This window comes from Actinomyces respiraculi (assembly GCF_014595995.2).
GTDB lineage: Bacteria > Actinomycetota > Actinomycetes > Actinomycetales > Actinomycetaceae > Actinomyces > Actinomyces respiraculi.
In genome coordinates this window covers 1,150,161-1,207,831 of the sequence record NZ_CP063989.1, presented here as the reverse complement: position 1 = coordinate 1,207,831, position 57,671 = coordinate 1,150,161, and the positions used below count along the sequence as shown (strand labels likewise).

At 71.7% G+C, this 57,671-nt stretch carries 48 protein-coding genes and 1 pseudogene; 18 read left to right on the top strand and 31 right to left on the bottom strand.

Translation table 11 applies throughout. The features are described 5' to 3' along the window. Positions 1–95 precede the first annotated feature (95 nt). Positions 96–476 (bottom strand): DUF3040 domain-containing protein, encoded by a 381-nt coding sequence (locus ID810_RS04995; RefSeq protein WP_166857725.1) that lies wholly within the window; start codon positions 474–476, stop codon positions 96–98. 205 nt (positions 477–681) lie between these two features. Further along, positions 682–1,911, bottom strand: coding sequence for a DNA polymerase IV (gene dinB, locus ID810_RS04990; RefSeq protein ID WP_166857723.1), 1,230 nt, complete (start codon positions 1,909–1,911; stop codon positions 682–684). A 1,868-nt stretch (positions 1,912–3,779) separates the two neighbouring features. Here dinB and ID810_RS04985 point away from each other — a divergent pair. Then, positions 3,780–4,523, top strand: coding sequence for a spermidine synthase (locus ID810_RS04985; protein ID WP_166857855.1), 744 nt, complete (start codon positions 3,780–3,782; stop codon positions 4,521–4,523). A gap of 19 nt (positions 4,524–4,542) precedes the next feature. On the opposite strand, the gene ID810_RS04980 is transcribed toward ID810_RS04985, so the two are convergent. Both ID810_RS04980 and ID810_RS04975 read right to left on the bottom strand, forming a co-directional pair. Next, a complete protein-coding gene (locus tag ID810_RS04980; RefSeq protein WP_166857721.1) occupies positions 4,543–5,895 on the bottom strand; it encodes an MFS transporter in 1,353 nt (450 codons plus the stop codon). 123 nt (positions 5,896–6,018) lie between these two features. Next, positions 6,019–6,933 (bottom strand): proteasome assembly chaperone family protein, encoded by a 915-nt coding sequence (locus ID810_RS04975; protein WP_166857719.1) that lies wholly within the window; start codon positions 6,931–6,933, stop codon positions 6,019–6,021. Between the two features lie 253 nt (positions 6,934–7,186). Between ID810_RS04975 and ID810_RS04970 the strand changes: the two genes are divergently transcribed. The 3 genes from ID810_RS04970 (at position 7,187) to ID810_RS04960 (ending at position 13,510) form a co-directional block, all read left to right on the top strand. Beyond that, positions 7,187–9,733 (top strand): HelD family protein, encoded by a 2,547-nt coding sequence (locus tag ID810_RS04970; protein ID WP_166857717.1) that lies wholly within the window; start codon positions 7,187–7,189, stop codon positions 9,731–9,733. Positions 9,734–9,845: 112 nt separating this feature from the next. Then, the gene (locus ID810_RS04965) at positions 9,846–11,705 is read left to right on the top strand and encodes an AMP-binding protein (protein WP_166857715.1); all 1,860 of its coding nucleotides are present in this window, start codon (positions 9,846–9,848) and stop codon (positions 11,703–11,705) included. After that, positions 11,702–13,510, top strand: coding sequence for an AMP-binding protein (locus ID810_RS04960; protein ID WP_166857713.1), 1,809 nt, complete (start codon positions 11,702–11,704; stop codon positions 13,508–13,510). Before ID810_RS04965 ends, ID810_RS04960 begins: the two co-directional genes overlap by 4 nt. Positions 13,511–13,561: 51 nt before the next feature. Here the strand turns inward: ID810_RS04960 and dapA are convergent, their stop codons facing one another. Then, positions 13,562–14,458, bottom strand: coding sequence for a 4-hydroxy-tetrahydrodipicolinate synthase (gene dapA / locus ID810_RS04955; RefSeq protein ID WP_166857711.1), 897 nt, complete (start codon positions 14,456–14,458; stop codon positions 13,562–13,564). Between the two features lie 88 nt (positions 14,459–14,546). Here dapA and ID810_RS04950 point away from each other — a divergent pair, with 88 nt between their 5' ends. Beyond that, positions 14,547–15,287 (top strand): GNAT family N-acetyltransferase, encoded by a 741-nt coding sequence (locus ID810_RS04950; protein WP_166857710.1) that lies wholly within the window; start codon positions 14,547–14,549, stop codon positions 15,285–15,287. 180 nt (positions 15,288–15,467) lie between these two features. Here the strand turns inward: ID810_RS04950 and ID810_RS04945 are convergent, their stop codons facing one another. Then, entirely contained in the window at positions 15,468–15,644 is a 177-nt protein-coding gene (locus ID810_RS04945; RefSeq protein WP_166857636.1) for a hypothetical protein, read from the bottom strand. 42 nt (positions 15,645–15,686) lie between these two features. On the opposite strand from ID810_RS04945, the gene ID810_RS04940 reads away from it, so the two are divergent. Beyond that, a complete protein-coding gene (locus ID810_RS04940; protein ID WP_328703756.1) occupies positions 15,687–15,917 on the top strand; it encodes a hypothetical protein in 231 nt (76 codons plus the stop codon). A 62-nt stretch (positions 15,918–15,979) separates the two neighbouring features. On the opposite strand, the gene dapB is transcribed toward ID810_RS04940, so the two are convergent. The 3 genes from dapB to ID810_RS04925 form a co-directional block, all read right to left on the bottom strand. After that, entirely contained in the window at positions 15,980–16,732 is a 753-nt protein-coding gene (gene dapB / locus ID810_RS04935; RefSeq protein WP_166857708.1) for a 4-hydroxy-tetrahydrodipicolinate reductase, read from the bottom strand. 247 nt (positions 16,733–16,979) lie between these two features. Continuing rightward, on the bottom strand, positions 16,980–18,356 hold the full coding sequence (locus ID810_RS04930; protein WP_166857706.1) for a M16 family metallopeptidase: 1,377 nt from the start codon (positions 18,354–18,356) through the stop codon (positions 16,980–16,982). A 164-nt stretch (positions 18,357–18,520) separates the two neighbouring features. Further along, complete coding sequence (locus ID810_RS04925; protein WP_166857704.1) at positions 18,521–20,890, bottom strand: polyribonucleotide nucleotidyltransferase; 2,370 nt, start codon at positions 20,888–20,890, stop codon at positions 18,521–18,523. 404 nt (positions 20,891–21,294) lie between these two features. Here ID810_RS04925 and ID810_RS04920 point away from each other — a divergent pair, with 404 nt between their 5' ends. Genes ID810_RS04920 through ID810_RS04910 form a run of 3 tightly spaced genes read left to right on the top strand, consistent with a single transcriptional unit; the run spans position 21,295 to position 23,460 of the window. Then, a complete protein-coding gene (locus tag ID810_RS04920) occupies positions 21,295–21,936 on the top strand; it encodes a TetR/AcrR family transcriptional regulator (RefSeq protein WP_166857702.1) in 642 nt (213 codons plus the stop codon). Next, positions 21,933–23,240, top strand: coding sequence for an MFS transporter (locus ID810_RS04915; protein WP_166857700.1), 1,308 nt, complete (start codon positions 21,933–21,935; stop codon positions 23,238–23,240). The genes ID810_RS04920 and ID810_RS04915 overlap by 4 nt, the downstream gene beginning before the upstream one ends. A gap of 1 nt (position 23,241) precedes the next feature. Next, on the top strand, positions 23,242–23,460 hold the full coding sequence (locus ID810_RS04910) for a hypothetical protein (RefSeq protein ID WP_166857698.1): 219 nt from the start codon (positions 23,242–23,244) through the stop codon (positions 23,458–23,460). Positions 23,461–23,619: 159 nt separating this feature from the next. Here the strand turns inward: ID810_RS04910 and rpsO are convergent, their stop codons facing one another. The 5 genes from rpsO to rbfA all read right to left on the bottom strand — a co-directional run bounded on the left by rpsO (position 23,620) and on the right by rbfA (position 27,048). After that, a complete protein-coding gene (gene rpsO, locus ID810_RS04905; protein WP_166857696.1) occupies positions 23,620–23,889 on the bottom strand; it encodes a 30S ribosomal protein S15 in 270 nt (89 codons plus the stop codon). 162 nt (positions 23,890–24,051) lie between these two features. Next, a complete protein-coding gene (locus tag ID810_RS04900; protein ID WP_166857694.1) occupies positions 24,052–25,098 on the bottom strand; it encodes a bifunctional riboflavin kinase/FAD synthetase in 1,047 nt (348 codons plus the stop codon). A gap of 5 nt (positions 25,099–25,103) precedes the next feature. Further along, positions 25,104–25,430: a hypothetical protein gene (locus tag ID810_RS04895; protein WP_166857692.1), complete on the bottom strand. Its 327-nt coding sequence runs from the start codon at positions 25,428–25,430 to the stop codon at positions 25,104–25,106. After that, on the bottom strand, positions 25,427–26,548 hold the full coding sequence (gene truB, locus ID810_RS04890; RefSeq protein ID WP_166857690.1) for a tRNA pseudouridine(55) synthase TruB: 1,122 nt from the start codon (positions 26,546–26,548) through the stop codon (positions 25,427–25,429). The genes ID810_RS04895 and truB overlap by 4 nt, the downstream gene beginning before the upstream one ends. After that, positions 26,545–27,048, bottom strand: coding sequence for a 30S ribosome-binding factor RbfA (rbfA, locus tag ID810_RS04885; RefSeq protein WP_166857688.1), 504 nt, complete (start codon positions 27,046–27,048; stop codon positions 26,545–26,547). Before rbfA ends, truB begins: the two co-directional genes overlap by 4 nt. A gap of 433 nt (positions 27,049–27,481) precedes the next feature. Here rbfA and ID810_RS04880 point away from each other — a divergent pair, with 433 nt between their 5' ends. Both ID810_RS04880 and ID810_RS04875 read left to right on the top strand, forming a co-directional pair. Further along, complete coding sequence (locus ID810_RS04880) at positions 27,482–28,045, top strand: hypothetical protein (protein WP_166857686.1); 564 nt, start codon at positions 27,482–27,484, stop codon at positions 28,043–28,045. A 15-nt stretch (positions 28,046–28,060) separates the two neighbouring features. After that, complete coding sequence (locus ID810_RS04875) at positions 28,061–28,504, top strand: hypothetical protein (RefSeq protein ID WP_166857683.1); 444 nt, start codon at positions 28,061–28,063, stop codon at positions 28,502–28,504. 124 nt (positions 28,505–28,628) lie between these two features. On the opposite strand, the gene infB is transcribed toward ID810_RS04875, so the two are convergent. The 4 genes from infB to ID810_RS04855 all read right to left on the bottom strand — a co-directional run bounded on the left by infB (position 28,629) and on the right by ID810_RS04855 (position 33,491). Then, positions 28,629–31,433: a translation initiation factor IF-2 gene (gene infB, locus ID810_RS04870; protein WP_166857681.1), complete on the bottom strand. Its 2,805-nt coding sequence runs from the start codon at positions 31,431–31,433 to the stop codon at positions 28,629–28,631. Between the two features lie 145 nt (positions 31,434–31,578). Beyond that, entirely contained in the window at positions 31,579–31,857 is a 279-nt protein-coding gene (locus ID810_RS04865; RefSeq protein WP_235931630.1) for a YlxR family protein, read from the bottom strand. 94 nt (positions 31,858–31,951) lie between these two features. Then, positions 31,952–32,998 carry a transcription termination factor NusA gene (nusA, locus tag ID810_RS04860; RefSeq protein ID WP_166857679.1) on the bottom strand — a complete coding sequence of 349 codons (1,047 nt, stop codon included), beginning with the start codon at positions 32,996–32,998 and terminating at the stop codon, positions 31,952–31,954. Between the two features lie 40 nt (positions 32,999–33,038). Beyond that, on the bottom strand, positions 33,039–33,491 hold the full coding sequence (locus ID810_RS04855; RefSeq protein WP_166857677.1) for a ribosome maturation factor RimP: 453 nt from the start codon (positions 33,489–33,491) through the stop codon (positions 33,039–33,041). Positions 33,492–33,589: 98 nt separating this feature from the next. On the opposite strand from ID810_RS04855, the gene ID810_RS04850 reads away from it, so the two are divergent. Beyond that, positions 33,590–34,552: a DUF4439 domain-containing protein gene (locus ID810_RS04850; protein WP_166857675.1), complete on the top strand. Its 963-nt coding sequence runs from the start codon at positions 33,590–33,592 to the stop codon at positions 34,550–34,552. Between the two features lie 44 nt (positions 34,553–34,596). Here ID810_RS04850 and ID810_RS04845 read toward each other — a convergent pair whose 3' ends face one another. Beyond that, a complete protein-coding gene (locus ID810_RS04845; protein WP_166857673.1) occupies positions 34,597–36,438 on the bottom strand; it encodes a proline--tRNA ligase in 1,842 nt (613 codons plus the stop codon). Between the two features lie 306 nt (positions 36,439–36,744). On the opposite strand from ID810_RS04845, the gene mvk reads away from it, so the two are divergent. From mvk to fni, 4 genes are read left to right on the top strand one after another with little or no spacing between them, the layout of a single operon-like run. Continuing rightward, complete coding sequence (gene mvk, locus ID810_RS04840; protein WP_166857671.1) at positions 36,745–37,704, top strand: mevalonate kinase; 960 nt, start codon at positions 36,745–36,747, stop codon at positions 37,702–37,704. Beyond that, positions 37,701–38,744, top strand: a complete 1,044-nt coding sequence (gene mvaD, locus ID810_RS04835; RefSeq protein WP_244960920.1) for a diphosphomevalonate decarboxylase — start codon at positions 37,701–37,703, stop codon at positions 38,742–38,744. Before mvk ends, mvaD begins: the two co-directional genes overlap by 4 nt. 12 nt (positions 38,745–38,756) lie before the next feature. Further along, positions 38,757–39,863: a phosphomevalonate kinase gene (locus tag ID810_RS04830; RefSeq protein ID WP_166857667.1), complete on the top strand. Its 1,107-nt coding sequence runs from the start codon at positions 38,757–38,759 to the stop codon at positions 39,861–39,863. After that, complete coding sequence (gene fni, locus ID810_RS04825; protein WP_166857666.1) at positions 39,860–40,984, top strand: type 2 isopentenyl-diphosphate Delta-isomerase; 1,125 nt, start codon at positions 39,860–39,862, stop codon at positions 40,982–40,984. The genes ID810_RS04830 and fni overlap by 4 nt, the downstream gene beginning before the upstream one ends. Positions 40,985–41,902: 918 nt before the next feature. On the opposite strand, the gene ID810_RS04820 is transcribed toward fni, so the two are convergent. The 3 genes from ID810_RS04820 to ID810_RS04810 form a co-directional block, all read right to left on the bottom strand. Beyond that, the gene (locus tag ID810_RS04820; protein ID WP_425321782.1) at positions 41,903–43,249 is read right to left on the bottom strand and encodes a tripartite tricarboxylate transporter permease; all 1,347 of its coding nucleotides are present in this window, start codon (positions 43,247–43,249) and stop codon (positions 41,903–41,905) included. Positions 43,250–43,257: 8 nt separating this feature from the next. Beyond that, entirely contained in the window at positions 43,258–43,575 is a 318-nt protein-coding gene (locus ID810_RS04815) for a hypothetical protein (protein WP_235931634.1), read from the bottom strand. Between the two features lie 119 nt (positions 43,576–43,694). Continuing rightward, positions 43,695–44,873, bottom strand: a complete 1,179-nt coding sequence (locus ID810_RS04810; RefSeq protein WP_166857662.1) for a hydroxymethylglutaryl-CoA synthase — start codon at positions 44,871–44,873, stop codon at positions 43,695–43,697. A 133-nt stretch (positions 44,874–45,006) separates the two neighbouring features. On the opposite strand from ID810_RS04810, the gene ID810_RS12235 reads away from it, so the two are divergent. Next, on the top strand, positions 45,007–46,248 hold the full coding sequence (locus ID810_RS12235; RefSeq protein WP_196781524.1) for a thiolase family protein: 1,242 nt from the start codon (positions 45,007–45,009) through the stop codon (positions 46,246–46,248). Further along, positions 46,245–47,576 carry a hydroxymethylglutaryl-CoA reductase, degradative gene (locus ID810_RS12230; protein ID WP_196781523.1) on the top strand — a complete coding sequence of 444 codons (1,332 nt, stop codon included), beginning with the start codon at positions 46,245–46,247 and terminating at the stop codon, positions 47,574–47,576. The genes ID810_RS12235 and ID810_RS12230 overlap by 4 nt, the downstream gene beginning before the upstream one ends. A 45-nt stretch (positions 47,577–47,621) precedes the next feature. Here ID810_RS12230 and ID810_RS04800 read toward each other — a convergent pair whose 3' ends face one another. The 9 genes and pseudogenes from ID810_RS04800 to ID810_RS04760 all read right to left on the bottom strand — a co-directional run. Then, a complete protein-coding gene (locus ID810_RS04800; protein ID WP_235931635.1) occupies positions 47,622–48,554 on the bottom strand; it encodes a GNAT family N-acetyltransferase in 933 nt (310 codons plus the stop codon). Positions 48,555–48,612: 58 nt separating this feature from the next. Then, on the bottom strand, positions 48,613–49,926 hold the full coding sequence (locus ID810_RS04795; RefSeq protein ID WP_166857660.1) for a M50 family metallopeptidase: 1,314 nt from the start codon (positions 49,924–49,926) through the stop codon (positions 48,613–48,615). 49 nt (positions 49,927–49,975) lie between these two features. Continuing rightward, positions 49,976–50,521, bottom strand: a complete 546-nt coding sequence (locus tag ID810_RS04790; protein ID WP_166857658.1) for a DivIVA domain-containing protein — start codon at positions 50,519–50,521, stop codon at positions 49,976–49,978. Next, on the bottom strand, positions 50,518–51,696 hold the full coding sequence (rlmN, locus tag ID810_RS04785; RefSeq protein ID WP_166857845.1) for a dual-specificity RNA methyltransferase RlmN: 1,179 nt from the start codon (positions 51,694–51,696) through the stop codon (positions 50,518–50,520). The genes ID810_RS04790 and rlmN overlap by 4 nt, the downstream gene beginning before the upstream one ends. A 344-nt stretch (positions 51,697–52,040) precedes the next feature. Further along, complete coding sequence (locus ID810_RS04780) at positions 52,041–52,973, bottom strand: phosphatidate cytidylyltransferase (protein WP_166857843.1); 933 nt, start codon at positions 52,971–52,973, stop codon at positions 52,041–52,043. Between the two features lie 50 nt (positions 52,974–53,023). Continuing rightward, positions 53,024–53,581, bottom strand: coding sequence for a ribosome recycling factor (gene frr, locus ID810_RS04775; protein ID WP_166857656.1), 558 nt, complete (start codon positions 53,579–53,581; stop codon positions 53,024–53,026). Positions 53,582–53,629: 48 nt separating this feature from the next. Continuing rightward, on the bottom strand, positions 53,630–54,370 hold the full coding sequence (gene pyrH, locus ID810_RS04770) for a UMP kinase (protein ID WP_166857654.1): 741 nt from the start codon (positions 54,368–54,370) through the stop codon (positions 53,630–53,632). A 195-nt stretch (positions 54,371–54,565) separates the two neighbouring features. Then, positions 54,566–57,346 (bottom strand): sialidase family protein, encoded by a 2,781-nt coding sequence (locus tag ID810_RS04765; protein WP_195858801.1) that lies wholly within the window; start codon positions 57,344–57,346, stop codon positions 54,566–54,568. A 223-nt stretch (positions 57,347–57,569) separates the two neighbouring features. Further along, positions 57,570–57,665, bottom strand: a pseudogene (locus ID810_RS04760) (30S ribosomal protein S2); the annotation flags it as partial. Between the last annotated feature and the right edge of the window lie 6 nt (positions 57,666–57,671).

Here is a 57,671-nt window from a genome sequence, read left to right as displayed (position 1 = left end):
CGGGCACCACAGAAACCGTGGAGTTCCACGGAATCGCAATAATGAGAAGCGTTCTGACTAGGGGTGCGTGACACGCACCCTGCTCCCGGGCAGGCTCAGCGGTTGTCCTCGCGGCGACGCTCCCACCGCTCGGACTGGCGCTCCATGAAGTCCGAGCCCTTCCGGCCGCCTGGCTGCGCACCCTCGGCCGGGGAGACCTGCGTGCGGGTGAGCATGAGCGTCACGCCCCACACCGCCAGGGAGAAGCCGACCACGCCGATGAGCATGGACACGAGGCCGCGTCCTACGGCGACCCCGCCGATGACGACGGCGAGCCCGGTGAGCACGAGCGCGACACCGGCTCCCACATGGCGGGGCGACGGACGCCCCATCGTGCTGCCCACCTGCTCAATCGAGCTGGCGAGGCCGGGGTCATCCTCGTGGAGCTGCTGCTCGAGGTCGCGCAGCACCCGTTGCTCACGTTCCGACAGTGCCATGGCTTCCCTCCTTCTGCGGGCTCCCCCACGCTCGGCGCTCCTGAGGACCAGGACCCGCGACGGGCCCGCTCAACGCCGGGGCGGCGTTGCGGACGCAGGCGGACACGCTTCTGCCACAGGATAGGCGCAGGCGTGCGCCAGAGGAAAACGCGGCGGAGAACGTGCCCCTCGCCGTCGGCCCCGATCAGCGCCGGTCAGCCCCCGGTCAGTCCTCGGGGGGCTGCGGGGAGCGCAGAAGGCTCGCGGGGGCCACCGCCCCCCGGCCCCACCGGGCACGCACGGCGTCGGCTGCCCGTTCCGGGGCGCCGCGACGCGGGTCCTCGTCGAGGAGGAGCTGGACGCCGTCGTCGGCCCTCGACAGGCCCTCGACGCGCACCCCCAGCAGGCGGAAGCCGCCCGGGGGCTGCGGCAGTGCGTCGAAGAGCGCCTCGATGACCGCGAAGATGTCACGGGCCAGATCCGTCGGGGCACTCAGGGTCCGCGATCGCGTCACCGTCACGAAGTCCGCACCACGGGCCTTGAGGACCACGGTGCGCCCACGGGTACCGACCTGGCGCAGGCGGGCCGCACACTGGTGGCACTGGTCGAGCAGGACCCGGCGGGCGTCCTCGCGGTCGGTGATCGTGTCGAAGAAGGTGGACTCGGTGCCCACGCTCTTCTCCTCCCGGCTCACGGTGACCGGGCGCGGGTCGATGCCGTGGGCCAGGTCGTGCAGGTGGTGTGCGGCCGCGGTCCCAAGAATTCGCTCGAGGCGGCGCACGTCCGTGGCGGCCAGGGTGCGCACGTCGGTGATACCCCAGCGGGCCAGTTCCCGGGCGCTCTTGTCCCCCACCCCCCACATGGCTCCCACCGGCAGCACGTCGAGGAAGTCCTGGGTGGCGGCGGCGGGCACGAGCAGCAGGCCGTCGGGCTTGGCGTGGGAGGAGGCGAGCTTGGCGACGAACTTGGTCGAGGCGATGCCGACACTGGCGGGCAGGCCCAGACGCCCACGCACCTGGGTGCGCACCCAGTGGGCGATCTGCACCGGGCTGCCCATGCGCCGTCGGGAGCCCGAGACATCAAGGAAGGCCTCGTCGATGCTCACCCGCTCGAGCACGGGCGTGACCTCCCCCAGGACCTCCATCACCTGGGCGGAGACGCGGCTGTAGACGCCGTGGCGCACGGGCAGGACAACGGCCTGGGGGCAGCGGCGCATCGCCTCGGCCATGCTCATGGCTGAGCTCACGCCCCAGGCGCGCGCCTCGTAGGTGGCGGCTGAGACCACGCCGCGCCCGTCCGCCCCGCCGACGATGACGGGACGTCCGCGCAGCTCGGGGTGCTCCAGAAGCTCGACGGCGGCGAAGAACGCGTCCATGTCGACGTGCAGGATGTTGGTGGCGGAGTCGTCGTCGCCCCAGGAGCGGCGCGCGGCCTCGTTCCTGGGTGCCCTGCTCATGCGACTCAGGCTAACGCGGCTCTTTCGATGCAAGGGTGTGGTAGGGGCCTGAACCCGCCTGCTTCGAGGAGGCTGCGGGTGACGTCGTTGGCGAGGGCGCGAAAGCCGAGAGCTCACCTGGATGGGCTTGCGGTCGTGGTAGGCACGGGAGACGGGGCCGGTCCCCGCTCGTCCATCTCGTCCCTCGTCCGTCCATCTCGTTCCCCAGCGCTCCATCTCGTTCGGTTAAGGAGCGAGATCGACTTCCGGGGAACGAGATCAGAACCCGACGAACGAGATCAGATCCTGAGGAACGAGATCGACGGCAGTACAGGTCCCACGACGACCCACCCCAGGCCACCACCAGCCCGGCCGCGCTCAGCGCGCAGCGGGCAAAGACCAAGGCCCGCCGCAAGCTACGGGCCGCTGGCGGCTATCGGTACCTGGACCACATCATCGACGACCACTCGCGCCTGGCCTGCGCCGAGATCCTGGACGGCCAGACCCCGCCAGCAGCGTTCACAACCTCCCCGGTCAGTACATCTAGCCGGGTGCGTGAGCATACAACCTCGACAGCACAGGCTGCCGCAGGAACTACGACCACGCTACGGGCCTGACCAGCCCCGCGTCCCCCACAGGTGGATCGCGACCCCCCACGACGTGACGGCCCTTGACAGGCAACAGTGACCGAGATCATATTGAGGCATAGGCGGCGCAGCGCCGTTTCCCGTTCCCCTGGAGGACTCATGTTTACCAAGTCACTGCTCTCCATCCTGGTTTCAGCCGCCCTTTGCGTGTCTTTAGGTGGAGTCGCTAACGCTGAAGATCGTGACGGCTCGTCAAGCACTTCAGACACTCAGATTGCTGTCGATGAAGCAACTGGCACAGAGAGGTACGCTGCTCCAACAAGGGACGGTTTGTACCTCAGCATTCAGGACGGCGACTCTGTGACTGTCGCGGGGGGGTGTTGCCACCTGGACGGACAGGAATGGAGGTTTAATTGCGAGGATTAACCTCCAGGCAGAAACACCCGGGACCACCTTCCACTTTGACGAATACAGCCATACAATTAAAGCGTCAAGAAATAGTGGTGCGATGGGGGGTGGCCTCGCCCTGAGAGGTGCAGTTATTAGTTCGGCAAGACACTGCATGCCGAAGTGGGTTGCATGGGCCTACAATATCGCGTGGGGAACGCTCGTCTGCGTACCCGCTTCACTGGGGGCCAGCGGAGTCGCCACCCCAATTGCAGGTATTGTCACGGCTACCGCCTGCGAAGCCGCAGGGGGCGCCCTCGTCACCGCAATTTCTTGTTGAGGGCGTAATATGTCTCACGCTCGCGTAAACCATGGATATAATGTACTTGTAAGTGCAATTATCACCATGGTTGCAATACTCTTCAATCGCGACATTCCATGGTGGGCATGGATTCTCTCCTTTTTGGTGATACTGACCTTTTCCGAGTTGTTCTCGAGAATAATGGCGGACGGCGCCGACGGAGGGCAGCAGAAAAGGTCTCGCGGATTGTTCATGTACGCGGCAACCTTCGCGGTCGCCATTATCGTTTTTGCCATCATATTCATGATGATGTAGTTCAGGCTCTTCCGAATTCAGGGTGCAGCTGGAGTCTGGACCCACCCGGTTCGAGGCGGCTGCGGGTAGTGCCGTCGGCCATTGCGAAAGCAAAGGGCTTGGCCGTGTGGGCGCTCCAGGCACGTGTCCCGGCCGGGGGGTGAGCGGGTTGGTAACCTCACCGTCGAGTCGGTGACACACTCCATGTGGGAAGAGCCGCTAACGTGCCTGCCGTGGCACGCAGGAGCAGCAGACGCGCACGCGGCACCGCCGTGCGACCGGGCGATGCGCCGTCCCTGGCGGCGCTGCCCGTGGGCGAGGTGGTGACCTCAACGGGCGTGGCGCGGCTGGAGCGGCGCGAGAGCGGGATCCTCCTGCTGCTGGACGGCACGGAGTCCTCCTGGATCGACATGGTGGACCCCACGCACCTGGACTTCGAGTACCAGCAGCAGATGAACGCGGTCCTGGACGTGCTGCTGCCCGCCGTGCCGGTGCGGGCGGTGCACCTGGGCGGCGCCGGATGCGCGCTGGCCCGCGCCTGGGAGGCGCTGCGCCCGGGCTCGACCCAGCTGGCGGTCGAGATCGACGCCGTGCTGGCCCAGCGGGTGCGCGAGTGGTTCGACCTGCCGCGCGCCCCCAGGCTGCGCATCCGGGTGGGCGACGCCGCCGAGGTGGCCCCGACCCTGCGCGAGGGCGAGTGGGACGTGGTGGTGCGCGACGTCTTCGCGGCCGGGCGGGTGCCGGCCTCCTGCCGGACGCGGGAGATGCTGCAGGCCTGCCGACGGGCGCTGGCCCCGGGCGGGGTGTACCTGGCGAACACCGTGTCGGCGCCCCGCGAGGAAGTGGCGGCGGAGTTGGCGGCGGTGCGGCGGGTCTTCGGCGGCGGGCTCGTGGTGGCGGACGCCGCCTGCGTGCGCGGCAGGCGGCGCGGCAACCTCGTGGTGGTGGCCCGAGCGGAGCCGCTGACGCCTGAGCAGATGCAGGAGATCGACCGGGCTGTGCGGCGCCTGCCGCTGCCCGTGCGCACCTGGTCGCTGGATGACCCGGCCCTGCCGCACGCTTGAGCGGCACCCGCACTCGGGCTCAGAAACTGGCGGTGGCGCGCCCCTGACGCACCTGGCGGCGTGTGACCGCCCAGGACACGAGCAAACCCACGAGGCCCGTGAGCCACACAAGAGCGGCACAGGCGAAGGCGGTGCGGAAGTCGGAGGTGGAGCGCTCGCCCCCGAGGTGGTCGAGGACCAGGCCCACGACCTGGACGGCGAGGATCGTCGACAGGAAGCCGCCCATATTGACCAGCCCCGTGCAGGTGCCCCAGCGCGAGGGCTCGTTGAAGGAGCGGGCCGTGTCGAAGCCGATGCCTGAGAAGGGCCCGGTGAAGCCGAGCATCGTGCAGGCGGCTAGCGCTGCCGTCGTCGGCCACGGCAGGAGCAGTCCGGCCGTCCAGGCGAGCAGGGCCAGCACCATCGCGCCGACGGCGCTGGCCGAGCGCCGTCGCGGCAGGCGCCCGGACAGGACCCCGGCCACGAGGGAGCCGACCACCCCGGCGAGTGTGCTGGCACTCAGGGCGGCCGAGGCCGTCGTCGCACTCACGCCCAGGCCCTGGGTCATCCACGACAGTCCCCACATGAGAGTCAGGACCGCGGCGGGCATCATTCCCACCCAGTGGGTGAAGAAGCCGAGCCAGGTGCCCGGCCGGCTCAGGAGAACGGCGATGGTGCGTCCCACGCTCTCGCGCTGTCGTGCGCTGGTGGTGGCCGGGTGTCCCTCCTGCATACGGTCGGGGGTGCCGACGGCGAAGGACCCGCCCGCGGGGGCGTCACGCAGGACGGCCAGAGCCACGAGGGCGACGCCCAGGCCGAGGCCGGACAGCGCAAGGAAGGCGGGGGCCCACCCCCGCGCATGCAGCACCAGGAGGAAGGGGACGGCGGAGATGACCTGCCCGACCTGCCCGAAGACGGAGACCATCTGACTCATGAGCGGCACGCGTCCGAGGGGGAACCATGCCGGTATCAGGCGCAGGGTGCCGATGAAGGCCGTGGCGTCACCGGCACCCACCAGCACGCGGGCGGCCACGGCCAGGCCGACAGTGTCCGCGAGCGCGAGCAGCGCCTGGCCGAGCGCGACGATGACCGCCCCGGAGATGAGCACGCGGCGGGCGCCGTAACGGTCGAGCAGGAGCCCGACGGGGACCTGGGCGGTGGCGTAGACGGCGAGCTGGAGGACAACGAAGAAGGCCAGGACGCCTGAGCCGCCCGGGAAGCGGTCGCCCGCCTGCGGCACGGCAACGGCGAAGGAGGTGCGGGCGGCCACGGCCAGGACGTAGATGAACGCAGCGGCCAGGAACACGATCCAGGCGCGGGCCCCGCCGGGCCGGAACACCGGTGAGGCTTCACCGTGCCCGGGCTGCTCGACAGATGGGGACTGGGCTCTCACCCCCGCAGGCTACTGCCGTCCGGGGCACCGGGGCGGCAGCCCTACCACCCTGGGCCCCTACCGCCCCTGGGAGCCGGAACCGTCGCACCGCGTCGTCGGGGTTGGTGTAGAGGTCCTGGGCCCCTACCGCCCCTGGGGGCCGTCCTCGGCGGAGTCGTTGGCCTCAAGGAAGGCCTCGAGGCGGGCACCGATCTCATCGGCGGTCGGCACGTCGAGCAGACGCGAGATCTCATCGGCGTCGGCGCGAGGCGGCGCGTAGGTGTCGTACTGGGCCTCGAGGGCGGCGACGATGGCGGCGACCTCGGGCTGGGAGGAGGCCTCGGCGTCGATCTCGGCACGGTTGACGGCAGCCGCGGCCTCGAGGTCGCCCAGGGGCAGAGCCAGGCCGGTGGTCTCAGCCACGGCCGACAGCAGCGCAGCGGCACCGGCCGGGTAGTCGTCACGGGACACGTAGTGCGGGATCGAGACCGTCAGGCCACGCGAGTCCAAGCCCGACTGGCCCAGGCGCAGCTCGATGAGGCCGCTCATGGAGCCGGGGAACTCGACCCGGCCGAAGAAGTCAGGCTGCTTGGGCAGGAGTTCGGGGCGGTTGCCGTGGTGGTGGATGTAGGTGGGGCGCGTGTGAGGCACGGCCATGGGCATGCCGGCCATGGCGACCGCCTGCGTCACCCCCATGGTCAGGGCCAGGTGAGTGACGGCGCCGACCACCTCCTCCCACCGGTAGTCGGGCTCGGCACCGTGCAGGAGCAGCAGGTCGTTGCCCTCGTCGTCCTGGAGCAGGTCGAGGACGAGCTCGGGCATCTCGACACCCGTGTAGGAGTGGGTGTCGAAGACCATCATCGGGCGGCGGGCCCGGTAGTCGACGAGAGCGTCGGTGTCGAAGGTGGCCAGCCGCTCAGAGGGCAGGGTCATGAGCAGCTGTTCGACGGCGAGGCGGCCCGCGTGGCCGGCATCCATGGCGCCGTCGAGCTGGTAGAGCAGGACACGCGGGGCGAGCGGCTCGTCCCAGGAGTGCTCCACGCTGTACAGGGGTCTCATCCCGCCCTCCTTCCGGGTAGCGCTCAGTTGACGGGCCCCTTCGGCAGGGGTCATTGTGGTGCAACGCGGGCGAGGCGCCACCTGTTCCCGCAGCCCGCGCCCGGGATGGGTGCTCAGGAGCACAGGCGGGTCTCGCCGTTGGAGTCGGCATTGCGTCCCTGGTTGGGACAATAATGTACGGCCACGCGCGCGTGCGCGTACTGTCCCCGAGCACCCCAGGTGCCCGTCCGCGAGCCCCAGTCTGCGAGACCACGTGACCCAGCACCCCGATACCTCCCCCGCCTTCGACGACGAGCGCACGAGCGCAGAGTCTGCTGAGTCGGAGTCTGTTGAGTCGGAGCGCGCGCGGCAGGTGCAGGCCGAGCAGGCGATCGTGGACACGGCCTACGGCGAGCTCGACCGCCAGCTTGAGGCCGCCCGCCGGGCGCTGGCGCGCACGGAGGCGGCGGGCGCGAGCGGCACCCACCAGTCCCGGGGCGAGCGCGACGCCTACGCCGCTCACTACGCGAGCCTGGTCTCCTCACTGGAAGGCGTCGAGGACCGGCTCGTCTTCGGCCGCATGGACCTGTCCCCCGAGGCGGTCGAGGCGGGCGGCGCGGCCTCGAACGGACCGGTGACCGACGGCGGGCGGCGCCACTACGTCGGCAGGGCCGGGCTGCAGGACGAGCGTCGTCGCGAGGTCGTCCTCGACTGGCGCGCGCCCCTGGCCCGGGCCTTCTACCAGGCCACGGCCCGCGACCCGATGGGCCTGGTGCGTCGGCGCCACATCGACACCCGCCAGCGCCGCGTCATCGGCCTGGAGGACGAGGTCATCGACGTCCAGGCGCTCGGCGACGCCGCCGGGTCGCGGGCCGCAGTGGACGGGTTGCAGGGCGAGGGCGCGCTCATCGCGGCCATGAGCGCTGCGCGCGATGGGCGCATGGGTGACATCGTCGCCACGATCCAGGCCGAGCAGGACCGCATTGTCACCAGTGACGGCAAGGGGATCCTCGTCGTCCAGGGGGGTCCGGGCACGGGCAAGACGGCCGTGGCCCTGCACCGCGTCGCCTACCTGTTCTACTCCGAGCGTGCGCGCCTGGAGCGCTCGGGGGTGCTGCTCGTGGGCCCGTCGCGGACCTTCCTGCGCTACGTCGAGCAGGTGCTGCCCTCCCTGGGTGAGACGGGCGTGGTGGCCACGACCATCGGCGATCTCGTGCCGGGCGTGAGGGCACGTGGCACCGAGGACCCGGCGGTCCATGAGCTCAAGGGCCGTGCCCTGTGGACCGAGGTCCTCAGGCGCGCGGTGCGTGACCTGCAGCGCGTGCCCGCAGAGCCGCGCGAGATCGTCGTCCAAGGCGTGCGCCTGACCTTGCGGCCCGCGGACGTGACGGAGGCGATGAGCCGGGCGCGCCGCTCCGGGCGGCCCCACAACCTCGCCCGCGAGACCTTCGTGCTGTGGCTGCTCGAGCGCCTGACGGACCAGTACGCGCGCGCCACCCGCCAGGACGCCTCGGACGCGGACACGCGCGCGTGGATCCGTGAGGATATCCGCACCGCGCGCGACGCCCGCCGGGAGATCAATCTGTGCTGGATGCCGACGACGCCGGTGGGTCTCCTCGAGCGCCTGTGGGCGCGTCCGGCGCTGCTGGAGCGTCTGGCGCCCGAGCTCACGGCCGCCGAGCGCGTCCTGCTCGAGCGCCCGGCGGGCTCGGCGCTCACCAGCGCGGACGTGCCGCTCATCGACGAGCTGAGCGAGCTGCTGGGCCCGAGCGAGGACGCCCAGGCGCAGCGGGCGCGACTGGAGGCGCGGCGTCGTGAGGAGCTGGTCTCCTACGCCGCCCAGGCCATCGCCTCGCAGGACCTGGGTGACGGCATGGTGACCGCCGAGATGCTGGCGGACCGGATGGCGGACACGGGTCCTTCGCTCACGCTGGCCGAGCGGGCGCGCTCGGACCGGACGTGGACCTACGGGCACGTCGTCGTCGACGAGGCCCAGGAGCTGGGGGCGATGGCGTGGCGGGCGCTGGCCCGGCGTTGCCCGGTGCGCTCCTTCACCGTCGTCGGGGACCTGGCCCAGTACTCGGGGCCGCACGCGCCCTCCTCCTGGGCCGAGGTGCTGTCCGCCCTGGGTACCGATGCCCCTGAAGGCACTGTCGGCTCTGCGGGCACTGTTCCGACGGCGTCCGCGGCGCCCAGCGCCCCTCGTTCCGGCGGGCGGCGTCGGGGGCGTGGGCCCCGCCGGGGCGGTTCGACGCCGCTGCGCGAGGAGGTCCTCACGGTCTGCTACCGCACGCCGACCACGATCATGGCGGCCGCGGAGTCGGTGGCGACGGCGCTAGACCACCCGCCGGTGTACCCGGTGAGTTCGGTGCGTGACCTTGAGAACTGCCTGGCGGCCACGAGTCTGTCGGGGCGGGATGCGGATGACGAGGCGTGGGCGCGGGTGCTGCGCGAGACGGTGCTGGCCGAGTCCCAGGCCCTGGATGACAGGGTCGGTGCCGGGGGTGGGCGGATGGCCGTCATCGCGCCGGACCCGGCCTCGGTGGCCCGTCTGCTGGGTCAGGACCCGGTGCTGGAGGCCGCGATGCAGGCGCCCGGTGGTGACGTGTTGCGTGCACGCCTGGCGGTCATGTCGCCGGTGACGAGCAAGGGTCTGGAGTTCGACACGGTGGTGCTCGTCGAGGCCGCCGAGGTGGGCCGGCGCAGCCCGGGCGACCTCTACGTGGCGATGACGCGCCCGACGCGCCGCCTGCACCTGGTCTCGCGCCACGCCCTGCCCCAGGGGCTGCCCGCCGGGCCCGCGTTTCCATCCGCCCGGTGACGTCGGAGCGCGTGCCACGCCCTGAGGCCGGACCGAGCATGGTTACGCAACCGTAGGTTACGGTTACGTAGGGGGCGCACCGCCCCAGCCCGCCTCCCGGGAAGGAAGCCTCATGAGCGAGCACGTCGGCGACACCTCCGAGCGCTACCTGCGCCCCCACTACGCCCCCGGGGTCCCCGGAGTCATCGCCCCCGTCACCGAGCCCCTCTCACGCATGCTCGACGACGCCACCCGACGCTACCCCGACCGCCTCGCCCTCGACTTCCTGGGCGCCTCCACCACCTACGCCCAGCTCAGCCGCCAGGTCGCCCAGGCGGCTGAGGCGCTGCGGGCCCTGGGGGTCCGCCCGGGCGACGTCGTCGGCGTCATCCTGCCCAACTGCCCCCAGCACGTCGTCATCGCCTACGCCGTCTGGCGCCTGGGCGCCATCCTGGCCGAGCACAACCCGCTCGCCCCCGCAGCCCAGCTGCGCGAGCAGATCGAGAGCCACCGGGGAACGGTCATCATCGCCTGGGAGAAGACCCTCGCCCGCCTCGTGCAGGCCTCCGGCTCGCTCGGCGCGGCGGGCCTGACCGGCCGCCGCGTGCTGTCCGTGGATCTCTCGCGCGGCCTGCCCTGGACCAGCCGCCTGGCACTGAGCCTGCCCGTCGCCGCAGCCCGGGCCCAGCGCTCCGAGCTGCGCGGCAAGGTCCCCTCCGGGGTGCGCTCCTGGGACGACCTCATATCCGCCTGCGCCCCGCTGCCCGCCGGCCACCGGCTGCCCGACGTCGACGACGTCGCCGTCCTGCTGCACACGGGCGGCACCACCGGCACCCCCAAGGCCGTCAAGCTCACCCACCGCAACCTGCGCTCCAACGCCGAGATGAGCCTGACCTGGGCGTCCCAGGCCTGCGAGCCCGGCCAGGAGACCTTCTACTCGGTGCTGCCCTTCTTCCACGCCTTCGGCATGAGCCTGTCACTGCTGTGCGCCGTCGGCCTGGCCGCCACCCAGGTGATCCTGCCCAAGTTCAGCGCGGACATGGTCCTGGCCGCCTGGAAGCGCCACCCGGCCACCTTCTTCCCGGGCGTGCCGGTGATGTTCGACCGGATCGTCACGCGCGCCAACGCCACCGGTGCCGACCTGTCCTCCTGCACGATCGCCGTGTGCGGCGCGGCCGCGAACCCGCGGGCCGTCGCCGAGGCCTGGGAGGAGGCCACGGGGGGCGTCATCATCGAGGGCTACGGCATGACCGAGTCCTCCCCCATCATCCTGGGCAACCCCATCTCCCCCGAGCGGCGCCCCGGAGCCCTAGGCGTGCCCTACCCCTCGACGGATGTGAGGATCGTCGATCCGGAGGACCCCGACACCGAGGTCGCCCCCGGTGAGGTCGGCGAGCTGCTGGCGCGCGGCCCGCAGGTCTTCGTCGGTTACTGGGAGAACCCGGAGGAGACCGACGCCGTGCTCCTGCCCGGGGGTTGGCTGCGCACCGGCGACCTCGTGCGCCAGGAGGCCGATGGCTTCTACGTCATCGCCGACCGCCGCAAGGAGCTCATCATCTCCGGCGGCTTCAACATCTACCCCACCGAGGTCGAGGCCGCCGTGCGCTCCATGCCCGAGGTTGAGGAGGTCGCCGTCGTCGGCCTGCCCGGGGACGCCGGCAATGAGCACGTTGTGGCTGCGATCGTGCCCAAGGAGGGCCAGACGGTGAGCCTGGAGCAGGTGCGCACCTGGGCCGAGCGCACCCTGTCCCACTACGCCCTGCCCAAGCAGGTGGCGATCCTCAAGGAGATGCCGCGCTCGCAGATCGGCAAGATCCTGCGCCGGGTGGTGCGTGAGGAGCTGCTGGCCGCCCGTGAGGCCGCCTCCGCCGCCTCCGACGCCGTCGCCTCCACCATCGTTGAAAGGCTCGGTGAGGGCGCCCGGGGCGGCAGGGACGTGAGGGACGGCAAGGGCAGACCCGAGAACGGAGGCGGCGAGGAGCCGGCCTCGTGAGCGCGCAGCCGGGGCCGGATGCCGTACCCGCAGAGCCCACTGAGCCCGCCGGGCGCCCGGGCAGCGAGGACTCCGCGCTCTTTCACCGCCCGCACTACCAGCCGGGCATCCCCGCCACCGTCGAGGTTCCCGACGGACCGCTGGGCGAGCTGCTGGAGCAGGCGACCCGCTTCTACCCCGAGCGCGTCGCCATCGACTTCATGGGCTGGACCACCACCTACAGCGAGCTGCTGGCCGCCAGCGAGCGCGCCGCCACGCTCCTGCTCGAGGTGGGCGTGCGCAAGGGCGACCGGGTGGCGCTCATCATGCCGAACTGCCCCCAGCACGTCGTCGCCGTCTACGGGGCACTGCGCATCGGCGCCGTCGTCGCCGAGCACAACCCCCTGGCTCCCGCCGAGCAGCTGCGTGCCCAGATCGCCCACCACGGGGCCCGCGTCGCCGTCGTGTGGGAGAAGGGCGTCGAGCACGTCGCCGACCTGGAGGGCCTGACCGTCCTCAGCGTGGACCTGTCCCAGGCGCTGCCCGCACACCTGCGCGCGGCGCTGAGGCTGCCGCTGGCGCGCACGCGCACCGTGCGCGCCTCCATGAAGGCTGAGCGCCTGCCCGCCGGGGTGCGCTCCTGGGACCGGGAGGTCGCCCGCGCCACGCCAATCCCGGCCTCCTGGCCACAGCCCACGGGGGCGGACCTCGCCGTCCTGCTGCATACGGGCGGCACCACCGGCACCCCCAAGGCCGCCATGCTCACGCACCGCAACCTGCGGGCCAACACCAACCAGTCCACTGCCTGGGTGCCGATGCTGCACGAGGGCGGCGAGAACTTCCTGTCCCTGCTGCCCTTCTTCCACGCCTTCGGGCTCACCTTCAACCTGTTCTGCGCCGTGCAGAAGGCAGCCACCCAGGTGATGATGCCGACCTTCGACCCCGCCCAGACGCTGCGTGCGCACCGGCGGCGGCGCCTGACCTTCTTCGTGGGCGTGCCGGTGATGTTCGAGAGGATCCTGCGGGCGGCCCAGCAGGCGGGTGCGGACCTCACGAGCCTGCGCTACGGCGTGTGCGGTGCGGCCCCCATGCCACCGTCGGTGGGCGCCGAGTGGGAGCAGGCCACCGGCGGGTTCTTCGTCGAGGGCTACGGCATGACTGAGACGAGCCCGGTGGTGGCCGGCACCCCCATGGGCCCCACGCGCCGCCTGGGAGCCCTCGGCCTGCCCTTCCCCTCGACGGACGTGCGCGTGGTGGACCCCGAGGCGCTGGAGGCCGCCCTGGCCCAGGGCACACCGGTGGATGTGGGCGAGGAGGTGCCCGACGGCGAACCGGGTGAGCTGCTCGTGCGCGGCCCGCAGGTCTTTGCCGGCTACTGGGACGATCCCGAGGCGACGGCCGCGGTGCTCCTGCCCGGGGGCTGGCTGCGCACGGGGGACATGGTGCGCCGCGAGGAGTCCTTCCTGTGGATGGCGGACCGCAAGCGCGAGCTCATCCTCACCGGTGGTTTCAACGTCTACCCCACTCAGGTTGAGGCGGCGATCAGCTCAATGCCGGGGGTGGCGCAGGTCGCCGTCGTCGGGATCGAGAAGGGGACCACGGGTGAGGAGGTCGTCGCCGCCGTCGTGCTTGAGCGGGGTGAGGACGGCGATCTCACCGAGGCCGCGCGTGCGGTGACGCTTCAGGCCGTGCGCGAGCACGCGGCGGCGCAGTTGCCGCGTTACGCGCTGCCACGCCGCCTGGAGGTGCTCGATGAGATGCCGCGCTCGATGATCGGCAAGCTCATGCGCCGACTCGTGCGCGAGGAGATCGCCTCACGCGGCTGAGCGGGCGCCCGCGCCGGGCCTTGCTGGCGCAGGTCCTTGCTGGGACGGGGCTCAGAGCAGGCCCTGGGCCTGGAGCACCTCACGCAGGGCGGCGACCTCGCCGACCTCAGCACGCACGAGGGGCAGGCGCACAGTGGCCTCGGGCAGGCGCCCCTGGAGCAGCAGCGCCTCCTTGGCCATGACAGCGCCCTGGCCGCCGCTCATGATGGCGCGCACGAGCGGGCGGATGCGCTGGGCGACCTTGCGGGCGCCGCCGAGGTCACCGGCGTCGACCTCGGTGATCATCTCGCGCCAGGAGCGGGCGTCGGCGTGGGCCACCACAGAGACGACGCCGGAGGCGCCGTGAGCGAGCCAGGCGAAGTTGAGGCCGTCATCCCCGGAGTAGTACTCCAGGCCGGTGGCCTCCATGCGCTCGAAGCCCTGCTCGACGTCCCCGGTGGCGTCCTTGACGGCCTTGATCCGGGGGTGTTCGGCGAGGCGGGAGAGGGTGTCATCGAGGATCTTGACCCCGGTGCGCCCAGGGATGTCGTAGAGCATGACCGGCAGGTCCGTGGTCTCGACCACGGACATGATGTGCTGGTAAACGCCTTCCTGGCTGGGGCGGTTGTAGTAGGGGGCGTTGATGAGCAGGGCCTCGGCGCCCGCCTCCTGGGAGCCGATGCCGATGCGCACGGCGTGGGCGGTGTCGTTGGAGCCGACGCCGGCCATGAGCATGGCGCGTCCGGCAAGGGCGTCCTTGACCTCGCGCAGGAGCGTCTGCTTCTCGGGCAGGTGGGTGGTGGGGGCCTCGCCGGTGGTGCCGGCCAGGAGAATGAGGTCGGCGCCATCGTCGACGAGGCTGACGGCCAGCGCCTGGGCGGCCTCGACGTCGATGGAGCCGTCAGTGTGGAAGGGCGTGACCATGGCGACGCCGACGGAACCGAAGGACCGGGAAGGAAGTGCGCTCATGGCGGCAGCCTACCGTCCAGCCCCCGGGCCGCAGGAGGGGTGCGAGAGTCCGGATCGGGGGCCGCGCGGGTGCGCATAGGCTGCGGGCATGACGACCTCCGGCTCCCCCGCAGACACCGGCGCCTCCCCCACCGCGGGCGGGCTTCCATCCGTGTCCGTACCATCCCTGCCCTCGGTCTTCTCCACGGCTGCGGACGCGGGTCTGAGCGCCCCGGCGCGCGGCGGCCTGCAGGAGGCGCACGCTCACCCGGCTGAGGCCGGCGGCTTCGTACGCCCGGCGACGCAGGCTGATCTTGAGGTCATGGGGCGGGTGCAGGCGCAGACGATGCTGGCCTCGCTTGGTGCGGCGCACGCTGCCGGGCACGACGGCGCCGCCCTGCCGGAGGGGATCGCGGCGATGATCGCGCCCCCGGTGCTGGCGGCCGGGTGGGAGCAGGCGGTGACCAAGCCCCCCTCGCCCGCCCACCACGTGCTCGTGGCCACGCTCGGCGAGGAGGTCGTGGGCCTGGCCGGTGTGGCTCCCACCGAGGGCGTCGCCGTCAACGGCGAAGGCGCGCCGACCTCCGGCGAGCCCCAGCGGGCTGCGGAGGTCACGGCGCTGGGGGTGGCACCGGCCCACCAGCGCCAGGGCCACGGCTCACGGCTGCTGGCGGCAGCCGGCGACCTGGCACGCCAGGACGGGGCACGGGTCCTGCTCGCCTGGGCGCTGCGCGGCGACGAGTCCCTGGCCGCCTTCCTGTCCGCTGCGGGGCTGGAGCGCACCGCCTCCCACCGGCTGCTGCCGGTGGGCCAGGGCGTGGTCGAGGAGCTGTGGCTGGCCGAGCTGTAGCGGCCGGATCAGCAGACCTGAAACTCATCGAGTCCCACCATGAGCTGCTCGTGGGCGCAGGAGTCACCAGAGGACCGCTGGATCGCCCCACCGTAGGCGTGCGCCCCGTGGCGTGGCGAGCACGCTGGGCCGGGACGGACCCTGCTCGCACTGCTGCAAGCCCGCGGATGCCCCCTCTCCTCATCCAGCGCGCCGCTTCCAGTAGCCGACCAGTGCGACGGTCAGTGCGACGGGCCAGATGAGCATGGGCGCGTAGGCGGTCGCCAGGACGGAAACCGCCCCGGCGCGATCCTCGACGCCGCTGCCCGGGTCGTCCTCACCCGCGGCACAAGCGCGACGATCGCCGAGATCGCTCACGAGGCGGGCGCGCCCATCGGCTCGGCCTATCACTCGCGCGAGGTGCTGCGAGCAGAGGTCTCCGCCATCAATGACGAGGTCAACGCCGTCTCGCAGGAGCTGGCACGCAGGCGGTACGAAGCGGCTGACGCACCCAGGATCACTCTGCTCCATGCTGCCACCAGGCAGTGCCCCTACGGCCTGGTTCGCCCCTACCTGGGCGGAGAGATCCCCGACTGGGTCGACGAGGCGACCGCCGCCTGCGCTCGCGCGATCGCGGCGCTCGGCGACTGACGCTCATTGTCCGGTCACCCGCGAGGACGACACCGAGCCGACCGAGGCGGGGCGCGGGAGTCTCAGAGGTTGATGAGGGGCCCCAGGCCGATCGTGAGGCCCTCGCGGGAGCCGATCTCCCGCACGGCCAGGACCACGCCGGGCATGAAGCTGGAGCGGTCGAAGGAGTCGGTGCGCAGGGTCAGCTGCTCACCGGGGTTGCCGAGCACGACCTCCTCGTGGGCGGTCAGGCCCCGCAGGCGCACCGCGTGGACGTGGACGCCGTCGACGACGCCGCCGCGCGCGCCCAGCGGGTCGGACTCGGTGGCGTCCGGCGAGGGGGCAACGCCCGCGGCGGCCCGAGCAGCGGCGATACCTTGCGCGGTGGCGACGGCCGTGCCGGAGGGGGCGTCAACCTTGTTCGGGTGGTGCAGCTCGATGACCTCGACGGACTCGAAGTAGGGGGCGGCCAGGGCGGCGAAGCGCATGGACAGCACCGCGGAGAGGGCGAAGTTGGGGGCGATGAGGACGCTGCGTCCGGCGGCCTCGGGGCGGGCCAGGTGCTCGCGCACGCGCCCGTAGGACTCCTCGTTCCAGCCGGTGGTGCCGACGACGACGTCGACACCGGCGTCGATGAGGGCGTGGACGTTGGCCTCGGTGACGGTGGGCACGGTGAAGTCGACGGCGACGTCGGCCCCGCCCAGGGTCTCGGTGCTGATGGTGTCGCCCGCGTCGAGGCGGGCGACGAGTTCAAGGCCATCGGCCTCCTGAACGGCCTGGCAGACGGTCGATCCCATGCGCCCGGCGGCGCCTGTCACTGCAACACGGATGGTCATGAGCCCTAGCCTAAACGCGCCTGTACGACGTAGCCCGTCCTGGGCTGGTGGCGTGAATTCTTGGGCTTGTTGGTGGGCGCAGGCGCGGGGACACCAGCGGGCTGCGACTCCTGGAACCAGCAAGCCGCCTTCCTCACCGCCCACCCGTCGACGCCCACCTCGCCCAGATCGAACACACCACCGAGGAGATGCGCACCATCATCGCCCAGACCGGCGCCACCCCGTGAGCGCCCCGGCCCGCGGCCGCTCAGGGCCTCGGGCCGACGAGTACCCGGGCCCGGGCCTGGCCCGCGAGCCAGGCACACAGCTCGCGCACGTCCTCGGCGGTGACAGCCTCGAGCCGACGTATGTTCTCGTCCATCGAACGTAGACGGCCGGTGACCACCTCGCCGCGTCCCAGGCGCCCCATGCGGGCGAGTGAGTCCTCTCCCCCAAGGACCATGGCGCCACGAATCTGACCCCGGGCGCGGGCCATCTCCCGCTCGGTGGGGCCGTCCGCCGCCAGGGCCTCAAACTCGCCGACCATGACGGCACAGACCTCCTCGACGTCGCCCGGTGCGCAGCCTGCGTACAGGCCGAAGGCACCCGCGCCGGCGTAGGAGGCGTCGAAGGCATAGGTGGTGTAGGCCAGGCCGCGCTTCTCACGCACCTCCTGGAACAGGCGCGAGGACATCCCCCCGCCAAGGATCGTCGTCAGCACGCTCATGGGCATGCGACGCTCGTCGCGCACGGCGATGCCCTGGCAGGTGAGGTAGACGTGCGACTGCTCCGAATCGCGCTCGATCGTGACGTCCTGGACACTCAGCGCCGTCAAGGGCTCGGTCTCGAAACGGCGCTCGCGCGGCACCGCCTCGGAGGAGGCGTCCCAGCCCGCCGCCGCGAGGTCTGCCGCGACGCGCTCGCACACCTCATCGTGGTCCACGGCGCCCGCCACGGCGACGACGAGTGTGTCGGAGGCGTAGGTGCGCCGGTAGTGCTCCCACACGGCGTCGCGCGGCACGGCGGTCACGGTCTCGGGGGTACCGCCGATGGGGCGACCAAGCGGCGTGCCCTCGCCGAAGGCTGCGCGGGCGAAGGCCTCGTGAGCGACGTCCTGCGGATCGTCTGCGGCGTCGGCGAGCTCGGAGACGATGACGCTGCGCTCGGTCTCGACCTCCTTGGGGTCCAGCAGGGAGGAGGTCACCATGTCGGTGATGACGTCCAGGGCCTCCATGGAGTCCTGCCCCTGGACGCGTGCGTAGTAGGAGGTGTGCTCCTTGGCGGTGGCGGCATTGGACTCGCCGCCGATCATGTCGAAGGCCTCGGCAATCGCTCGGGCATCGCGCGTGGCGGTGCCCTTGAAGAGCAGGTGCTCGAGGAAATGTGTGGAGCCCTCCTGGCCGGCCACCTCATCGCGTGAGCCGACGCCGAACCACATGCCCATGCTGGTCGAGCGCAGCCCCGGCACGGACTCGGTGATGACCCTCACGCCGCCGGGCAGGATGGAGCGGCGCAGGAGCGCGCCGTCGTCGACGAGGGCGAGCTCGGTGCCGGGCTCGCCGGCGGCTCCACGCTCGAGCGGGACCTCGGTGTAGGAGGCGCCAGTGGGGCGCGGGGACGGGGTGAGGGCGGAGGCTGCGGTCACCCGGCGAGCCTAACGGTTGCCGGGTGGCCACAGCGCCGCCCAGATGTGTTCTTCGCCCCCGCGTGCCCGCACGCAGCAGCGGCGGGGCCGGGTGGGTGCCCCACCCGGCCCCGCCGGATCCTCTGCTCAGCGCCTCACGGCCGCCGATGTCAGTGTCATGAGCGTCACTCGCTGTCCGAGGAGTCCTCGGCGGAGCGGGTGCGACGACGGCGGGGGCGGCGCTCACGACGCTCGCCGTCGGACTCGCCGCGCTCACGGCGCGGACGGCGCTCGCGACGCTCGGAGCCCTCGCCGTCCCCACGCGGGCCGCGGGCCTCCTCCTCAGCCGCCAGCTGCTCCTCGGTGAGGACCGCGTGCAGGCTGAGCTTGCCGCGCTGGTCGATCTCGGCGAGCTCGACCTGGACCTTGTCACCCACGGTGAGGACGTCGTCGACGTTCTCCACGCGCTTGCCGCCCACGAGGCGACGGATCTGCGAGATGTGCAGCAGGCCGTCCTTGCCCGGGGTCAGGGAGACGAAGGCGCCGAAGGTGGTGGTCTTGACGACCGTGCCGATGAAGCGCTCGCCGATCTCCGGCATCTGCGGGTTGGCGATGGCGTTGACGGCGTCGCGGGCGGCCTCGGCGGAGGGGCCGTCGGAGGCGCCGATGTAGACGGTGCCGTCGTCCTCGACCGTCAGGTCCGCGCCGGTGTCCTCCTGGATCTGGTTGATCATCTTGCCCTTGGGGCCGATGACCTCACCGATCTTGTCGACCGGGATGTGGACGGTGAGCACGCGCGGGGCCGTGGGCGCCATCTCGTCGGGGCCGTCGATGGCCTGCTCCATGACATCGAGGATGTAGAAGCGGGCGTCGCGGGCCTGGCCGAGCGCGCCGGCCAGGACCTCGGAGGGCAGGCCGTCGAGCTTGGTGTCGAGCTGGAGCGCGGTGATGAACTCACGGGTGCCGGCGACCTTGAAGTCCATGTCACCGAAGGCGTCCTCGGACCCGAGGATGTCGGTGAGCGTGGCCCAGCGGGTCTCCCCGTCGATGACCTCGTGCATGAGGCCCATGGCGATGCCCGCAACGGGGGCCTTGAGCGGCACGCCGGCGTTGAGCAGGGACATGGTCGAGGCGCACACGGAACCCATCGACGTTGAGCCGTTGGAGCCCAGGGCCTCGGAGACCTGGCGGATCGCGTAGGGGAAGTCGTCGCGGTTGGGGATCACCGGGGTCAGGGCGCGCTCGGCGAGGGCGCCGTGGCCGACCTCGCGGCGCTTGGGGGCGCCGACGCGGCCGGTCTCACCGGTGGAGAAGGGCGGGAAGACGTACTGGTGCATGTAGCGCTTGTGCGTGACCGGCGAGAGGTCATCGATCTGCTGCTCCATGCGCAGCATGTTGAGCGTGGTGACGCCCAGGATCTGGGTCTCGCCGCGCTCGAAGATGGCCGAGCCGTGCACGCGGGGCAGGACCTCGACCTCGGCACCCAGGGTGCGGATGTCCTTGAGGCCGCGCCCGTCCATGCGCACGCCCTCGGTGAGGGTGCGGTGACGCACGTACTTCTTCGTCACGGAGCGGAAGGCCGCCTTGAGGGCCTTGGTGTCCTCCTCGGTGGCGAACTGCTCGGCGAGGTCCGCCAGGACGGCGTCGCGCACGGCGTCGGTGGCGGCGTCGCGCGCCTGCTTACCCTCAGTGGCGATGGCGGCGGCGAGGTCGTGGGCCTCGGCGGCCTTCTCGACGGCGGCGTACTGCTCGTCGGAGTAGTCCAGGTAGAGGGGGAACTCAGCCGTGGGCTTGGAGGCGTGCTTGGCGACCTCCATCTGGGCCTCGCACAGGGCCTTGATGTGCGGCTTGGCAGCCTCGAGCGCTGAGGCGACGACCGGCTCAGTGGGGGCGGTGGCGCCCTCGGCGATGAGATCGAAGGCGTTCTCGGTGGCGCCGGCCTCGACCATCATGATGGCGACGTCGCCGTCCTCGAGGACACGGCCGGCGATGACCATGTTGAAGGTGGCTCGCTCGAGCTCGCTGTAGCGGGGGAAGGCGACCCACTGGCCATCGATGAGGGCCAGTCGAGTGCCGGCGACGGGGCCGGCGAAGGGCAGGCCCGCGATCTGGGTGGACATGGAGGCCGCGTTGATGGCCAGGACGTCGTAGGCGTCGTCGGGGTGGATGGCCAGGACCGTCTCAACGACCTGGACCTCGTTGCGCAGACCCTTGACGAAGGAGGGGCGCAGCGGGCGGTCGATGAGGCGGCAGGCGAGGATGGCGGAGGTGCCGGCACGGCCCTCACGGCGGAAGAAGGAGCCGGGGATGCGGCCCGCGGCGTACTGGCGCTCCTCCACGTCAACGGTGAGCGGGAAGAAGTCGAACTGGTCCTTGGGGTGCTTGCCCACGGTGGTGGCGGACAGGATGGCGGTCTCGCCGTCGAGGTAGGCCATGGCGCTTCCGGCGGCCTGCTTGGCCAGGCGCCCGGTCTCGAAGCGGACCACGCGCGTGCCGAAGCTGCCGTTGTCGATCACGGCTTCAGCAGCGGTGACCTCGGGGTCGTCAATGAACATCTGGGATGGATCTCTTTCTGTCGATCGGAGGGGCGGTTCCGCGGCCTTCGATCGAGGCCCACGGAGCGCGGGGACAACCCGGATCCGGAGGCCACCACCGAAAACCGACGGCTACCGCCCGTCACGTCCGCGGGAGTCAGCCGCGGACGGATGGGCCCCGTCCTGCGCGTTGCGACCGGCTGGTTCCGGTACCCGACGCACACGCCCCGCTCAGGGGCACGGACGTAGACCTGCTGATCCTATCCTGCACCCCCGCATCGACGCCGTATGGGCGCCGGGCAACCGGCGTGAGATGGGCCGCGGCCACACAGTGCTTGACCCGCCCGCGGACGGCTCCTACGCTATTATCGACCGACGGTCGGTCGAGAGACTCATGGGCACACACCACACCCCGAAGGATGACCATGGCACCCGCACCGACACCCGCACCGCGCACGACGAAGCCATCAGCCCAGCGCCGCGCCGAGATCCTCGACGCAGCCCTGCACCTCTTCACGACCAAGGGCGTCCAGGCAACTTCAGTGGAGGACATCATGCGCGCCGTCGGCATCGCCAAGGGCACGCTCTACTACCACTTCCGCTCCAAGGATGAGATCCTCCACGCCCTCATCGCCCGCACCATCGACCAGACCGTCGCCCGCGCCCGCGCGGTCATCGACGACCCCGGCGACACCACGCACACCTTCCTCGGCGTTGTCGCAACGATGCGCGTCGAGACGTCCGAGCGCGAGCTCGCCCACGCCTTCCACGGCCCCGAGAGCACTGAGCTCCACCTGCTGTCCATCGTGGAGATGGTGCGCGCCATGACGCCGATCCTCACCGAGGTCGTCGAACGGGGCGTCGCCGAGGGCGTCTTCAGCACCGAGCACCCGCGCGAGGTCGTCGAGCTCCTCCTCGTCGGCGCCGGCATGCTCCTCGACGACGGCATCTTCTCCGGAGACTCGGAGCAGCTGGCCCGCCGCACAGCCGGGATCGTCGACGCCGCGGAGGTCCTCCTGGGCTGTCGGCACGGCAGCCTGTCATCGCTGATCGAGGGCGCCTCATGACACGCCTCTACATCCTCGCCCTGGGCAGTCTCATCACCTCCGTCGGCAGCGGCCTGAGCGCCTTCGGCCTGGCGGTCTTCGCCTACAGCGCCTACGGCACCGCCTCGGCGGTCGCCCTCGTCCAGCTGTGCGCCTTCGCCCCCATCGTCCTGCTCGCCCCTCTCGCCGGGACACTGGCCGACCGCTTCGACCGCCGCCTCATGATGGTCCTGGGCGACGCCGGCTCCGTCCTCGGTCTGGCCGTCGTGTGGGCGGCCCTGGCCTCCCGGGAGCCGAAGCTCGTGACCATCCTCTTCGGCGTGGTCCTCTCCTCCTGCCTGGCGGCCCTCACCGAGCCGGCCCTGCGCGCCTCCGTCACCGACCTCGTCGACCCGCAGGACCACGTGCGCGCCTCCGGGCTGCTCCAAGCCGCCGGCTCCGCCCGCTACCTCCTGGCACCCGCCCTCGCCGGCGCGCTGCTGCCCGTCGTCGGGCTGCGCACCCTCATCGTCCTGGACGCGGCCACGTGCATCGTCACCGTCGCCTGCTCGTTGACGGTCATGCGCGCCGTCGGCCGCCGGAGCGCCGCCACATGGGAGGAGACCGGCACCGTCCACCAGCTGCTGGCCGGCTGGCGGCTCATCCGCCGCACACCGACCGTGCGCCGCGTCGTCGGCCTCATGACCGTCATGACCCTGACGATCGGGACCCTCCAGGTCCTGCTCAAGCCGATCCTCCTGCCCCTGGTCGGCACCGCCGCCACCGGCCGGGTCGAGACCCTCGCCGCCACCGGGATCCTCGCCGGGGCCGCCCTCGTCACGCTCCTGGCCGGGCGCAGCCCGTCCCGGCTCCTGTCGGCCGGCACCGCCGCCACGGGCGTCGCCATGTGCGCGCTGGCGCTGCGCGAGGAGGCCTGGTGGGTGGCGCTGAGCGGCTTCGGGGTCTTCGCCGCCCTCGCCGTGTGCCAGGCCGGGGCCGAGACTCTCGTGCGCCGCGGGGTCGACGCCGACCACCAGGCCCGCATGTGGGGCACGGTTAGCCTCGTCACCCAGACCGGCTACATCCTCGCCTGCCTCGGCGCAGGCCCCCTGGCCGACGGCGTCGCCACCGCTCTGCTCGCCCCCGGTGGCGCCCTGGCGCCCGCGCTCAGCGCCGTCGTGGGCACCGGCCCCGGACGGGGCGCCGCCCTCGTCGTCGCCCTCGCCGGCCTGGCGACCATCGCCCTGGCCGCCGTCATCCGGTCCCGGCTCGCCACCTCCGACGACGCCATCACGCCCCCGGTGCCGAGCGTCGAGGCCGACCCGAGTCGGACAAGGAGCAGATGACGTGCTGATCCGACTGCTCAGGGCGGACCTGGCGCGCAGCGCCGTCGTCGCCCTCACCCTCACCGCCCTCATCGCCCTGGCCGCCATGCTCACCGCCACCGGGACGAGCCACGTCGACGGCACCATCGAGGAGGACCTCACCCTGGGGCGGTACGTGCCGGCAGACGCCGCCGAGCGGCTCGCCTCGGTCGCCGCCGCGCTTCACCGCCAGGCCGTGTGAGCGAGCCGGGCAGAGTGGCGGGCCCGGCCTGAGGGGCCGGGCTGTGGGGCAAGCCTGTGGGCCCGGCCTGAGGGGCCGGTTGGACGCGTCGCCCACGCAGGGACGACGTCGCCCCCGCCACGAACCTGGCGGGGGCGACATCATCGCGTGGCAGCGCGCTCAGCGGCGGATACCGAGGCGAGCGATGAGGGAGCGGTAGCGCTCGATGTCCTCCTTCATGAGGTAGTCGAGCAGACGACGACGCTTACCAATGAGGAGGTAGAGGCCACGACGCGAGTGGTGGTCGTGGGTGTGGCTCTTGAAGTGCTCGGTGAGGTTCTTGATGCGCTCGCTCAGGACGGCGACCTGAACCTCCGGGGAGCCCGTGTCACCCTCGTGGGTGGCGTACTCGGCGATGAGCTGCTGCTTGCGCTCGGCGGAAATCGACATGCGGACTCCTTGTTCTCGTTGCACGGAGCCCGGGGCATGTTCTCCCGGGCATGAGACTCCGTGGCCGGCTTGGACGGCGTGCCCACACTACCAGCGCCCCGCACCCGCCCCGACTGCCCGCACTGTGCGACCGCGCACAGACGACCCGTCGGCGCACCCGCCCTACGCGGCTGTCACGTCCTCAGGACGCAGGGGGCCGGGCACCGGCACCCCCAGGACAGCCGCGGTCTCGGCGACGTCCTGGCGCATCCGCTCCAGCAGCGGCTCCAGGGAGTCGAAGGCCAGCATGGGGCGCAGGCGCTCGACGAGTTCGATGCCCACGACCTCGCCATACAGGTCCAGGTCCGTGCGCCCCAGCACGTGTGCCTCGACGACTCGCTCGGGCACGTCGTCGAAAGTGGGGTTCGTGCCGATGGACACGGCGGAGGGCAGCCGCTCCTCCCCCGGTCCTCCCTCCTCGCCGGAGCCCGGTGAGCGTACGAGCCAGCCGGCGTAGACGCCGTCGGGCGGCACGACGCCGGCGGTCGCGGCCTGGAGGTTCGCCGTCGGGAAGCCGATCTCCCGGCCCCGCTTGAGGCCGTGCACCACGGTGCCGCGCAGGCGGTGGGGCCTGCCGAGCACCTCGGCGGCACCGGCGACGTCGCCCTCCTCAAGCAGCTGGCGCACCCAGGTCGAGGACCAGCGCCGCCCCGAGGGGGCGAGCACGTCGCACACGATCTCCACCTCGAGGCCGTCCTGGGCCCCGATGGCCTCCAGGGTGTGGGCGTCGCCCTCGTTGCCCCGGCCGAAGCGCACGTCGTCGCCGACGACGACCGCCCGGGCTCCGAGCAGGCCCTCAAGCCAGGTGCGCACGAAGTCCGCGGCGCTCTGGTCGGCGAAGTCGAGCGTGTAGTGCACGACGAGGACGGCGTCCAGGCCCGTGGTGGCCAGCAGGGACAGGCGGTCGGCCAGCGAGGCGACCATCGGCAGGTGCTGGCCGGGGTGGTGGACCCGGGCCGGGTGAGGGTCGAAGGTGACCGCGACCGCCCGGGGGCGGGGCCGTGCCGGCTCGCGGGCGGCGATGTCATTGGCACGCGCGACCAGGCGCGCGAGCACGGCCCGATGGCCGCGGTGGACACCGTCGAAGACGCCCAGGGCGACGACGGAGCCGGGTCCCGCGGGATCCCTCAGTTCCTCAGGCACCTGTTCGGCGCCGTACCAGACCTCCACGGGGCTCAGTGCGAGCCGCAGCCGCAGCGGCCGTGACCGCCACCGTGCCCGTGACCACCGCAGCCGCAGCCGCCGCCCTGGGAGGGGGCAGGCGCGGAGACGTCACGCAGGCCCAGGAGGTTGCCGGCCTTGCGTCCGGGGACGACGCCCGCAGGGGCGGCCTCGGCTCCGGGCTCCTCCTGCGGCTCGCCGCCGCGGTCACCCTCGCCGAGGGGCTGGACGACGCCCGGGGCCGCCGCCCGCTCCTCGCGCGTGGCGTGGCCATGCCCGCCGCAGCCGCACCCACCCGGCGCCGCCACCACCTGGCCGTCCTGGCCCGTCTGCTCGCTCATGAGTCTCCTTGGTCGCCGGGCTCACCGGCGGTCGGCTGCGTGTCAGCGCGTCCCGGCCCCGCGGCGGGGGCAAGGACGAGCACGGGCCGCGTGCGGCCCTTCCCGGTGGTCAACAGTGCCACGACCTCGCCGTCCGGAGCGAACCCCGCCAGGACGGGTCGCGAGTTCACCGCGCCGTCGGCTCGCCGCTTCTTGGGGACGACGGCGCGCTCGGGGGCGACCGCCCGCTCGGCGACCTCGGCGGGCAGGAGCTGGCCGTAGGCGATCGCACGGGCCTGGGCCTCGTCCAGGGCGACGGCCGGGAAGCAGCGCCGGGCCACCTCGGCCAGGCTCAGGGGTGTGAGGCCCGACGGCGGCACGCTCGCCGCGCCGGCCTCGACCTGGGCCGCGGCAGCCTCGAGGGTGAGTGCCTGCTCGACGTCGAAGGGGCCGACGCTCGTGCGCCGCAGGGCGGTGAGGTGCGCGCCGCAGCCCAGCGCCTGCCCGAGGTCGCGGGCCAGGGCGCGCACGTAGGTGCCGGAGGAACAGGACACGCGCAGGTCGACGTCGACGACGGCGGTGCCGTCCGTGGCCGTCGTGGCTCGCACCTCGCTAAGGCGGGTGAGGACGTGGATGGTGACTGGTCGGGCGGCGAGGGCGACGTCCTGGCCCTCGCGCACGCGGGCGTAGGCGCGCACGCCGTCGACCTTGATCGCGCTGACGGCGGAGGGCACCTGCATGAGCTCGCCGGTGAGAGCGGCCAGGGCGGCGTCGAGACGGCCCGGCAGGTCACCCGTGGGCGCGCAGCCGTGGCTGGTGGTGACCGTGCCCTCAGCGTCCTCGGTCGTCGTCTCCTGGCCGAGGCGGAGCGTGGCCGTGTAGGTCTTGTCCGCGCCCACGAGGTAGGTGAGCAGGCGGGTGGCCCGGCCCAGGCCGATGAGCAGCAGCCCCGTGGCCATGGGGTCGAGGGTGCCGGCGTGACCGACCTTGCGGGTGGCGCCCAGGCGGCGGGCCGCGGCGACGACGTCGTGGCTCGTGAGGCCGCTGGGCTTGTCGATGAGGAGCAGGCCGTCAGGGGCGGTGACGGCGCCGCGGGGCACCTCGAGGCGGTGACGGCCGGTGCCGCCGGGGCGGCTCACTCCTCGTCACCGGGTGCGCTGCTGTCACCGGCTGCTGCCGTGACCGTCTCGTCCTCGGCCTCGTCGGCGGCCTCGTCGTCCTCGTCGTCGTGGCGGTAGGGATCGGCCTCGCCCGCGTAGGAGGCGCCCGCGTAGGTGCGGGCGATCTCCTCGTCCTTGGCCCGCGCCTGGGCGAGAGCGTCCTCGAAGGTGCGCGCCTGCGTGGGCAGGGCGTCGAGCTGGAAGGTGATCGAGGGGGTGAGGCGGATGCCTAGGGCCTTGCCGACCTCCGAGCGGATGAGGCCGGTCGCGGACCTCAGGGCGGCGGCGGTGTCGCGCCGCTCGCGCTCGGAGCCGTAGACCGTGTAGAAGACGGTCGCCTGCTGCAGGTCACCGGTGACACGCACGTCGGTGACGGTGACGAAGCCGAGGCGCGCATCCTTGATCCGGCCCTGGAGCATGCGGGCGACGGTCTCGTGGATGCGGTCGGCGACCTTGCGGGCGCGGGCGGCGTCAGCCATGGTTTCTTCCTTCGACGGGGGTGGCGCCGGCTGGTGCGGCTGCCCGGACTGCCGCGGTCCGCGGCACTGCCCACCATCGTAAACGGTGCAGATTCCATGTCCGTTATGCACCGTCCTGCGTCACGTCGCCGCGCACCGGCCGGCGAGAGGCCGTCACGCGAACCTGCCCGAGCCTGGCGGACGGCAGGTGCGCTCAGCCACTGCGCTCGGCCACGAAGGAGCAGCCGCTCCAATACCACCTGTGCCCCCTCTCCACAACACCGTTGACTGTGATGTTCCACCCATATTATCCTGGTCGTGCACCCACCCGACGAGTTCGCCACCTCCAGAGCCCATCATGCTAGGTCGCCGTATCTCCCTCCCGCTCATCCTTGCCATCATCCTTTCGTTCCTTGTACCAAATTCGCCCACCAGTACCGCACATGCCGCTGCGGTGAGCGACAGCGACTCATCGCAACCATCGTCTTGCACGGCAGAACCGACCGCGCTCACACGAGACGAACTGACCGCAGAGGATCAGACCATCGAAGAGGTCCTCTCCAATTCCAACACCGTTGAGACAAACGACCTCATCGGTTCCGGCATTCACGTACAGTCCGGTTTCGAGGCGTCGCAAGGAGAGATCTCTGTCGTGGTCACCCTCGGGCGACTGGACGACGGAACATTTGTAGCCATGCGCCGCACCTACGAGACCGACGATCCGTCAAGCACGCTCGCACTGTCCGCCTTCGAGGTGACCGATAACGGCCGGGCGAGCGATGGCCCGGAGTTGTCCGAGATCCTCACCGTCATGCCGTCATCCGACGATAGCTCCACACTCGGTTACCAACCATCCTGCGTGAGGTTCGATTGGTCCTGCGTCCAAAGCCGCTGCAGTTTCGCGGCGATAGGCTGTGGGTTCTTCGGCGGTTTCGGGTACTTGTTCTGCCTGGTGGCAACATGCGGACCACTGGCTAACTCGTGCTGTCTCGAGTGGGGCCAGGGCAACGTCAACTAAGAGAGGCGACTCACTATGTCCGTGTTCTCAAACGCGTCCTCCACATCCGCAGCCGTCCTCTTCGCCGCAACGAGGGTGTTCGCCGTCGCAGTCGCACTGGCGGTGTTCTACGACCAACTGATCGCCGTGGACTACCCGATGCAATGGCTCAGCCGGCCCTTCGGCCTCGTCCTGTCGGCGCTGGCGCTGTCATACCTGGTCACACTGGTGCCGCACCTGTCCGCATCGTCCCAGCGCAGGTGGTACACGACATGGAGCCTGGCCCTGGCGATGGTCGGGGCCTGGGTCCTCGGCGCAGTGTTCGCCGTGTCCGTCACGACCGCGCTGCCCGCCCGCACGATCCTGTCCGACTATCCCGAGGTGACGGCGGCGCTCGTCGTCACACTACTCGTCGCCCTATGCTTCGGGTTCCTCGCGTCCCGTCAATCCGCTCACGCGAGCGCACCCGCAGGGCAATAGGCCGACGGTCGTCAACCGGGGCGGGCACCGCCCCCTCCCCCTGCCGGGCGCTGACACGGCGGGGCCGCCCACCTCGGGTGAGCGGCCCCGCCGTCGTGATGGCCCTCACAGGCCGGTTGGAGCGTCAGTCGCGCGGCTTCTCGCGCATCTCCCAGGTCTCGATGACGTCGCCCTCGGCGATGTCACGGAAGCCCAGGTTGATACCGCACTCGTAGCCCTCGCGGACCTCGGTGACGTCGTCCTTCTCCCGGCGCAGCGTCTCGATGGTGAGCTCGCCGGCCACGACGACGCCGCCGCGCACCAGGCGCGCCTTCGTGCCGCGCCGGATGATGCCCGAGCGCACGATCGAGCCGGCGATGGAGCCGAACTTCGAGGAGTGGAAGACCTGGCGGATCTCGGCGGTGCCGAGCGCGACCTCCTCGTAGACGGGCTTGAGCATGCCCTTCATGGAGGCCTCGACGTCCTCAATGGCCGCGTAGATGACCGAGTAGAACTTCATGTCGACGCCCTCGCGGTCGGCCATCTCGGCGACCCGCTCGGCGGGGCGCACGTTGAAGCCGATGATGACGGCGGAGTCGACCGTGGCCAGGTTGACGTCGTTCTGCGTGATCGCACCCACGCCACGGTGGATGATGCGCAGCGCCACCTCGTCGCCCACGTCGATCTTGAGCAGCGAGTCCTCCAGCGCCTCGACCGCCCCCGAGCTGTCGCCCTTGAGGATGAGGTTGAGGGTGTCGACCTTGCCCTCCTTGAGGACGTCGGTGAGGTTCTCCAGGGACACGCGCTTGCGACGCTTGGCCAGCAGCGCAGCCCTCTCAGCAGCCTCACGCTTGTCGGCGATCTGGCGGGCGGTGCGGTCATCGGGAGCGACAATGAAGGAGTCGCCGGCACTCGGCACACTGGTCAGGCCCAGGACGAGGGCCGGACGCGCGGGACCGACCTCCTCGAGCACCTGGCCGTGCTCGTCGAACATGGCGCGCACGCGCCCGTAGGCGGAGCCGGCGACGATCGGGTCGCCCACGCGCAGGGTTCCCTGCTGGACGAGGACGGTCGTCGTGGCGCCGCGCCCCTTGTCGAGCTTGGCCTCGATGGTGACACCGCGGGCGTCGCTGTGGGGGTTGGCCCGCAGGTCCAGGGCGGCGTCGGCGGTGAGCACGACGGCCTCGAGGAGCTCGTCGATGTGGAGGCGCTGCTTGGCGGAGATGTCGACGAACATCGTGTCGCCGCCGTACTCCTCGGGCACCAGACCGTACTCGGTGAGCTGGCCGCGGATCTTGTCCGGGTTGGCGCCCTCCTTGTCGATCTTGTTGACCGCGACAACGATCGGCACGTTGGCGGCCTGGGCGTGGTTGAGCGCCTCGATCGTCTGGGGCATGACGCCGTCGTCCGCGGCCACCACGAGGATCGCGATGTCCGTGACCTCGGCACCACGGGCACGCATGGCGGTGAAGGCCTCGTGACCAGGGGTGTCGATGAAGGTGATCGGGCGGCGCTCATCACCCACGGACACCCGCACCTGGTAGGCACCGATGGACTGGGTGATACCGCCGGCCTCACCGGCGACGACGTCCGTGGAGCGGATGGCGTCGAGCAGCTTGGTCTTACCGTGGTCGACGTGACCCATGACGGTGACCACCGGCGGGCGGGCCTCGAGGTCCTCATCGGACCAGGCGGCCTCCTCGGCCTCGAGGTCGATGTCGAAGGACTCCAGGAGCTCACGGTCCTCGTCCTCGGCGGAGACGAGCTCGACGCTGTAGCCGAGCTCGACACCCAGGAGCTGGAAGGTGTCCTCGTCCAGGGACTGGGTCGCCGTGGCCATCTCGCCGAGGTGGAACAGGACGGTGATGAGGGCCGCGGGGTTCGCGTTGATCTTCTCGGCGAAGTCCGTCAGGGTCGCGCCCTGGCGGATGCGCACCGGCGTGGAGCCATCACCGCGCGGGACGACGACACCGCCCAGCGACGGTGCGCTCTGCTGCTCGAACTCCTGCCGCTTCGCGCGCTTGGACTTGCGTCCGCGGGGGGCGCCGCCACCGCGCCCGAAGGCGCCCTGCGTCGCACCGCGACCACCGCGACCGCCGCGGGGGCCGCCGCCGAAGCCGCCACCACCGGGACGACCAGCGCCACCGGGACGACCGGCGCCCTGACCACCACGGCCACCGCCACCCGGACGACCGCCGCGAGCACCCTGCGCACCGCGCGCCGGCGCACCCGGGCGCCCCACGGAGGAGGTGCCCGGCATCATGCCGGGGTTGGGACGGGGACCGCCGCCGGGACGGGGTCCCGGACGCGCACCGCCCTGCGGGCGGGGGCCGGCTCCCTGCGGGCGAGGACCGCCGGTCGGGGCGCCTGCGCCCTGGCGGCGCGGGGCACCGGGACGGGGACCGCCCTGGCCGCGCGAGCCACCCGGACGGGGCATGCCCTGCGAGGCGGCGAAGGGGTTGTTGCCTGGACGCGGGGCGCCCGGACGGGGACCGCCCTGGTCGGCCTGGCCACGCGAGCCACCCGGACGGGGCATGCCCTGCGAGGCGGCGAAGGGGTTGTTGCCCGGACGCGGTGCACCCGGGCGCGGGGCCGGCCTCGGAGCACTGCGACGCTCGGCGGGGGCCCCGTCACGCTGGGGCGCGGCCGGACGGGGAGTGGGGGCCGGGCGCGTCGCGGGAGCGGCGGGCGCGGCCGGGGCAGCAGGTGTCGCCGGGCGCGGGGCCGCCGGCTTGGCGGCGGGCTTGGGCGCGGCAGGCTTGGCGCCGGCCTCGGCCTTGGGCCCGAAGTGCTCGCGCACGCGACGCGCAACCGGGGGCTCGACGGCGGAGGACGCCGCCTTGACGAACTCGCCCTGGTCCTTGAGCCAGGCCAGGATCACCTTCGAGGTGATCGTCTTGCCAGTGGGGTCGAGCTCCTTCGCGAGCTCGTGAACGCGTGGTTTAGCCACATTTCTCCTGTCAGGTTGCCTGCTCCTGACCAGGAGCAGGCGCTAGTAGAGGCAGCTCATCGCTGGGTACTCATCGGGTGCCCATCGGCTTTCTACCCGCCTTTGCAATCGGTGTTCCCGGTCCCGCGGGACCGGTGTCGCACGCTCAGGCGCTGCCCTTCCGGGAGAGCCAGTCGCGCACGGGGGCCGCATCCAACGGCCCACGAGTGCGCAGTGCGCGCCCAAGGGCGCCCCTGCGCTCAGCGAGCTCCAGGCACGCGAGGTCCGGATGGATCCACGCGCCCCGCCCGGGCGCCACGGCCCGGGGGTCGACGGCGAGCCCGCCGTCGTCGAGGACCAGGCGCAGCAACTGCGCCCGGGGACCCTTACCGCGGCAGCCGACGCAGGAACGCACAGGCACGTGTGAGGTGCTGGTGACCGTCACGCGTGTCCTTCCGCTCGTCCGGCCCGGGTGCCTCGTGCCCGGCAGGCCGCGCACGACCCTGGCAGGGTCCGCCCCGATTCTACCGGCGGCTCGCTCAGGCCTCGTCGCTGACCCGTGAGGGACCGGTCACGTCATCCGCGCGCGAGCCAGTGCCGGGCACAACCTGCCCGGACTCGGAGTCCGCGTGGATGTCGATCTTCCAGCCGGTCAGGCGCGCGGCGAGGCGGGCGTTCTGCCCCTCCTTGCCAATGGCGAGCGAGAGCTGGAAGTCCGGGACGGTCGCACGGGCCGTCTTATCCTCCATCGACAGGATGCGCACCTCAGACACGCGCGCCGGGGACAGGGCGTTGGCGACGAAGCGTGCCGGGTCCTCGGAGTAGTCGACAATGTCGATCTTCTCGCCGCCCAGCTCGGCGGTCACGGCGCGCACGCGCTGGCCCATCGGGCCGATGCAGGCGCCCTTGGCGTTGACGCCCTTGACGCGTGAGCGCACCGCCATCTTGGTGCGGTGGCCGGCCTCTCGGGCAATCGCGACGATCTCGACGTCGCCGGAGCCGATCTCGGGGACCTCGCGCTCGAAGAGCTTGCGCACCAGGCCCGGGTGGGAGCGCGAAAGGATGATCTGGGCACCCTTGAGGCCGCGCGAGACCTCGGTGACGTAGACGCGCACACGGTCGCCGTGACGGTGGCGCTCGCCGGGCACCTGCTCGTGCGGCGGCATGATCCCCTCGTGCTCCTCGCCCAGGCGCACGTAAACGATGCGGGGGTCGCGCCCCTGCTCGACGGTGCCGGAGATGAGCTCTCCCGCCTTGTCCTTGAAGGCCCCCAGGACCTCGAAGTCGCGGCGGTCCTGGATGCGCTGGACGATGACCGAGCGGGCGGTGGCCTGGGCGATGCGCCCGAAGTCGTCCGGGGTGTCGTCGAAGAACTCGCCGGTGGGCTCATCCTCCTCGTCCAGCTCCGGGGCCAGGACCGTCATGTGCCCGCTGCGGCGGTCGATCTCGACGTGGGAGCCGCGGATCGCGCCGGGGACCTTGAGGTAGGCGGTGAGGATGGCGTCCTCGATGGCGGGCAGGAGGTTGTCCAGGTCAATGCCCAGCTCGTCGGCGGCGCCTCGCAGCTCCGGCATGTTGATGTCCATGGTGTCCTGGGTGTCCTCTCTGGTCTGGTGGTCGGGGGCGTCAGAGGACGACGAGGGTACGTGCCTCAGTGACCTCGCCGAGCGCGAGTGTCATGGCGGCGCCGTCGACGTCGAGCGTGAGGTCGTCCTCGTCAGTGGCGACCAGGGTGCCGGTGAGCGTGCCCGCGGCCGTGGTGACGGCGACGGTACGTCCGACGGCGCGGCGGAAGTGGCGTGGGGTGGTCAGCGGCCGCTCGGCACCGGGGCTGAGGACCTCAAGGGTGTACTGACCCTTGACCGGGTCGGCGTCGTCGAGGGCCTCGGAGACGGCCCGGGTGGCGACGGCCACCGTGTCAAGATCGATGTCCCCCTCGCCGTCGGGAAGGTCGACGACGACGCGGACGGTGGAGTAACGGCCGGCCTTCGTGGTCTCAACACCCTCGAGGAAGAGCCCGGCGCCCTCCACCACGGGGGCAAGCAGCTCAGTGAGCCGGGTGGCGAGAGCGTCGGCCATGGGTGTCCCTCCAGGATCGGTGGCGTCCACGGGGGCGGGCGTGCCCCGCGGGCGTGGTCATACGCGCCCATGCTACCCGCCCGTGGCAGGATCACCGCGTGACGTCTCTGCCCACCGCTCCTGCCCGCCGCCCCACGACCCTGCACCGCACGACCGCCCTCCTGACGGTGTGCGCCCTCGCCGTTGGAGTCAGCGGCTGTGACCTGAGGATCGGCGAGTCGGTCCCCCTGACCCTGCCCTCTGCCTCCGAGCAGGAGTCTGTGCGCGACGCCCTCGCCCGCCGCACCGTGCTCGTGTCCTCCACGGCCTCCTCCTTCCTGACCGCCTTCCCCGAGGACCCGGACACCGCCGTCGCCTCCACCCTCGTGGCGGACACAGCCGTCCAGCTTGAGGCTCTGGGCGGGGTGTGGGAGCCCTACGCGACGCCGGTGCCCACGACATATCCGACGGCCTCCCCCGTTGCCACGGCCGCCGCCGGGGCCTCGCGGGACGCGCTCGTCCAAGCCCTTGAGGAGGGCACCGCCCAGGCGCGCCAGGCCGCCCTGGCCGCAACCGACGCTGATGAGGCCTCGCTCTACGGCGCCATGGCCGTCTCCTGGTCCGTGGCGCTGGAGGCTCTCGTTCCCGGCTCCGTCGACGTCGTCGGGCGCGACGCACTCCTGACCGAGCCCCTGCCCGGCGACCTGCTCCAGGCCTACGACGGCGCGCGCTACGCCTTGGAGGAGGTCGCGGCGCGCAGCGACGAGGAGACCCGCGCACGCGCCCAGACGCAGGCGGCCGCCGCCGACGACCTCGTCAACGCCTCCCTCGCCCTGGGCGGTGAGGACGCGCGGCTGCCCGCCTATGCCGAGCCGACCGCCGAGGACGGCGCGAGCGCGGAGGTGACCTGGGCCCGCCAGGTATGGCTGCGGCTGGTCGACGCCGAGGTGGTCGCCGTCGGCACCACTACTGGTCAGGCGCGCACCGAGGCCCTGGACGCGGCCCTGGACGCGGCCCTCACGGCCATCGCCTGGGGCGCTGAGATCACCGCCCTGCCCGGGTACGCCCTGCCGGAGGACTGAGCGGCGGTGCCGTCGGCGGCCGAGCAGGCCCTACCCGGCCCCGATCAGAGGCCCTCGCCGGTGGGCGCGGCCTCCAGGGCGGCTGCCACGGTGGAGCGGATCTCCGCCACCGCGGTCTCGACGGGCACGCTGCGGCGCTCACCCGAGCGGCGGTCACGGATCTCGACTGTGCCCGCCTGGGCGAGATCACGGCCCACGATGACGGTGAAGGGGACGCCCAGAAGCTCGGAGTCGGCGAACTTCACGCCGGCGGAGACCTTGCGGCGGTCGTCGTAGAGGACCTCGAGACCGGCGAGGTCGAGCTCGGCGGCCAGCGAGGCGGCGGTGGAGAAGACCTCCTCGTCCTTGCCGGTGGCGAGCACCTGCACCTGGTAGGGAGCGACCTGGATCGGCCAGGCCAGGCCGTGCTCGTCGCAGTTGACCTCGGCCAGGGCGGCCATGACGCGCGAGACGCCGATGCCATAGGAGCCCATGGTCACGGTGCGGGCCTTGCCGTTCTCGTCCAGGACGGTGAAACCCAGGGCGTCGGAGTACTTGCGCCCCAGGGTGAAGATGTGGCCCAACTCGATGCCGCGGGCGATCTCCAGGGGGCCGGAACCGTCGGGGGCGGGGTCGCCCGCGCGGACCTCAGCGGCCTCGATGGTGCCGTCGGCCTCGAAGTCACGGCCCCTGACCAGGTGCAGGACGTGCTGGCCGGGCGCGTTGGCCCCGGCCACCCAGCTGGTGCCGTCGACGACGCGGGGGTCGAGCAGGTAGCGCACGGAGCCCACGAGGACCTCACGGCCGTCCTCGCCCGTCTCGACGCGGCGCGAGGGGGCGTTGGGACCGACGGCGGTGGGGCCGATGTAGCCGCGCACGAGCTCGGGGTGACCCGCGAAATCCCCCTCCTCGGCCATGGCGACCTCGGCGGGGCTGACGGCGGCCTCCAGGCGCTTGATGTCCACCTCGCGGTCACCGGGCAGGCCGACGACGAGCAGCTCCTTGGTCCCGTCCGGCCAGGTGAGCGTGACGACGATGTTCTTCAGCGTGTCCGCGGCGCTCCAGGGGCGGTCGGCGCGCGGGTGCTCGGTGTTGAGCAGGTCCACCAGGGCATCGATGGTCGGGCAGTCGGGGGTGTCGACGACGAGGGCGGGCGGCACCTCGGAGGCGTCGACCGGATCGGGCACGGGGGTGATGACCGCCTCGGCGTTGGCGGCATAGCCACCGACGGAGCGCACGAAGGTGTCCTCCCCGACCGGGGAGGGGTGCAGGAACTCCTCCGAGCGCGAGCCGCCCATGGCCCCGGCCATGGCGTTGACGGGCACGTACTCCAGGCCCAGGCGGGTGAAGATGCGCTCGTAGGCGGCACGGTGGCGCTGGTAGGAGGCCTCCAGGCCGTCGTCGTCGATGTCGAAGGAGTAGGAGTCCTTCATGATGAACTGGCGGCCGCGGATGATGCCGGCCCGAGGGCGGGCCTCGTCGCGGTACTTCGTCTGGATCTGGTAGAGGGCCGTCGGCAGGTCCTTGTAGGAGCTGAGCAGGTCCTTGGCGAGGAGGGTGAACATCTCCTCGTGGGTGGGGGCGAGCAGGTAGTCGCCGTCCTTGCGGTCCTTGAGGCGGAAGAGGGTGGGGCCGTACTCGTCCCAGCGGTGGGAGTCCTTGTAGGGCTCGGCCGGCTGCAGGGCCGCGAAGTGGACCTCCTGGGCGCCGATGCGGTTCATCTCGTCGCGGATGATGCCCTCGATCTTGCGCAGGACGGCCAGCCCCAGCGGCAGCCAGGTGTAGATGCCCGGTGCGGTGCGGCGCACGTAGGCGGCGCGCACGAGGAGCCGGTGGCTGGCGACCTCTGCGTCGGCCGGGTCCTCACGGAGGGTACGGATGAAGGCGGTGGACATCGTCTGAAGCACGGGACGATCCTACGTGCTCGCCAGACATGCGCAGTCCCGGCCGCGTGGAGGCCCTGGTCGCCTCACCGTTCGGGCACGGGCCGGGCGCTCATCTCGTATCCTTCCTCCGGGCCCGGTGACGGCCCCTCCTCCCTGCCCCACCCGGGCGGTCCCCTGGGCCGACGTCGTGGCGCGGCCCACGAGCCGCAGCCACCAGGCGTCGGCTTGCGGGCCCTCCGAGCGGGTCACTAGCCTCGGCTAAGCCCTTCGTTGAGCCGCCCCGGCAGCAGGGCCGAACCGGTGACCGACGACAAGGGAACGCTGAGCATGGATCGACAGCCCATCCGCGTGGGGCACGGGCGCACCTGGGCCAAGGCGATCCTCATCGGTGAGCACTCGGTGGTCTACGGCCACCCGGCTGTGGCCGTGCCGCTGCACGACTTGCAGATGCGGGCCACCGCGACCCCCATCGACGGCCCCTCGTGGCTGCGCTCCTTGGACTACGAGGGCCCCCTGCGCAAGGCCGGTCACCGCTTCGCCTGCGTGGCCCGCGCCTTCGAGGTGGCCCGCGAGCGCTCGGGCTGCCTGGACCAGTCCTTCGAGGTGATCACTACCAGCGACTTCCCTCACGAGCGGGGCCTGGGCTCCTCGGCGGCCTCCGCGGGCGCCATCATCCTCGCGGTCCTGGACGCCTGCGGGCGCAAAGCCACCCGCGAGGAGCTGCTGCCGCTCATCCACCAGGCCGAGCAGATCGCCCACGACCGTCCCTCCGGGCTGGACGCGGCGGCGACGACGGCCCCCTCCCCCATCCGTTTCCAGTCCGGCGAGATGCACCTGCTGAGCCAGCGCATCGAGGGCGCCCAGCTGGTCATCGCCGACTCCGGGGTCCACGGCTCAACCCGTGTGGCCGTGGGCGGGCTGCGCCGTCGTTACGAGGCGGACCCGGACTTCTACGGACCGCGCATCAACCAGCTGGGCGAACTCACACACCGCTCTGTCAGGGCGTTGGCGCACGGCAAGGCCCGGATCCTGGGTGAGACGATGAACGCGGCCCACACGGTGCTCTCCGAGATCGGGGTGAGCCTGGACCTGCTGGACTCGCTGGCCCGGGCGGCCCGCCGGGCGGGCGCGCTGGGCGCGAAGCTGACCGGAGGTGGTCTGGGCGGCTGCCTCATCAGCCTCACGGACTCTCCCGGTGCGGCGGAGGACGTCAGCGCCGCCCTGCTTGAGGCCGGCGCGGTACGCACCTGGACCTATCAGCTGCGCGCGAGCGGGACGGCCCAGTGAGCGTGGACTACGTGGACAGCGTGGACAGCACGGACAGCGCGGCCGCTGGCAGGGCCCGCACGGCGACGGCGAGCGCGAACGCCAACATCGCCCTCATCAAGTACTGGGGCAAGACCGATGCCCGTCTGCACCTGCCGACCACCTCGAGCCTGTCGCTCACCCTGGACGAGACGTGGACGACGACGACCGTCTCCTTCGACGGCGGTGACGGTGTCCAGGACGTGGTGACGATCAACGGCCTGCGGGCCCAGGGCACCGCCTTCGAGCGTGTGCACCGCTTCCTGTCCCTCGTGCGTGAGCGCGCGGGTCTGGGTGAGGCGGAGGCCGCGAGCGTGACCTCGACCTCGATGGTGCCGCTTGCGGCGGGGCTGGCCTCCTCGGCCGCGGGTTTTGCGGCGCTGGCGGGGGCCGCCTCGCGTGCCGCGGGCCTGGACCTGGACGCCCGTGGGCTCTCGCGCCTGGCGCGTCGGGGCTCAGGCTCGGCCTCGCGCTCGGTCTTCGGGGGCCTGGTGCGCTGGAACCGTGGGACTGACGACGAGACCTCGTACGCCGAGCCGGTGCCCTGCGCCCTGGACCTGGCGATGGTCGTCGTCGCCCTCGACACGGGGCCGAAGGCGGTGTCCTCGACGGAGGCGATGCGTCGCACGATGCGGACCTCGCCGCTGTACCCGGCGTGGGTTGAGGCCAGTGCCACGGAATTGGCCGAGGCCCTGGCGGCGGCTGAGGCGGGCGATCTTGAGCGCCTGGGGGCAGTGGCGGAGGCCAACGCCCTGGGGATGCATGCGACGATGGTGGCGGCGCGCCCGCCGGTGCTGTACTGGCGGCCGGGCACGGTGGCGGTCCTGCATGAGGTCGCGACGCTGCGGCAGGCGGGCCTGCCGGTGTGGGCGACGATGGACGCGGGCCCCAATGTCAAGGTCCTGACGGACACGGCTCACGCCGCTGAGGCGGCCGCAGCCCTGGGCGGGCTCTTCCCCGAGGCGTCGGTGACGGTGCGGCGCGGCGGCGAGGGGATCCGCTACGAGCAGCCGGGATCCTGATTGACTGCATCCATGAGTCGGTCTGTCACGCGCCAGGCCCCCGGCAAGCTGTACGTCGCCGGTGAGTACGCGGTGGTCGAGAGCGGGCACTCCGCCCTGCTCGTGGCCGTGGACCGCTTCATCACGGTCACGGCGGCCACGGCCTCGGGGCCGCGCGCCCGAGTGTCCTCGGCCCTGTACGACGGCGGTGAGCGCACCTGGGAGCGGGACGCTCAGGGCTTGGCCGTGCCGAGCACCGGCGAGGTCGATTACGTCATCTCCGCGCTGCGGGTGGTCGAGGAGCTGGTGCGTGAGCGCGGTGGCGAGCCCGTCATGGTGCACCTGGACATCCTGTCCGAGCTCGACGACGCCTCCGGGCGCAAGCTGGGCCTGGGGTCCTCGGCGGCGGTGACCGTGGCGACCGTGCGGGCCGTGGCGGACTTCCACGACCTGCCCCTGAGCGACCTGGACGTGCTCAAGATGGCGCTGCTGGCCTCCGACGCCGTCGAGCCCGTGGGCTCCGGCGGTGACCTGGCGGCGAGCACCTTCACGGGCTGGGTGCTGTACTCCTCCCCCGACCGGCAGTGGCTGCGCGAGCAGCGGCGCTCCAGCGGTGTCGGCGCGCTGCTTGAAGCCCGCTGGCCCGGGTTGGCGGTGCGCCGGATGCCGCAGGCGGATGGGATCGACCTGCTGGTCGGCTGGACCGGGGAGCCGGCCTCGACGGCGAGCCTCGTCTCCCATGTCCAGTCCCGTCTCCAGGCTCAGGCGAGCACCGCGCCCGCGGCGACCTACGAGCAGTTCCTCGCCGCCTCCGAGGCCTGCCTGGCCGATCTCGTGACGGCCCTGGAGTCCGGGGACCTGGCGGGGGTACGCCGGCAGGTGACCGGGCACCGCGTCCTCCTGGCGGACCTGGCGCGGATGAGCGGCATCGTCATCGAGACGCCCGAGCTCGCACGCCTGGTCGAGATCGCCAGCTCCCACGGTGCGGCGGCCAAGAGCTCGGGGGCCGGCGGTGGGGACTGCGGAATCGCCCTGCACGGCCCGGCAACGAGTACGGCGGCCCTGCGCTCGGCCTGGGCCGAGGCGGGCATCGTGCCTCTCGACCTGGCTGTCTTCACCCGTTGCGAGGAGGACTCATGAGCCCCGTCGACCAATCCGGGGGCGCTGAGACCGCCCAGCCCGGCGTCGCCGTGAGCGCGCACGCCGAGCGCAAGGACGAGCACGTGCGCCTGGCGATGAGCCTGCACGCGCCCGGCAAGACGACCCCCTGGGCGGATATCAGTTTCCTCCACCATGCCCTACCGGGCACCGCTCTCGACGCCGTCGACCTGTCGACCCGGGTCCTGGGCTCCAGCTGGCAGGTCCCCTTCTACGTCAACGCGATGACGGGGGGTACCGAGTCCACGGGGCGGCTCAACGCGGCACTGGCCGAGGCCGCGGCCGCCGCGGGCGTGGCCATCGCCTCGGGCTCGCAGCACGTGGCGCTGCGCGACCGCGCGCGCGAGGACACCTTCCGCATCATCCGCCGCACGGCTCCCGGGGCCTTCGTACTAGCCAACGTGGGGCCCACGGTTGCCCCCGACGACGCCGCGCGAGCCGTCGAGATGCTTGAGGCCGACGCCCTGCAGGTGCACGTCAACGTCGCCCAGGAGGTGCCGATGCCGGAGGGCGACCGGGACTTCTCCGGCTGGGCCGGGCGCATCGCGCAGATCGCTGACGCCGCCCAGGTGCCGGTGGTCGTCAAGGAGGTCGGCTTCGGCCTGTCACGGCGCACCGTGGACCTGCTGGCGTCCCTGGGCGTGGCGGCGGCGGACGTGGCCGGCAACGGGGGCACGGACTTCGTGGCCATTGAGACCGCCAGGCGCGAGGATGGCGCCTACCGGGACCTCGTCGGCTGGGGGCAGAGTGCTGCCCTGTGCCTGCTCGAGTGCCTGCACGGGCCTGCGGGCTCCGCCCCGGTGGAGTTGCTGGCCTCCGGCGCGGTGCGCACCCCCCTGGATGTCGTGCGGGGCCTGGCCCTGGGAGCGCGTGCGGTGGGTGCCTCGGGGCACTTCATGCGCACGCTCACCGAGTCCGGGCCTGAGGCCCTGTACCGCGAGCTTGTCTCCTGGAAGGAACAAGTGCGCGGGATCATGGCGCTGCTGGGGGCCTCGCGGGTGGAGGACCTGGCCTGCACAGACCTGCTGGTCACCGGAGCCACCGCGGAGCGCGCCCGTCTGCTGAGCGTGGACCTGCCGGCCCTGGCCCGCCGCTCGGCCTAGCCCGGCCCACCACCCCCGCCGAACTCCTCGGTTTACGCTCGAACGTACGGCAACAACACCGTTGTCATGTCGCAGGACATCGGTGACAGGTCGACAGTGTCGACAGTGTCGACAGTAGTGTCCCGGCAGAGTCATGCCCCTCGGTCGGGAAGGCGAGCGTCGCGACTTCCGCGGCGGCGGGGCCGACGACTGGGCTGCGGCGGGGCCGACGATCGGGCGGTGGCGGCCGTCGCGGCCCCCACGGCGGTGGGGCTTGCACGCTCACGCTTGTCGACCTCTGTCGCAAGCCGCGGAATCATGCGGTTTTCTCGATCGGCGCCCTCGAGTGCCTCGGCTCCCATGTGCATGGACCACGCCCATGCACATGGGACCCAACAAGCCGTTTTGACCAAGAGAACCAAAACGGCGCAATACCAACGAAAAACCCAGATCCGCCAGATCACACCAGTCACATGAGCGTGCACGACCCCTCCCAGCACCCCGGGCACGAGCCCGCACGGCACCGGCCAGCCTCCCCACGTCACCTACCAACGCCAAGTTCGAGGGTCAAGAGGCTCGAACTCGACACGTCACCCCCGAACTCGCGGCGCACCAAGACCCACCGGGGCGCGCGCCAGTGGACCCGAGCTGGCGCGCCCACAGGGACAGTGCCCCGGCGCCAGGGATGCCCACACGGCGGACATGACTGCCACCTCGGCGCCGGGCACCTGGAGGCAAGGGCCAGATTGCGCAGCTCTGGGCGGGCCCGCCATTGGGATGCGCCGCCCATGTCCGCCGCGTGGACACCGACGCGGCGCCGTACGTTCGAGAGCGCGCCGAGGAGGTGGGGGCCGGGAGCCGCGGGTCAGGGGGCCACACTCCCCCCGCTACCCCGCCCCGGACGGTGGGGGCCGGGAACCGCGGGTCAGAGGGAGGGGGTCAGAGGGAGGCGAGCCAGGCCACGATGCCGGGCGAGGCGTACAGCGTCATGAACTGCACGCCGTAGGACACGCCCAGGCGGTTGAGGGAGCCGCACACGATGCCCACGAGCAGCACGCCGAAGACGTTGGCCACACCGGCATCGATGTAGGCGAGCACAACGATGAGGGACACGAACAGTGACAGGACGGCCTCGTGAGGCACCCGCCTGATGACGAAGTGGGTGATCTGGCTGGACCAGCGCACCGCCACCACGTAGGTGACAACGACGGCGATCAGCGCACCCAGGACGGTGGCGATCACCACCTGGGGCAGGCTCAGCAGGTGGTGGATATTGTGCTCGAGGCTGTAGACGCCGTCGGCCTCAAAGAGGGGGCCGGCCGGGCCCGCGGACACACCGGAGATCGGGATGCCCAGGGCGACGAGCGGGATGATGACACCCGCGAGGTAGGTCGAGTGGGTGAGTGAACTCATGACGGTCACGGCCCGCTTGGCACGCTCCACCGGGTCCTTGAGCCGGGCGGCGGAGGCCTCACCCAGCAGGAAGGTCAGGCCCACCGGGGACAGGACGAACAGGGGCGTGGAGGCGGCCGCCATCGCGGCGCTCCAGCCGCCCTCCGAGGCGGTGACGAGCCGGTTCGGGCGCAGCTCACGCGAGCGGAAGCCGTCCGCGCTCAGGCGCGCCTGGGTCAGGGTGCCGTGCGGCAGGGCATTGCGGCGCCGCTTGTTAAGCAGCTCGAGCAGGGTCACGAGCAGCGGGCCGACGGTGATGCCCAGGAAGAAGGAGATGTTGACGCTCTCACCGGGCCTGATGATGCCGTTGGCCTCGTAGACGGCCGGCAGGCCCCTGAAGAGGAAGGCCATGGGCACGATGGAGATCAGCGCCAGGAGTCGGTTCTGGCCCAGCACGGCAAGCAGGCAGGCGCCCAGGGCGAGGATGAGCGGGGCCCGGTCCTTGATGGGATCGGCCAGCGGGGCGACGGCGGCGGCCAGGAGGAAGGCCAGCGGGATGGACACGACCGTGCCGATGGCCGAGCCGACGGCCATTTTACGGATCGTCGTCGAGGCCAGGCCCCGTGAGCGCAGCAGCACGGCGTGCTCCATGAGCGGGGCGCTCATGACGCCGCCGGGCAGGCCCACCAGGGCCGTCGGGATGGCGTTCATGAGGTTGAGGGTGACGATGGCGGAGATGAAGAAGGACAGGACCACCTCGGCGGAGGCGCCGGAGAGCACGAGGGCAAGGGTGACGGGCGCCAGGACGCTCGTCTCGTCCGTGCCGGGGATGAAACCGATGAAGGAGTACAGGACGACGGCAGCCAGGACGGCCACGAGCATGACGGCGAGCATGGCGAGGGTCACGGCGTGACCTCCGAAGGCTCAGAGGGCTCGGTGGCGGCCGTACCAACGTCCTCGGAAGCACCGGAGTCCACGATGCTCACGTCGCGCTTGGGCTGCACGAGCAGGCAGCTCAGGGCGAAGCCGAGGACGGAGCCTGCCAGGCCCCAGAAGAGCAGCTGGCCGCCGGTGAGGGTGGCGACGACGAGGGCGGCGACGGCCGAGGCGGCGCACACCGTCAGGGACAGAACGAGGTCGCGCGCGCTGACGAGGTCGTTCCAGACCTCGATGTGGGGCTCCCGGGGGGCGCCGGTGCGCATGGAGGCGTTGAGGTGCACGACCGGACTCTACGCACCCGGGCGCCGGCCGTGAGGCTCGGCCTCCTATGAGGTAGCCCATGAAACGCCGCCCAGTCGTGTGGGCACTGTCTCTCAGCGGCGGGCTCAGGACGGCGGGCTCAGGGCATGCGGTAGCGGCGCACGCCGTCGACCATGCCGATGAGCGCGTAGGGGCCGCCATCGGGCAGGAGCGTGGAGGAGATGTCCGCCCCGACCGGCTCCAGGGACTCGGTAAGTACCGCCTCGTACTCCTTGACGCTCAGGCGCCTGCGGGCATCGAGCGCGGTCATGGTGGCGGCGGGGTCCCGGCGCGAGTCGAAACCCTCAACGACGGTGGCGGTGACGAGCTCGCCCACCGCGCCCGAGCCGTAGGAGAACAGGCCCAGGCGGTCGCCGGGGCGCAGGTCCGAGTGGTCGAGCAGCGAGAGCAGGCCCAGGAACAGTGAGGCGGTATAGCAGTTGCCCACGCGCCGCGAGTAGATGAGGGACTCGTCGTAGCGGCGGTGCAGGTGGTCGAGGCCGCGGGCCTCGGCCTCCTCGGGCGTCAGGACGCCGGCCAGCGCCTTGCGCCCCATCTTGGTGTAGGGCAGGTGGAAGCACAGGGCCGCGTAGTCCTCAACGTCCAGGCCGCTGGCCTCGCGGTGGGCGGCGAAGACGCGGGCGAACATGGCGGTGTAGCAGCGGTTGGACAGGTGCCCGTCCACGCGCGGGACGCTCTCACCCTCAGGGCGCCAGAAGTCGTAGACGTCCTCGGTGCGGGCGGTGGAGGCCGGGTCGATGATGAGCAGGCGCGGGTCCTGGCGCACAAGCATCGCGACGGCGCCCGCCCCCTGGGTGGGCTCGCCGGCAGTGCCCAGGCCGTAGCGGGCCAGGTCCGAGGCGATGACGAGGGCGGTGCGCCCCGGGTGCGCGGCCACGTAGTCCACGGCGGTCAGCAGCCCGGCGGTACCCGCGTAGCAGGCCTCACGGATGTCGTAGGCGCGCACGCCCTCAGGCAGTCCGAGCAGCCCGTGGACCATGACGGCCATGGCCTTGGAGGCGTCGACGGCGGACTCGGAGCCCAGGACGACGAGCCCGAGGGCGGCGATGTCGGCCTCGTCCGCCCGCTCCACGACGGCGGCGGCGGCCCGGGCGGCCAGGGTGACGACGTCGGTGCTGGCGGGCGAGACGGCCATCTGGTCCTGGCCGAGCCCGATGTGGAACTTGGCGGGGTCCACGCCGCGGGCCACCGCCAGGTCCGTCATGTCGAGGTACAGATCCGGGATCGCGATCTCGAGCGCGTCGATGCCGATGGGCACGCGGGCCTCCAGGTGGGTCGGTCGATGGAGAGGGATCAGGCCGTCTCGACGGCGTCGGCACGCCGCTGATGCGGGCGAGCGGGCGACACCCGGGACATCGTGAGAGTTTAGACTACGCCCCACACACCACCTCATGATTGGGGGCCTCATGCACCACACCCGCAGCGACCTCGCCCGCCTGGAGGGCAACGCCACCGTTATCGTCTCCGCGATGCGCACGCCGACGGGTCGCCGCCGCGGCAGCCTGTCCCACATGACCGCGGCGGAGCTGGGCGCCCACGCGGTGCGGGCGGCGCTGGCACGGGTGCCGAGGGTGGTCGACGACGTCGCCCAGGTCATCTTCGGCAATGTCTACCAGGGCGGTGCCGGGCAGAACGTGGCGCGGCAGGTCGCGCTGGGCGCCGGCCTGGCGGTGCGGGTGCCGGCGATGACCGTCAACGAGGTCTGTGGTTCCGGCCTGAAGTCCGTCATCCTCGCCGAGCAGCTCATCCGGCTGCGGCGCGCCGACGTCGTCGTCGCCGGTGGGACGGAGTCGATGACCCGGGCGGCACTCGTGTCCGCCTACGACCCGGGCACCCGCTCCTACCTTGATCCTCAGCCCTCCCTCATGGTCGACGGGCTGACGGACGCCTTCAGTGGTGAGGCGATGGGGGTCACGGCCGAGGAGGTCGCCAAGCAGCACGCCATCGACCGGGCGAGCCAGGACGCCTGGGCGCTGCGCTCGCACGAGCGGGCCGCCGGCGCCACCCGCGACGGCCTGTACGCCCAGGAGATCGCCCCGGTGGACCTGTCCGACGGCGAGCGCCTGGACCACGACGAGCCGATCCGCCCCGACACGGACGAGGAGCGTCTGGCAGGGCTGCGTCCCGTCTTCGCCGAGGACGGCACCGTCACCGCCGGCAACGCCTCCTCCGTGGCCGACGGCGCCGCAGCCCTCGTGGTGACCTCCGCGGACTATGCCCGTCGCCACGGCCTGGACGTGATGGCGGTGGTCTCCAGCTCCTCGGAGATCGCCATCGACCCGCAGATCATGGGCTTCTCCCCCACCACCGCGATCCGTGACCTGCTGTCCCACCAGGGCCTGACGACGGCGGACGTTGACTCCTACGAGATCAATGAGGCTTTCGCCGCGACCTCCCTGGCCGTGAGCCAGGACCTGGACCTGGACCCGGAGACGGTCAACCCGACGGGCTCGTCGATCGCGCTCGGCCACCCCCTGGGTGCCTCCGGCGCCCGCATCCTCGTCACGCTCGTGCACCGGTTGCGGCGCGAGGGCCTGCACCGCGGGGTCGCCTCGCTGTGCGTGGGCGGCGGCATGGGCATCGCCGTGCTCGTGGAGTCCCTGGCCCGCAGCGAGACCGTGGGGGCCCGGTGAGCCGCCGCTTCTACGAGCTCAGCCCCGCCGAGCGGCGCGAGCAACTGGTCGCCCAGGGCCTGCTCACGCCTGAGGCGTCCGAGGCCCTGGCCAGCCCGTCAGGGCTGGAGGCGCACACCGCCTCGCGGCTCGTGGAGAACCAGGTGGGCCAGCTGCACCTGCCCATCGGGGTGGTGCCGGGCGTGCTGGTCAACGGCCGCACGTACACGGTGCCGCTGTGCACCGAGGAGGCCTCCGTCGTGGCGGCCGCCTCCAATGGTGCCAGGATCGTGCGTGAGGCGGGCGGCTTCACGGCCGTGACGCCCTCGCGCCTGGTGACCGGCCAGGTGGTGGTGGCCGAGCCGCACGACCCGGACCTTGTCACCCGCATCGAGCAGTGCCGCGAGGAGCTCTTCGCCGCTGCGGCCCGGGCCCATCCCTCGATCGTCGCGCGCGGCGGGGGCCTGCGCGGGCTGCGCGTGCGCGCCCTGCCTCCTGCGGGCCCGGACGCCGCCGGGGCACGGGGCTTCGTGAGCGTGGACCTGAGCGTGGACGTGCGCGACGCCATGGGCGCCAACATCGTCGACACCATCGGTGAGGCGGTCGCCGCCGTCCTACGTGAGCGCTTCCCCGAGGAGGAGGTGCTCATGGCGATCATCTCCAACTACGCCGTCGAGGCCCTGGTCGAGGTCTCCTGCGACCTGCCGGCGCCCCTGCTCGTGCAGGCGCGCGCCGCCCGGGGGCTGGCGCCCGAGGAGCTGGCGGACCTCGCCGGGCGCACGGCGCGCCGCATCGCCCTGGCCTCCGACCTCGCCCAGGTGGATACCGCCCGCGCGGTGACGCACAACAAGGGCGTGATGAACGGGATCCACGCCGCCGCCCTGGCCATCGGCAACGACACGCGCGCGATGGAGGCCGGCTGCCACGCCTGGGCCGCGCGCGACGGACGCTACCGGGGCCTGTCGCGCTGGTCGCTCACGGGCTCGCGCCAGACCCCGGTGCTGCACGGGCAGATGAGTGTGCCGCTGCCGCTGGCAAGCGTCGGGGGCACGATCCACGCCCTGCCCCAGGCCGAGGCCGCGCTCAGGCTCATCGGGGTGGGCGACGCCGCTGAGCTGGCGCGCGTGGTTGCCGCAGTCGGCCTGGCACAGAACCTCGCCGCCCTGCGCGCGCTCGTGACCGACGGGATCCAGAAGGGGCACATGGCGATGCACTCGCGCGCCCTGGCGATCACCGTGGGCGCGCGCGGCGAGCAGATCGAGCAAGTCGCCGAGCTGCTGCGCCAGGCACCGCGCATGAACCAGGACACCGCCCGCACCCTGCTCGCCCAGGCCCGCGCCGAGGCCTGAGGCACCCGCGCCCTCACTGGCATCCTCACAGATCCTCACAGATCCTCACAGCAGGACGGTCGAGTAGGTCCCCACACGCTCAAAGCCCAGCCCCCGGTACAGGGCCAGGGCCGCCGTGTTGTAGTCGTTGACGTACAGGCTCACGGTGCCGCCCAGGCCCACATGCTCGGCGCGCACCGCGTCGACCACGGCGGCCAGGGCCACGCTGCCCAGCCCCTGGCCGCGCAGGTCCTCACGTGTCCACACGCCGGTGAGCAGGGCGACGCCGCCGTGCCCTCGCGGCGCGGGCCACAGGGCGCCGACGTCCGCCTTGAAGGCCGCCTGCCGCGGGCCCCCCGGCAGCGGCGCCCGCCCCTCGCCGTCGTCCAGGACGACGTAGGTGCGCCGCGAGTCCACGAGCCAGGAGACATGACGGGCGTACGAGCCACCGATTGCCGTGGGGTCGTAGCCGAGCTCGTCGTGAAACATCGCCACCGAGGCGGGCAGCACGAGTGGCGTCTCCTCGCCCGTGGCCGCGTGCAGCATCTCGGCCGCCCACCTCATGGCGGGGCGTCGGTCGAGCGCGGCGCGGGCCAGCCCCCCGGGCAGGTGGGGCGCCACGAGCATGGGCTGGGTCCACCTCTCCTCACGGCTGGCCAGGCCCAGGCCCACCAGCGCGCTCCAGACGGGCTCGACATCCTCGGCGGGGCCGTAGACGGAGCCGTTGCGGGTCAGACGCCGATGGGCGTGCTCGGCCAGCGCCCACACCTGCGCGTCGCTCGCTCCCGCGTGGCCCAGCGCGGGCCGGGCGGCCAGGCCGAAGGGTAGGAGCGAACCGGTGGCCCAGGCGCCGCCATCGGGACTGTCGGCACGCCCCAGGGCGACGACGTCGCCACTGCCCCAGGTCGGCCACCGACGCAGCTGGCCGGCCAGGCCCACGCCGGCCACCGGGTCGAGGGCGCACAGGTCGAGCAGCCCCCCGGCCGTTGCGGGAGTCACGGGCCCCAGGAGCCGGGGGCGGGGCAGGAGCCGCACCGCTCTTCTCACACCGCGCGTCTCACAAGGGGGCGACGAGATCGACCCAGATGAGCAGTACCGCCATGACGATGAGCAGGCCGAAGACCACCTGCCCCACGGGCAGCATGCGGGCGGTGTCCGCGTAGCCGGGGTCCGCTCGTCCGGAGGCGCGCGCCCAGGTGCGCCGCAGCCCCTCCCAGCAGGCCCCGGCCACGTGGCCGCCGTCGAGCGGCAGCAGGGGCACGAGGTTGAAGGCGAACAGAGCAAGGTTGAGTGAGCCCAGGAGGCTGAGCATCGTGAACAGGCGCACGGAGAAGGGAATGTGTCCCGTGCCGGCCCCGGCCGCGGAGACCTCCCCGGCAATACGCCCCACGCCGACGAGACTGATGAGGCCCTCGGGGTTGCGCTCCTCGGCCCCCACGCCCGCCAGGACCGCGTGGTAGAGGCCGGCGGGGATGGTGACGATGGCCCCCAGGGTCTTGCTGACGGCGAGGGCGACCTGTCCCGCGACCTCGCCGGCGGGCACGCGCACCGTGCCCAGGGTCGGGCTGAGCCCCACATAGGGGCGCAGGCGGGTGACCACCGTGCCGTCCTCAGCGGTCACCGGGTGGCCGGCCTCGTCGTAGACGGTCCGCTCGATCTCGACGGCGGAGACGGTGAGGGTCAGTTGCTGGCCGTCGCGCTCGACGACGACCTCGCGTGGCCCGGTGCCGCTGGCGAGGATCGCGGCCTGCACGTCCTCCCAGGTCGCAAGCGGGGCCCCCGCCCAGGTCAGCAGCCGGTCACCGGGTTCAAAACCGGCGGCCTGGGCGGGTGAGACCGGGTCCGTGTCGGTGCACTCGACGGCGGACTCGACGTCGGCGGACACGCAGGTCGTGACCGTGGCGACGGTGGCGGTGTAGCCGGGCTGCCCGACGACGCCGAGGGCCACGGCCAGCAGCAGCACCCCCAGAACGAGGTTGGTGAGGATGCCCCCGGCCATGACGATGAGCTTGCGGGGCACGCTCAGGCGGTAGAAGGCCCGGTGCTGCTCGTCGGGGCCGAGCTCGGTCAGGGACTCCTCGCGGGCCTCAGCGACCATGCTCCCGGGCTTGTCCGGGCGGTCGGGGCGCGCGGGCGGGAGCATGCCCAGCAGGCGCACGTAGCCGCCCAGCCAGATCGCCTTGACGCCGTACTCCGTGCCGCCGCGGCGGAAGGACCACAGGCGCGGCCCGAAGCCGATGAAGTACTCGGGGACCTTCACGCCGAAGGCCTTGGCCGGCAGCATGTGCCCCAGCTCGTGCAACGCCACGGACAGGGCGATGCCGACAACGAGGGCGAGCACGCCCAGGGCGTAGGCGAGGGTGGCACTCATACAGTGGTCTCCTGTGGTCTCGGGCGGCGGGTGCGGGCGGCCCGAACGCTCACTCGACGGACAGCAGCACCTCGACGACGCGGGCGAGGTAGCGGTCCACGCTGCGCTCCTCGTAGGCCTTGGCCCCGCGCGCGGAGGTGAACATGGCGCCGCGGACCTGCTCGGAGGTCAGGGTGGCGGCGGAGTCGAAGTAGGCGGCGACGCGGTCCATGAGGGCGTCGACCTCCTCGCGGGAGTAGCCGCGGCGCCGGGCGGGGGCGAAACGCTCTCCTGCGGGGCGCAGGAGCCGGGGGTACAGGCTGGTGGCGAGATCGGCCACCTGACGCATCCAGGCGTCACGTCCCAGCCGCGAGACGATGTCGGAGCGCCGCTGTTGGAGGAAGGCCGCCTCAAGGCGGTCCAGGGCGGCGTCAACGGAATCGGGCCGGTAGCCGCCGTGGACGACGTCGAAGGCGACGGTGCGCACGCCCTCGGAGTCCATCTCCTCCAGGTCACCGGCGTCGTAGATCTCGTGCGCGGTTGTGAAGTAGCGGTCGACCTGCTCGGTCCGGTAGCCCCTACGCAGGGCACCCACCTTGGGAAACATGCCGCTCATTGCTGTGTCCTCGACCTCTCCTGGCCCAGCACCTCGGCGGCCAGCTGGCCACAGGCGCCGTCGATGTCGCTACCCCGGGTGTCGCGCACCGTCGTGGTGACACCCGCCTGGCGCAGTGTATCCACGAACCGGTCCTGGACGTCCGGCTCCGAGCAGGTCCAGATGGAGCCGGGGGTGGGATTGAGGGGGATGGGGTTGACGTGGGCCCAGCCGCGCCCGCGCCGGTTGAGCTCGTCCGCGAGCAGCTGGGCCCGCCAGGCGTGGTCGTTCATGTCCTTGATGAGGGCGTACTCGATGGACACGCGCCGGCCGGTCGCCTCGAAGTAGTCGTGGGCGGCGTCGAGGAGCTCGTCCACCTTCCACTTGGAGTTGACGGGGATGAGCTCGTCACGCAGGCCGTCGTCGGGGGCGTGCAGGGACACGGCCAGCGTCACCGGGATCCCCTCGCCCGCGAGGCGGCGGATGAGGGGCACGAGGCCCACCGTGGAGACGGTGATGGAGCGGGCGGACAGGCCGAAGCCCTCCGGCGCCGGGTCGGTCATGCGGCGCAGGGCGGCGACGACGTTCTTATAGTTGACCATCGGCTCGCCCATGCCCATGAAGACGACGTTGGACAGGCGGGCGGGGCCCCCGGTGAGATCGCCGCGCTGGGAGGCGAGGGCGGCGTGGCGCACCTGCTCGATGATCTCCGCGGTCGACAGGTTGCGGGTCAGGCCCATCTGGCCGGTGGCGCAGAAGGGGCAGGCCATGCCGCAGCCGGCCTGGGAGGACACACACAGGGTGGTGCGCTCGCGGTAGCGCATGAGGACGGACTCCACGCGCACGCCGTCGTGCAGCTCCCACAGGTGCTTGATGGTGCGGCCGCCGTCGGCGCGCAGGGCACGCACTTCGGTGATGAGCTCGGGTAGGAGCTCGCCGGCCAGTTGCTCGCGCTGGGCGGCGGGCAGGTCCGTCATGTCCGCGGCCTCGCGCGTGAAGTGTGTGAAGTAGTGGCGTGAGAGCTGGTCTGCCCTGAAGGCGGGCAGGCCGACGTCGGCGAGGGCGTTCTTGCGTGCGGCCAGGTCGAGGTCGGCCAAGTGGCGGGGCGCCTTGCCGCGGGCCACGGGCACGGCGAAGGACAGGCGTGGCTTGGCGTCCGGGCTGGTGGCACCCTCGGGGGCCTGGTCCGTGGGCATGACCTGGGTCTCGCCCGGACGCCGACGCCGGATGCCGACGGGCTGGGGCGGCTGGGCCCGCCCGGTGCGGGTCGAGGTGCGCGCAGTGGTGGCGGTGCGGCGCTGCTGGTCATGGGTGGGGCTCACGAGACTGGAGCTCCTCTCACCGGGTCGGCGTGTGCTCGGGGCGCGGATGCGCGGGTGCTGAGGTTACCGGTCGGCGGGCCGCGGTGCCGCGCCGGGGGTCACACCCGCCGTTTCGTCCGCGTCACGTGCGGGTTCGGCTGTGGGAGGCCAGCTGCGCTCCGGTGTCGAAGGGTTTCGTCCGCGTCACGTGCGGGTTCGGCACTGCCTGCCCAGTTTCTTCAGCCCAGGAGGAGGGTGGCGACGTAGACGATGGGCGCGGACACGAGAATGGAGTCGAGGCGGTCCATGAGACCACCGTGGCCGGGCAGGAGAGTGCCCATGTCCTTCAGGCCCAGGTCCCGCTTGAGCAGGGACTCCCCCAGATCACCCAGGGTGGAGATAATGACGACGACGAGACCGAGCAGCGCACCCGCCCACACGGGCCCGTCCAGGGCCCACACGCTCAGGCCCCCGGCGAGCACCGTCGCGGTGAGGGATCCGGCGAAGCCCTCCCAGGACTTCTTGGGTGACACGCTCGGCGCCATAGGGTGCTTGCCGAAGGTGATGCCTGCGAGCCAGCCGCCGGTGTCATTGGCGATCGGCAGGGCTAAGAGCATGACGATCTTGCCGACGCCGTGCTCCTGCGAGACGAGCAGGATGGCGAATCCGGCCAGGAAGGGCAGGTAGCTGGCGACCAGGACCGAGGCGGCGGCGGTGACCGAGCGCGAGCGGCGCACGTCGTCGTGGGCGTGCGTGCGGGGCACGCCGTCGTGACCGGCAGCCTCCAGCGGGGTCCCGGAGTCCGCCTCCGCCTGGTCGAGGAAGCACCACAGGACGCAGGCACCGGCGGTGGCGATGTAGGCACCGAAGGCGCCCTCGGCACCCACGGTCCAAGCGCACACGGCGATCCCGAGCGTGCCGAGCCACAGGGGCGGCAGCGGCAGGCGGATGCCTTTGCGGGCGAAGGCGCCGGCGAGCTCCCACAGGGCGCCGCAGACGGCGACGACGACGAGGCCGACGAAGATGACCTTCTTGATCAGCAGGGAGGCGAGGACCAGCGCGATGAGGACAACCGCGACCCCGACGGCGGCGGGCAGGTTGCGCCCGGCACGCCCGGTGGAGGGCAGGGGCGCGTGGTTGCGCGTCGGCGGCGGGGTCAGCACAGTGCTCAGCAGGCTCACGAGCGGTACTGTCCGGTCTGTCGGGTTGAGGTCTTGGGGTCTCAGACTTCGAGGAGCTCGGACTCCTTGGCGGCCAGGGCGGCATCGACGGCGTCAACGAAGCGCTTGGTGAGGGCGTCGAGCTCGCTCTCGGCGCGCTTGACCTCGTCCTCCCCGGCCTCCCCGGCCTTCTTGATGGCCTCGAGCTCCTTCTTCGACTTGCCGCGGATGCCCCGGACCTGGACACGGGAGTCCTCGGCGCGGGTGCGGGCGAGCTTGACGTAGTCCTTGCGGCGCTCCTCGGTGAGGGCGGGCAGGGTCACGCGGATGACGGTGCCGTCGTCGGTGGGGTTGACGCCAAGGTCGGACTCGCGGATGGCGGTGGTGATGGCCTTCGTCGCAGAGCGGTCGAAGGGGCTGACGATGACGGTGCGGGCCTCGGGTATGGTGATCCCGGCGAGTTGCTGCAGGGGTGTGGGGGCGCCGTAGTAGTCGACCATGATGCTGTTGAACATGGTGGGGTTGGCGCGGCCGGTGCGGATGGCGGCCATCTCGCGCTTGGCGGCCTCGAGGGCGGCCTCCATCTTCTCCTCGGCCTCGAGCATGACGTCGTCGATCATCGGTGTTCCTTAGGTGTTCGTGGGGTTCGTGGAGTGGTGGTCGCCGTCTCAGGCGCTGGTGACGAGGGTGCCGATCCGCTCTCCGAGCAGGGCGCGGGTGATGTTGCCGGGCTCCCCCATGCCGAAGACCCTCATTGTGAGGTTGTTGTCCCGGCACAGGGCGAAGGCGGAGGCGTCGACGACCTGCAGCCCGTCGGCCAGGGCGCGCTCGTAGGTGAGGGACTCGAGCAGCTTGGCGTTGGGGTCCCTGCGCGGATCGGCCGTGTAGACGCCGTCGACGCCGTTCTTACCCACGAGCAGCTCGTCGCAGTGCGACTCAAGGGCGCGCTGGGCGGAGACGGTGTCCGTGGAGAAGTAGGGCAGTCCGGCTCCTGCACCGAAGATGACGACGCGGCCCTTCTCCATGTGGCGGATTGCTCTGAGCGGCAGGTAGGGCTCGGCGACCTGGGTCATGGCGATGGCGGACTGGACGCGGGCGGGCACGCCGGCCTGCTCGATGAAGTCCTGCAGGGCCAGGGCATTCATCACGGTGCCGAGCATGCCCATGTAGTCGGCGCGGGCGCGGTCGATGCCCCGCTGGGACAGCTCAGCGCCGCGGAAGAAGTTGCCGCCGCCGACGACGACGGCGACCTGGATGCCCTGGCGCACGGCATCGGCGATCTGGCGGGCGGCGTCGGAGACGACGTCGGGGTCCAGGCCGACGCTGCCACCGCCGAAGACCTCACCGGAGACCTTGAGCAGGACACGGCGCGAACGGGTGTGCGTGCTGGGTGTGTCCGCTGCGGTCATCAAGGCTCTCCTCGCTCGTAGGTCCCGGTACCGGGCTGGAGGGCACGCGTGCCCTCGGCCGAGCCTACCTTCTCACCGGTCCTGGAGATGCAGGCCCGGTGGTGCGGGTACAGGCGTCAGAGGGTCGCTGTTGCCGGCCACGGGTGTGGCTGGCAACAGCGACCCTCAGTGAGCCTCGGTGCGAGGCCGGATCACTCAGGCGCGCTCAGACCGGCGGCGCAGCAGGAGGCCTCCTGCGCCCAGAGCTCCGGCGACGGTGAGCAGCGTCATGGCGGCGACGCCCGTGCGGGCGAGGCTGGGGCCCTTGCTCGGCTGCGGCTTAGCGCTTGGCTTGACCGGTGCCGCCGTCGGGTCAATCGTCGCCGTCGGGGTGTCGTCCCCCGTGGGAGCGACAGTCGGGGCAGCAGACGTCGTCGGGTCAGCCGTCGTCGTCGGGTCAGCCGTCGTCGTCGGGTCAGCCGTCGTCGTCGGGTCAGCCGTCGCCGTCGGGTCAGCCGTCGTCGTCGGGTCAGCCGTCGCCGTCGGGTCAGCCGTCGCCGTCGGGTCAGCCGTCGTCGTCGGGTCAGCCGCCGTGGGAGCGACAGTCGGGACCACGGACGGCGTCGGCGTGGCGGACGGCGTCGGCTGGGGGGCGGGCTGCAGGGTCAGGGTGAAGGTGGTCGTGGCCGTGCGGGGCGCCTGGCCAGTGCCATCCTCCGCCTCAGTAACGGTCACAGTCACCTCGTACTGCTTCTCCTGCGTGATACCCGCCTTGGCAACGCCCTTGATGGTCCCCGACTCGGCGTCGTAGGCCAGGCCCTCCGGCAGACCGGTAACGGACACCGTGTCCTCCAGCGCCGGGTCTCCCCCGGTGACGGTCACGGCCACAGCGGGCAGCTCCTCACCGTCAGTCAGAGTCTGGGCCGCAATGTCAGCGATCGTCAGCGCGGGAGCCTCGCACAGGTTCGGGGCGATGTCACTGAGCGTGAACCTGAGGTAGCCGATGTCGTTGAAACCCTGCGGCTCGAACAGCAGCCCGATGGAGCCATCCGGCTGGACGGCCATCGTCGTGTAGCCGGTCTTGCCATTGATGACCTGTTTCCTGTGGCTCCAGGTCACACCATCGTCGCAGGAGGCGAGCACGGTGCCGTTGTTCCTGTTGGACTGGTTGACGGTGCCGGAGTAGAGCAGCACCTTCGAGCGCGCAGAGCCGGGGGTGGCATTGGGGTAGGCGCGGATGATCTGGGCGTTGTTGGCCGGGTCCATGATCTGGGTCTCGAGCCGAGTCTCACCCCAGGTCGCCCCGCCGTCCTCGGAGATGGCAACGAGGCGGTAGCCGGTTCCCGGGGCGCGCGAGTTGAGCATGAGGCGGCCGTCGGAGAGCTCGACGACCTTGTTCTCGTCGAACCTCCACGGTGTCTGGCCGCCGCTCTCAGTGGAGGCGTAGGCCCCGGTCGCCCAGGTCTCGCCGTGGTCGTCGGAGTACATGGACATGGCGACGACCCGCCCGTCAGTGGCCACGCAGGCGATTTGCTGGACGAGGCGTCCCGCGTGGGGGTCCTGCTTCTTCTGGATACCGGCGCCGGAGGTGGCGAAGCAGGAACGCAGGTCCGTCTTGTCGTCCAGGGCCTGGGCGGTGACAACCCGCGGGGTCCAGGTGTGTCCGTTGTCCGTGGAGACGGACAGCCCCAGGTTCATCGTGTGCCTGTTGGTCTCATCAATGAGTCCGTCGGCACCACGGGTGTAGGCGGGGTTGTTGGCGAAGACGCCGGAGTCGAAGCTCTGGACATGGAAGTTGAAGATGGTGCCCGTGGTGGCGTCGACGACGTACGAGGGGTCGGAGAAGCCCAGTCGATCCGAGTCAACGACATTGCCCTGGGCGATGACGGTCTCAGGGCCCCAGGTGGCGCCGTTGTCGGTGGAGCGGCGCTGGACGATCCAGTTGGCGTTGGGCGAGTCGCCTCCGCCCGAACCGCCGTCCGTGGGACGACGGTCGTAGGCGGCCAAGATGTCGCCGTTGGGGGCGACGGCGATGGACGGGATGCGGACGTTGTAGGCGTCAGGGCGATGGGTACCCAGGGTGACCGGCGTGGAGATGCCCGCCTCCAGCGTCGGGTCCGCGTCATTGCTGGCGGCGGGGACCGCGGCGTCGAAGGTGGTGGGACCACCGGTCTGGAGAGTCTCCCCCTGCAGGGGGCCGACGCGGGTGATGGAGCCGGAGTAGCCGGTGGAGGAGGTGACCGCGAAGGTGACGCTCGGCGTGACGCTTCCCGCCTGGACGTCGGCGGCGGTGATGGTGTAGGAGGGCAAGAGGCACTCCTGGGTCGTGCCTGCCGCCAGGCTCTTCCAACGGCAGTGCGCGGTGCCGTCCAGGTCGGAGGCGCTGACAAGGACGGAGCGGTCGGCCTCCGACCTGTTGGTCACACGAAGGCGGTAGTCGATGACCTGTCCGAGCTGGTAGCGGCCGTCCGCGGGGGGCGGGGTCAGGGCCTCGATCTCGGCGCTCAGGGAGGGGTTGTTGGGGTCGTCGGGGGTCTGCTCGACGACGACCGGCAGCTCGGCGGTGACGGTCCCGACGAAGGTCTCAGTTCCTCCGTAGCCCGGTGCCGAGTAGGCGTTGTAGGAGATCGAGGGGTGGAGGGTGCCGGATGCGACGTCTTCAGCGGTGACCGTGTAGCGCGCCCGCCCGCTGCACACCTGCAGCACGTTGGACGGCGCCTGGTGCCAGCGGCAGCCCTCGTAGTTGGTGAGGTTGGAGGTGCCCGGGCGGAAACCGAGGGCCGAGGACGTGGTGTTGGTCAGTGAGATGTCGATCGGGACCGTCTCACCGACGGTCCACGAGGCGCCGTTGGCGGGGATACCGGTGACCGCGAGGTCGACCGTTGCCAGGTCGAAGGTCTCGGCATGGGCAGGGGGGACGGGCACGAGCGCTGCGGGAACGCACAGCGCCAGTGCGGCGAGCAATGTTATGAGGGACTTGGTTCGTCGTTGAGCCATACCTCACATCATCATACATCTGACGTCGGAACTCAAGCCGACTGCCGTGGCTCTTCCTACGTGCGCCGGGGAGGGCGACGCGCCGAGCCGACGGGCCAGACCCGCGACCGAGGTGCGCTCTCGCGGAACTGGCTGGTTGCATCGGGCCACCACACGCAAGGAGCGGGTGAGCACCGCAGTGTCCACCCGCTCCCGCCGGGAACTGCTGCACTCAGGCGCCGACGAGGATGAAGCGCTTCATCTTGGGGTTCCAGCGGCGGGTCTGGTGCCCGAAGTGGACGCCGGACTCCAGGAGCTGACGCATGGTGACGATGGCCATGACGGT

Coding starts and splice junctions, on each gene's coding strand:
- ID810_RS04995 (WP_166857725.1), bottom strand. CDS start 476: ATGGCACTGTCGGAACGTGAGCAACGGGTGCTGCGCGACCTCGAGCAG.
- dinB (WP_166857723.1), bottom strand. CDS start 1,911: ATGAGCAGGGCACCCAGGAACGAGGCCGCGCGCCGCTCCTGGGGCGAC.
- ID810_RS04975 (WP_166857719.1), bottom strand. CDS start 6,933: ATGAGACCCCTGTACAGCGTGGAGCACTCCTGGGACGAGCCGCTCGCC.
- ID810_RS04965 (WP_166857715.1), top strand. CDS start 9,846: ATGAGCGAGCACGTCGGCGACACCTCCGAGCGCTACCTGCGCCCCCAC.
- dapA (WP_166857711.1), bottom strand. CDS start 14,458: ATGAGCGCACTTCCTTCCCGGTCCTTCGGTTCCGTCGGCGTCGCCATG.
- ID810_RS04950 (WP_166857710.1), top strand. CDS start 14,547: ATGACGACCTCCGGCTCCCCCGCAGACACCGGCGCCTCCCCCACCGCG.
- dapB (WP_166857708.1), bottom strand. CDS start 16,732: ATGACCATCCGTGTTGCAGTGACAGGCGCCGCCGGGCGCATGGGATCG.
- ID810_RS04925 (WP_166857704.1), bottom strand. CDS start 20,890: ATGTTCATTGACGACCCCGAGGTCACCGCTGCTGAAGCCGTGATCGAC.
- ID810_RS04920 (WP_166857702.1), top strand. CDS start 21,295: ATGGCACCCGCACCGACACCCGCACCGCGCACGACGAAGCCATCAGCC.
- ID810_RS04915 (WP_166857700.1), top strand. CDS start 21,933: ATGACACGCCTCTACATCCTCGCCCTGGGCAGTCTCATCACCTCCGTC.
- rpsO (WP_166857696.1), bottom strand. CDS start 23,889: ATGTCGATTTCCGCCGAGCGCAAGCAGCAGCTCATCGCCGAGTACGCC.
- ID810_RS04895 (WP_166857692.1), bottom strand. CDS start 25,430: ATGAGCGAGCAGACGGGCCAGGACGGCCAGGTGGTGGCGGCGCCGGGT.
- rbfA (WP_166857688.1), bottom strand. CDS start 27,048: ATGGCTGACGCCGCCCGCGCCCGCAAGGTCGCCGACCGCATCCACGAG.
- ID810_RS04875 (WP_166857683.1), top strand. CDS start 28,061: ATGTCCGTGTTCTCAAACGCGTCCTCCACATCCGCAGCCGTCCTCTTC.
- nusA (WP_166857679.1), bottom strand. CDS start 32,998: ATGGACATCAACATGCCGGAGCTGCGAGGCGCCGCCGACGAGCTGGGC.
- ID810_RS04855 (WP_166857677.1), bottom strand. CDS start 33,491: ATGGCCGACGCTCTCGCCACCCGGCTCACTGAGCTGCTTGCCCCCGTG.
- mvk (WP_166857671.1), top strand. CDS start 36,745: ATGGATCGACAGCCCATCCGCGTGGGGCACGGGCGCACCTGGGCCAAG.
- ID810_RS04830 (WP_166857667.1), top strand. CDS start 38,757: ATGAGTCGGTCTGTCACGCGCCAGGCCCCCGGCAAGCTGTACGTCGCC.
- fni (WP_166857666.1), top strand. CDS start 39,860: ATGAGCCCCGTCGACCAATCCGGGGGCGCTGAGACCGCCCAGCCCGGC.
- ID810_RS04820 (WP_425321782.1), bottom strand. CDS start 43,249: ATGCTCGCCGTCATGCTCGTGGCCGTCCTGGCTGCCGTCGTCCTGTAC.
- ID810_RS12235 (WP_196781524.1), top strand. CDS start 45,007: ATGATTGGGGGCCTCATGCACCACACCCGCAGCGACCTCGCCCGCCTG.
- ID810_RS04795 (WP_166857660.1), bottom strand. CDS start 49,926: ATGAGTGCCACCCTCGCCTACGCCCTGGGCGTGCTCGCCCTCGTTGTC.
- ID810_RS04790 (WP_166857658.1), bottom strand. CDS start 50,521: ATGAGCGGCATGTTTCCCAAGGTGGGTGCCCTGCGTAGGGGCTACCGG.
- rlmN (WP_166857845.1), bottom strand. CDS start 51,696: ATGCCCACGGACCAGGCCCCCGAGGGTGCCACCAGCCCGGACGCCAAG.
- frr (WP_166857656.1), bottom strand. CDS start 53,581: ATGATCGACGACGTCATGCTCGAGGCCGAGGAGAAGATGGAGGCCGCC.
- pyrH (WP_166857654.1), bottom strand. CDS start 54,370: ATGACCGCAGCGGACACACCCAGCACGCACACCCGTTCGCGCCGTGTC.
- ID810_RS04765 (WP_195858801.1), bottom strand. CDS start 57,346: ATGGCTCAACGACGAACCAAGTCCCTCATAACATTGCTCGCCGCACTG.